Annotated in this window: 54 protein-coding genes, 1 tRNA gene, 1 pseudogene and 1 riboswitch (2 of these 57 cut by a window edge); of the genes and pseudogenes, 42 read left to right on the top strand and 14 right to left on the bottom strand. The window is 44.4% G+C overall.

Annotated features, from left to right (window positions below; translation table 11 throughout):
- The 4 genes from ACWI_RS17875 to ACWI_RS17860 form a co-directional block, all read left to right on the top strand.
- Window positions 1-1617, top strand: partial view of a methyl-accepting chemotaxis protein gene (locus tag ACWI_RS17875; protein ID WP_070372803.1) — the 3' portion only. Its footprint begins 1023 nt before the window's first position; 1617 of the gene's 2640 nt are visible here — the last part of the coding sequence; its start codon lies off the left edge, out of view; the stop codon is at window positions 1615-1617.
- A gap of 307 nt (window positions 1618-1924) precedes the next feature.
- Window positions 1925-2602, top strand: a complete 678-nt coding sequence (locus tag ACWI_RS17870) for an L-fuculose-phosphate aldolase (RefSeq protein WP_070372802.1) — start codon at window positions 1925-1927, stop codon at window positions 2600-2602.
- Window positions 2586-3656 carry a GGDEF domain-containing protein gene (locus tag ACWI_RS17865; protein ID WP_175440981.1) on the top strand — a complete coding sequence of 357 codons (1071 nt, stop codon included), beginning with the start codon at window positions 2586-2588 and terminating at the stop codon, window positions 3654-3656. The genes ACWI_RS17870 and ACWI_RS17865 overlap by 17 nt, the downstream gene beginning before the upstream one ends.
- A 138-nt stretch (window positions 3657-3794) precedes the next feature.
- Window positions 3795-5027 carry a chloride channel protein gene (locus ACWI_RS17860; protein WP_242871651.1) on the top strand — a complete coding sequence of 411 codons (1233 nt, stop codon included), beginning with the start codon at window positions 3795-3797 and terminating at the stop codon, window positions 5025-5027.
- 75 nt (window positions 5028-5102) lie between these two features.
- Here the strand turns inward: ACWI_RS17860 and ACWI_RS17855 are convergent, their stop codons facing one another.
- Complete coding sequence (locus tag ACWI_RS17855) at window positions 5103-5648, bottom strand: HdeD family acid-resistance protein (protein ID WP_070372800.1); 546 nt, start codon at window positions 5646-5648, stop codon at window positions 5103-5105.
- Between the two features lie 201 nt (window positions 5649-5849).
- Here ACWI_RS17855 and ACWI_RS17850 point away from each other — a divergent pair, with 201 nt between their 5' ends.
- The 3 genes from ACWI_RS17850 to ACWI_RS17840 are packed head-to-tail and all read left to right on the top strand — an operon-like array spanning window position 5850 to window position 7882.
- On the top strand, window positions 5850-6269 hold the full coding sequence (locus ACWI_RS17850) for a DUF6325 family protein (protein WP_070372799.1): 420 nt from the start codon (window positions 5850-5852) through the stop codon (window positions 6267-6269).
- Window positions 6270-6572 (top strand): SHOCT domain-containing protein, encoded by a 303-nt coding sequence (locus ACWI_RS17845; RefSeq protein ID WP_070372798.1) that lies wholly within the window; start codon window positions 6270-6272, stop codon window positions 6570-6572. It abuts the gene before it with no gap.
- Window positions 6573-6586: 14 nt separating this feature from the next.
- The gene (locus tag ACWI_RS17840) at window positions 6587-7882 is read left to right on the top strand and encodes a cation:proton antiporter (RefSeq protein WP_070372797.1); all 1296 of its coding nucleotides are present in this window, start codon (window positions 6587-6589) and stop codon (window positions 7880-7882) included.
- Window positions 7883-7973: 91 nt separating this feature from the next.
- Here ACWI_RS17840 and ACWI_RS17835 read toward each other — a convergent pair whose 3' ends face one another.
- The 8 genes from ACWI_RS17835 to ACWI_RS17800 all read right to left on the bottom strand — a co-directional run bounded on the left by ACWI_RS17835 (window position 7974) and on the right by ACWI_RS17800 (window position 15505).
- A complete protein-coding gene (locus ACWI_RS17835) occupies window positions 7974-9014 on the bottom strand; it encodes an ABC transporter substrate-binding protein (protein ID WP_070372796.1) in 1041 nt (346 codons plus the stop codon).
- A 19-nt stretch (window positions 9015-9033) separates the two neighbouring features.
- Window positions 9034-9813, bottom strand: a complete 780-nt coding sequence (locus tag ACWI_RS17830; RefSeq protein ID WP_070372795.1) for an ABC transporter permease — start codon at window positions 9811-9813, stop codon at window positions 9034-9036.
- Window positions 9810-10655, bottom strand: a complete 846-nt coding sequence (locus tag ACWI_RS17825) for an ABC transporter permease (protein WP_070372794.1) — start codon at window positions 10653-10655, stop codon at window positions 9810-9812. Before ACWI_RS17825 ends, ACWI_RS17830 begins: the two co-directional genes overlap by 4 nt.
- Entirely contained in the window at window positions 10642-11706 is a 1065-nt protein-coding gene (locus tag ACWI_RS17820) for an ABC transporter ATP-binding protein (RefSeq protein ID WP_338076023.1), read from the bottom strand. Before ACWI_RS17820 ends, ACWI_RS17825 begins: the two co-directional genes overlap by 14 nt.
- A gap of 244 nt (window positions 11707-11950) precedes the next feature.
- Window positions 11951-13018, bottom strand: a complete 1068-nt coding sequence (locus ACWI_RS17815) for an HD-GYP domain-containing protein (RefSeq protein ID WP_070372792.1) — start codon at window positions 13016-13018, stop codon at window positions 11951-11953.
- 164 nt (window positions 13019-13182) lie between these two features.
- Complete coding sequence (locus ACWI_RS17810; protein ID WP_070372791.1) at window positions 13183-13899, bottom strand: ABC transporter ATP-binding protein; 717 nt, start codon at window positions 13897-13899, stop codon at window positions 13183-13185.
- Complete coding sequence (locus ACWI_RS17805) at window positions 13883-14590, bottom strand: ABC transporter permease (protein ID WP_070372790.1); 708 nt, start codon at window positions 14588-14590, stop codon at window positions 13883-13885. The genes ACWI_RS17810 and ACWI_RS17805 overlap by 17 nt, the downstream gene beginning before the upstream one ends.
- A gap of 57 nt (window positions 14591-14647) precedes the next feature.
- Window positions 14648-15505 carry an ABC transporter substrate-binding protein gene (locus ACWI_RS17800; RefSeq protein ID WP_070372789.1) on the bottom strand — a complete coding sequence of 286 codons (858 nt, stop codon included), beginning with the start codon at window positions 15503-15505 and terminating at the stop codon, window positions 14648-14650.
- A gap of 104 nt (window positions 15506-15609) precedes the next feature.
- Window positions 15610-15726, bottom strand: a riboswitch (molybdenum cofactor riboswitch).
- A gap of 328 nt (window positions 15727-16054) precedes the next feature.
- On the opposite strand from ACWI_RS17800, the gene ACWI_RS17795 reads away from it, so the two are divergent.
- The 3 genes from ACWI_RS17795 to ACWI_RS17785 are packed head-to-tail and all read left to right on the top strand — an operon-like array spanning window position 16055 to window position 19161.
- On the top strand, window positions 16055-16294 hold the full coding sequence (locus ACWI_RS17795; protein WP_070372788.1) for a (2Fe-2S) ferredoxin domain-containing protein: 240 nt from the start codon (window positions 16055-16057) through the stop codon (window positions 16292-16294).
- Window positions 16295-17998: a [Fe-Fe] hydrogenase large subunit C-terminal domain-containing protein gene (locus ACWI_RS17790; protein ID WP_070372787.1), complete on the top strand. Its 1704-nt coding sequence runs from the start codon at window positions 16295-16297 to the stop codon at window positions 17996-17998.
- A complete protein-coding gene (locus ACWI_RS17785) occupies window positions 17998-19161 on the top strand; it encodes a SpoIIE family protein phosphatase (protein WP_070372786.1) in 1164 nt (387 codons plus the stop codon). Before ACWI_RS17790 ends, ACWI_RS17785 begins: the two co-directional genes overlap by 1 nt.
- A 165-nt stretch (window positions 19162-19326) precedes the next feature.
- On the opposite strand, the gene ACWI_RS17780 is transcribed toward ACWI_RS17785, so the two are convergent.
- Both ACWI_RS17780 and upp read right to left on the bottom strand, forming a co-directional pair.
- Window positions 19327-20667, bottom strand: a complete 1341-nt coding sequence (locus ACWI_RS17780) for an APC family permease (protein WP_070372785.1) — start codon at window positions 20665-20667, stop codon at window positions 19327-19329.
- An 82-nt stretch (window positions 20668-20749) separates the two neighbouring features.
- A complete protein-coding gene (gene upp / locus ACWI_RS17775) occupies window positions 20750-21379 on the bottom strand; it encodes a uracil phosphoribosyltransferase (RefSeq protein ID WP_070372784.1) in 630 nt (209 codons plus the stop codon).
- Between the two features lie 168 nt (window positions 21380-21547).
- On the opposite strand from upp, the gene ACWI_RS17770 reads away from it, so the two are divergent.
- Window positions 21548-21796, top strand: a complete 249-nt coding sequence (locus tag ACWI_RS17770) for a glutaredoxin domain-containing protein (protein WP_070372783.1) — start codon at window positions 21548-21550, stop codon at window positions 21794-21796.
- Between the two features lie 12 nt (window positions 21797-21808).
- The gene (locus ACWI_RS17765; RefSeq protein ID WP_070372782.1) at window positions 21809-22030 is read left to right on the top strand and encodes a YdbC family protein; all 222 of its coding nucleotides are present in this window, start codon (window positions 21809-21811) and stop codon (window positions 22028-22030) included.
- Between the two features lie 54 nt (window positions 22031-22084).
- Here ACWI_RS17765 and ACWI_RS17760 read toward each other — a convergent pair whose 3' ends face one another.
- Entirely contained in the window at window positions 22085-22588 is a 504-nt protein-coding gene (locus ACWI_RS17760) for a MogA/MoaB family molybdenum cofactor biosynthesis protein (RefSeq protein WP_070372781.1), read from the bottom strand.
- A gap of 9 nt (window positions 22589-22597) precedes the next feature.
- A complete protein-coding gene (locus ACWI_RS17755) occupies window positions 22598-23272 on the bottom strand; it encodes a HesA/MoeB/ThiF family protein (protein WP_070372780.1) in 675 nt (224 codons plus the stop codon).
- Between the two features lie 157 nt (window positions 23273-23429).
- On the opposite strand from ACWI_RS17755, the gene ACWI_RS17750 reads away from it, so the two are divergent.
- From ACWI_RS17750 to ACWI_RS17720, 7 genes are all read left to right on the top strand, one after another.
- Window positions 23430-24653, top strand: a complete 1224-nt coding sequence (locus ACWI_RS17750) for a molybdopterin molybdotransferase MoeA (RefSeq protein ID WP_070372825.1) — start codon at window positions 23430-23432, stop codon at window positions 24651-24653.
- A gap of 43 nt (window positions 24654-24696) precedes the next feature.
- Window positions 24697-26637 carry a molybdopterin biosynthesis protein gene (locus ACWI_RS17745; RefSeq protein ID WP_070372779.1) on the top strand — a complete coding sequence of 647 codons (1941 nt, stop codon included), beginning with the start codon at window positions 24697-24699 and terminating at the stop codon, window positions 26635-26637.
- A gap of 26 nt (window positions 26638-26663) precedes the next feature.
- Window positions 26664-27623 (top strand): GTP 3',8-cyclase MoaA, encoded by a 960-nt coding sequence (gene moaA / locus ACWI_RS17740; RefSeq protein ID WP_070372778.1) that lies wholly within the window; start codon window positions 26664-26666, stop codon window positions 27621-27623.
- A gap of 10 nt (window positions 27624-27633) precedes the next feature.
- Window positions 27634-28131 (top strand): cyclic pyranopterin monophosphate synthase MoaC, encoded by a 498-nt coding sequence (gene moaC, locus ACWI_RS17735; RefSeq protein ID WP_139142412.1) that lies wholly within the window; start codon window positions 27634-27636, stop codon window positions 28129-28131.
- 20 nt (window positions 28132-28151) lie between these two features.
- Window positions 28152-28589, top strand: coding sequence for an MOSC domain-containing protein (locus ACWI_RS17730; protein ID WP_070372776.1), 438 nt, complete (start codon window positions 28152-28154; stop codon window positions 28587-28589).
- Window positions 28590-28811: 222 nt separating this feature from the next.
- Window positions 28812-29000, top strand: coding sequence for a hypothetical protein (locus ACWI_RS17725; RefSeq protein ID WP_070372775.1), 189 nt, complete (start codon window positions 28812-28814; stop codon window positions 28998-29000).
- A 22-nt stretch (window positions 29001-29022) separates the two neighbouring features.
- A complete protein-coding gene (locus tag ACWI_RS17720) occupies window positions 29023-30264 on the top strand; it encodes a serine hydroxymethyltransferase (protein ID WP_070372774.1) in 1242 nt (413 codons plus the stop codon).
- A 139-nt stretch (window positions 30265-30403) separates the two neighbouring features.
- Here ACWI_RS17720 and ACWI_RS17715 read toward each other — a convergent pair whose 3' ends face one another.
- Window positions 30404-31690 (bottom strand): MFS transporter, encoded by a 1287-nt coding sequence (locus ACWI_RS17715; RefSeq protein ID WP_070372773.1) that lies wholly within the window; start codon window positions 31688-31690, stop codon window positions 30404-30406.
- A 291-nt stretch (window positions 31691-31981) separates the two neighbouring features.
- On the opposite strand from ACWI_RS17715, the gene mtpB reads away from it, so the two are divergent.
- The 23 genes and pseudogenes from mtpB to ACWI_RS17605 all read left to right on the top strand — a co-directional run.
- Window positions 31982-33439, top strand: coding sequence for a proline betaine:corrinoid methyltransferase (gene mtpB / locus ACWI_RS17710; protein WP_070372772.1), 1458 nt, complete (start codon window positions 31982-31984; stop codon window positions 33437-33439).
- 87 nt (window positions 33440-33526) lie between these two features.
- Window positions 33527-34159 (top strand): cobalamin B12-binding domain-containing protein, encoded by a 633-nt coding sequence (locus ACWI_RS17705; protein WP_070372771.1) that lies wholly within the window; start codon window positions 33527-33529, stop codon window positions 34157-34159.
- A gap of 123 nt (window positions 34160-34282) precedes the next feature.
- Window positions 34283-35086 (top strand): methyltetrahydrofolate cobalamin methyltransferase, encoded by an 804-nt coding sequence (locus tag ACWI_RS17700; protein ID WP_070372770.1) that lies wholly within the window; start codon window positions 34283-34285, stop codon window positions 35084-35086.
- Window positions 35087-35270: 184 nt separating this feature from the next.
- A complete protein-coding gene (locus ACWI_RS17695) occupies window positions 35271-36734 on the top strand; it encodes a glycine betaine uptake BCCT transporter (protein ID WP_070372769.1) in 1464 nt (487 codons plus the stop codon).
- A gap of 64 nt (window positions 36735-36798) precedes the next feature.
- A complete protein-coding gene (locus tag ACWI_RS17690) occupies window positions 36799-37443 on the top strand; it encodes a DUF1638 domain-containing protein (RefSeq protein ID WP_070372768.1) in 645 nt (214 codons plus the stop codon).
- A 352-nt stretch (window positions 37444-37795) separates the two neighbouring features.
- Window positions 37796-39169, top strand: a complete 1374-nt coding sequence (locus tag ACWI_RS17685) for a trimethylamine methyltransferase family protein (protein ID WP_070372767.1) — start codon at window positions 37796-37798, stop codon at window positions 39167-39169.
- Window positions 39153-39833, top strand: a complete 681-nt coding sequence (locus ACWI_RS17680; RefSeq protein ID WP_070372766.1) for a cobalamin B12-binding domain-containing protein — start codon at window positions 39153-39155, stop codon at window positions 39831-39833. The genes ACWI_RS17685 and ACWI_RS17680 overlap by 17 nt, the downstream gene beginning before the upstream one ends.
- Window positions 39829-40017: pseudogene (locus ACWI_RS19590) on the top strand (GntR family transcriptional regulator); the annotation flags it as partial. The gene ACWI_RS17680 and the pseudogene ACWI_RS19590, both read left to right, overlap by 5 nt.
- A gap of 93 nt (window positions 40018-40110) precedes the next feature.
- Window positions 40111-40527, top strand: a complete 417-nt coding sequence (locus ACWI_RS17675) for a UTRA domain-containing protein (protein ID WP_070372765.1) — start codon at window positions 40111-40113, stop codon at window positions 40525-40527.
- Between the two features lie 14 nt (window positions 40528-40541).
- On the top strand, window positions 40542-41231 hold the full coding sequence (locus tag ACWI_RS17670) for a GntR family transcriptional regulator (protein ID WP_070372764.1): 690 nt from the start codon (window positions 40542-40544) through the stop codon (window positions 41229-41231).
- A gap of 13 nt (window positions 41232-41244) precedes the next feature.
- Window positions 41245-41517: a DUF1294 domain-containing protein gene (locus ACWI_RS17665; RefSeq protein ID WP_070372763.1), complete on the top strand. Its 273-nt coding sequence runs from the start codon at window positions 41245-41247 to the stop codon at window positions 41515-41517.
- Window positions 41518-41611: 94 nt separating this feature from the next.
- Window positions 41612-41696: transfer RNA gene (locus ACWI_RS17660), tRNA-Leu, on the top strand.
- Window positions 41697-41903: 207 nt separating this feature from the next.
- The gene (locus ACWI_RS17655; protein ID WP_070372762.1) at window positions 41904-43277 is read left to right on the top strand and encodes an NADase-type glycan-binding domain-containing protein; all 1374 of its coding nucleotides are present in this window, start codon (window positions 41904-41906) and stop codon (window positions 43275-43277) included.
- A gap of 159 nt (window positions 43278-43436) precedes the next feature.
- On the top strand, window positions 43437-45500 hold the full coding sequence (locus tag ACWI_RS17650; RefSeq protein ID WP_070372761.1) for an Eco57I restriction-modification methylase domain-containing protein: 2064 nt from the start codon (window positions 43437-43439) through the stop codon (window positions 45498-45500).
- 59 nt (window positions 45501-45559) lie between these two features.
- On the top strand, window positions 45560-46888 hold the full coding sequence (locus tag ACWI_RS17645; protein WP_070372760.1) for a replication-associated recombination protein A: 1329 nt from the start codon (window positions 45560-45562) through the stop codon (window positions 46886-46888).
- Window positions 46889-46913: 25 nt separating this feature from the next.
- Window positions 46914-49868, top strand: a complete 2955-nt coding sequence (locus tag ACWI_RS17640) for an insulinase family protein (RefSeq protein ID WP_242871649.1) — start codon at window positions 46914-46916, stop codon at window positions 49866-49868.
- Window positions 49869-49890: 22 nt separating this feature from the next.
- A complete protein-coding gene (locus tag ACWI_RS17635; protein ID WP_070372759.1) occupies window positions 49891-51306 on the top strand; it encodes a D-alanyl-D-alanine carboxypeptidase family protein in 1416 nt (471 codons plus the stop codon).
- Between the two features lie 230 nt (window positions 51307-51536).
- A complete protein-coding gene (locus tag ACWI_RS17630; protein WP_070372758.1) occupies window positions 51537-52550 on the top strand; it encodes an energy-coupling factor ABC transporter permease in 1014 nt (337 codons plus the stop codon).
- A gap of 116 nt (window positions 52551-52666) precedes the next feature.
- A complete protein-coding gene (gene cbiQ / locus ACWI_RS17625; protein ID WP_070372757.1) occupies window positions 52667-53464 on the top strand; it encodes a cobalt ECF transporter T component CbiQ in 798 nt (265 codons plus the stop codon).
- A gap of 12 nt (window positions 53465-53476) precedes the next feature.
- Window positions 53477-54208, top strand: a complete 732-nt coding sequence (locus ACWI_RS17620; protein ID WP_070372756.1) for an energy-coupling factor ABC transporter ATP-binding protein — start codon at window positions 53477-53479, stop codon at window positions 54206-54208.
- Window positions 54209-54380: 172 nt separating this feature from the next.
- Window positions 54381-55661: a 5-bromo-4-chloroindolyl phosphate hydrolysis family protein gene (locus tag ACWI_RS17615; RefSeq protein ID WP_070372755.1), complete on the top strand. Its 1281-nt coding sequence runs from the start codon at window positions 54381-54383 to the stop codon at window positions 55659-55661.
- A 52-nt stretch (window positions 55662-55713) separates the two neighbouring features.
- A complete protein-coding gene (locus tag ACWI_RS17610; RefSeq protein ID WP_070372754.1) occupies window positions 55714-56865 on the top strand; it encodes a toxic anion resistance protein in 1152 nt (383 codons plus the stop codon).
- A 357-nt stretch (window positions 56866-57222) separates the two neighbouring features.
- On the top strand, window positions 57223-57671 hold the 5' portion of the coding sequence (locus ACWI_RS17605) for an alpha/beta fold hydrolase (RefSeq protein WP_070372753.1). Its footprint extends 361 nt past the window's final position; only the first 449 of its 810 coding nucleotides appear in the window; it begins with the start codon at window positions 57223-57225; the stop codon falls past the right edge of the window.

Raw genomic sequence — 57671 nt, 5'->3', positions numbered from 1 at the left:
GATAACTACAATGGTGATTTTAATATCATAAAAAACAATTTAAACACCTGTATCGAAGGGTTAAGTGCATTATCGGAGGGTAAACGGATTCTTGAAAAGATGAGCGTAAATGATTATTCTGAAGAAATGACCGGTCAGTATCTGGGAATTTACGCCGATATTGCAAAAGCCATCAATGCGGTGCATGAACGTCTGATTCGGGTGGTTAATGTTGCTACGCATATTGCGACCGGAGATATGAGTGATCTGGAAACATTGCAGCAGATCGGCAAGCGAAGCGAAAATGATACCCTAAACCCCAGCCTGATTGCCATGATTAAAAACATTTTAAACCTGGTTCAGGAAACAGAAAGTATGGCCAGTATTGCCGTTGAAGGGGATTTGGCAAATCGGGGTGATGCCTCTAAATTCCAGGGTGAATTTGCCAAGGTCATCGATGGCTTTAATCAGACCTTGGATGCCATCATACAGCCACTGACTGAAGCAGCAGAGATTCTGGATTTGTTATCCACCGGAAATCTGAAAATTACAATGGCTGGTGAATACAAAGGCGACCATGCCAAGATCAAGAAGGCTTTAAACAATACGATCGTCTTCTTAAAACGCTATGTCGACGAAATTTCAGAAACTCTGGAAGCCATGGGACAGGGTAGCTTAAATCAGGAAATTACAAGCGAGTATCTGGGCGATTTCCTGCCGATCAAGATCTCCCTCAATGCGATTAATGACAAACTCAGCCAGACCATGCAGGAGATCAATGATGCCGCTGGACAGGTGGAAATGGGGGCCAGACAGATTTCCGATGGTGGTCAGAATCTGTCGCAGGGAACCACGGAACAGGCCAGCGCGATCCAGGAATTAACGGCATCGATTGAAGAAGTCGCCGGAGAAACTAAGCGAAATGCCATGAATGCCAATCAGGCCAATGAATTGGCCGTAAGAGTCCGAAAAAATGCCGAAGTGGGAAATGATCAGATGGAAAAAATGGTTACCGCCATGGATGAAATCAGTGATTCCTCCAATAATATTTCAAAAATCATCAAAGTGATTGATGACATTGCTTTCCAGACAAATATTCTGGCCTTGAATGCTGCTGTGGAAGCAGCCCGGGCAGGACAGCATGGCAAAGGCTTTGCAGTAGTGGCAGAAGAAGTTAGAACGCTGGCGGCCAGAAGTGCGGAGGCTGCAAAAGAAACCACGGGTCTGATTGAAGGCTCCATCGACAAAGTGGAAGTAGGCACCCGGATTGCCGATGAAACAGCTGAAAGTCTCAAAGAAATACTGAATGAAATTGAGCAGGTAACCAGTCTTGTAGGTAACATTGCCCAGGCATCCAATGATCAGGCATCGGAAATAGCGCAGATTACCAAGGGCATTGAACAGGTTTCCCAGGTGGTGCAAACAAATTCGGCCACGGCTGAAGAAAGTGCTGCAGCCAGTGAAGAATTATCAGGTCAGGCTGAAATGCTCAAACAAATGGTTGGCGCCTTTGAATTAAAACGTATTGGCCAGACGCAAAAAATACAAACTCGATTGGAGGAAAAAAAGGCGGTCAAAATCGAAGCAGATCTTTCCTTTGAACCCCAAATTGTGCTGGATGACAACGACAAATATTAAAAGACAGAATAATTGGTGATCAGCCTGATATTGATAAGAAACAGAGGGAATTATTAGAAAAACCAGGAACAGCTAACAACAAAGCCTTGCCGATGCAGTCAAACAGGATTGATCGGCAGGGCATTTTTAATAGATTGAGCTGATAAATAGGATGATAGTTGTTGCCGGTGGTAAAAATTTTGACACATCATGCGCTACAGGTTGTCTAGCCAAATTCGCTGTGTTAAAATATAAAAATAGTGCATAAAAAAACGATTCTGTTGTTTTACAGCCTAAGTAAACGATAGCCAAGTAAGAAGGTGATAAGGTGCTATTACAAAAAGAACGGCAAGATGTGGTGAAGTATTGCCGCAAGATGATTACGGCCGGATTAACCAAAGGAACCGGTGGCAACATCAGTATTTTAAGTCGGGAAAGGGGCCTGATGGCAGTCAGCCCCAGTGGCATCGATTATTTTGAAACCACTGAAGGAGATGTGGTGGTGATGGATCTCGATGGGAATATTGTTGATGGCAAGCGAAAGCCCTCCAGTGAATATGAACTGCACCGGATTTTTTATGTCAGGCGGGATGATATTGCAGCAGTGGTTCACACGCATTCGGTTTATTCCACCGTCCTGGCAACCCTGCGCCAGCCGCTACCGGCATCCAGTTATCTGGTGGCCTATTCAGGCTTGGATGTGCGCTGCGCCGATTATGCCTCCTTTGGCACCCGGGAACTGGCAGAAAAAACTTTTGAGGCGATGCAGGATCGCTTTGCGGTGTTAATGGCCAACCATGGTTTATTGACGGGCAGCAAAGATATTCTCAATGCCTTTAACATTGCCGAACAAATTGAGCATTGCGCCGAGGTTTATGTAAAAGCCCGGGCCATTGGCACCCCGGTGATTCTGGATGAGGATGAAATGGCAAGGATGGTCGTCAAGTTTGGTAGTTTCTACGGTCAGAAAATGTCCCGTGATGAACCAGATGAAAAAGATGAGTGAGGAATCGATGGAAAAAAGCAAGAATTTGACACGTCTGAAAAAAAATTACCTGGAAAAGAAAAAAACGGCGACAGAAAATAAAATGGTTTCGGGGTTTAAAATTGGGATTTGCGTAATCCTTTTCATAACTGTTATTTTTCTCCAGGTGCGGCTTTCAGCTTTAAGCAATATTGCTGGGGTTATTGCACAAATTCAAGTGATCGTGTCGGTCTATCTGGTGGTTGCGGTACGGGATAAAGGCTATCAGATTGCGGTGGCAATAAATATTTTGGCGTCATTGCTGGTGCTTTTCGGGGTGGTTATCGGTCAGAGTAATCTGGAGGCACTCCCGGGGGTGGTGGTGCCGCTGTGTACCATTATTACAATCAGTATTATTTCTTTTTATGAGCATAGTTTTAATACCAAGTTAAGTGAAATAACCGAACAGAAGAAGGAACTCAGCGCCCTATATGATGAATTGGCCAGTTCGGAAAAAGAATTCTTACAACAGAATGTTAAGTTGAAGGAACTGAACCGCAAAATGAAACAGCGGGAGGTGCGGCTCAATTATCTGGCCTTTACCGATGTCTTAACCGGACTGCCTAACCGTGAGATGATTATTGGTAAGCTGGATGCTCTGGTTGACCGCCATCAGGAAGAAGCGGCACAGTTTGCAGTGGTGTTTATCGATCTGGATAATTTTAAAAAAATTAACGATTATAAAGGCCATTATATTGGGGACTTGCTACTAAAAGCCATTGCCGATAAAATGAAGAAGATTATTTATCAGGAGGATATGCTGGGACGTCTGGGGGGCGATGAATTTACGCTGATTATTCAACGTGATCTCACTGAAAGAGAAATTTTAGAATATGTGGAAAAAATTCGCTCTGCACTGCTGGAGACCTTTGAAATTGAAAACATGGAATTAAATATCAGTGCCAGCTTCGGGATAGCACTTTGCCCCCGGGATGGAATCACCACGGCAGAACTGCTGAACTATTCGGATAGTGCCATGTACAAGGCCAAAGAATTTGGCAAAAATCGAGTACAATTCAGCACCGAACAGCTGTAGCCGTGGTGGTACTAATTTTAAAACTGATGGATGCGATTGCGAGTTTGGGTAAATTTAGGGTATAATGACTTTAATAACGTCATTGGCGACGGGTAACAAGCGGGCGCTTTGTGACGGGAACGCATCTGGAGGTGAAACGTGTGGCTTGAGATGAAAAAGAACCTGGTGATGATTCTGGTTGTTGGTTTTTTAGGCGGGATCATTGGGGGGATCACCTGGCTGATTCTCTTTTTATTAAATCACGGCATTGAAATTATCTGGCATGTTATCCCGGAAAATATAAATTTAACTGTTTATCCGCTGGTGGTTTGTGCGCTGGGAGGGGTGCTGGTCGGCTTATGGGAAAAACGCTTTGGCCCCTATCCCAGAGAACTTTCGGAAATCATGGCGGAGGTAAAAAGCGGAGAAAAGGTTCCCTATAATAATCTCCATATTGTTGGGATGGCGGCACTGTTGCCGTTGGTTTTCGGTGGCAGTCTGGGGCCGGAAGCCGGGCTTTCCGGGGTTATCGTAGGCTTATGTTTCTGGTTTTCCGACAAACTCAAATTTGCCCTGGCAGAAGTGGATGAAATCGCCGAAATTGGGATGGCAGCCACCATTGGCGTCATTTTTAATTCACCCTTATTTGGGTTTGTCAATCAGATTGAGGATGACGGCAGTGTAAAAAAAATACCCAAAAATACCAAGATCTTATTGTATTTTGTGGGAATTCTTGGTGGGCTGGGGGCATATCGGTTATTGTCCCATGCAATCGGTGGCGGACCGGGTCTGGGAAATTTTCCGGAGATAAAAACCCTGGGAACCAATGAATGGACACTGGTGATTCCCCTGGCTCTGGCAGGGAGTCTGTTGGGGATGCTTTATTTCATCTTTAAGAGCATTGTCAAAAAAGCCATTCATCCGCTTAAAGATAAAGTGGTGGTAAAAGCGGTGGTAGCCGGTGTGATTCTCGGCGGGGTGGGGATATTTTTACCCTACACCATGTTTTCCGGAGAACACCAGATGACGGGACTGATGACGGGCTGGGAAAGCATTGGTGTCGGGCTACTCTTTGTAACTGCCATTGTCAAACTGCTGATCACCAATATCTGTTTGGAACTGGGCTGGCGGGGTGGCCATATTTTCCCGGTAATTTTTTCCGGGGCAGCAATTGGCTATGCGTTTGCGATTTTACTACCCATCGATCCCATTTTTTGTGTGGCTGTGGTTGCTTCTGGTCTCACCGGAGCAATCCTTCGAAAACCATTGGCGGTAATTTTATTATTGCTGATTATGTTTCCCCTGAGTGCGATTATTCCACTGGTGATTGGCGCAGTGATTGGTAGCGCCATTCCGGTTCCGGGATTTTTGGGACTTGATCAAACAGAATAAAAAAAGATCTGGGCGCTGAGCTCAGATCTTTTTTTAAAGCGTATACAAAAAAGTAACAGTTTTTGGATACAATACTTATTGCTCTGCAGGATGGCTTGACATGGTGGAGGCAAATAGGGCAATTCCACCAACGATTAAATAAATCCCGGCAATGATTGAGAATGCAAACAGCATAACATAGGGATTAAAGAGGAAGAAGAAACCCAGGATGGTATTGATGATCCCAGCTGCCAGTAGCCAGCCGGTACCAGAACCGCCCTGCTTTTTCATTACCGAAGATGCGGTGATCTGATTAATGCCGGTGAATAAGGTCATAAAGGCCAGCATAAATCCGAAAGTCTCAGCCCGGGCCAAAGCTGGTGCAAAGACAAGCAGAAAACCAAGAATGACGGCCATGATTCCGGAAGTCAGGCTCCAGCCATTTTTAACTTCACTTTTGGCATAGTCATAAATCATAAAAACACCGTAAATCATTAACCCAATAACGAAGATCCAGATCATCATGTTGACAAAGAACTGCGGTGCAATAAAGACCCCGATTCCAAGCAGAACCATAATAATTGAAGCTGCGATTCCCAGACCTTTATGGCCTTTTGTTACATTACCTACAACGTTTTCCATTTTTCTACCTCCAGGTTAAAAATAATTTCAATAAGCTGATCTATAAATGCTATTAATATAATGCCCATTTTTAATAAATTAAAACAAAAAAATTATTTTTGTGAAAAAACGTTTTATTGGGTAAATAAAAAAGTAGTATACAAGAATTTAAAATAAAAACATGGATCGTATATCATTGCGATATACAGAAGGGAGAAACAGATGCGTGGTCCAATTGATTACATTGTTTTGGAGTTTGAAGGGAACCAGTTTAAAGGAGAGGTGCTGAGTGCCTTAACCGATGCGGTCAGCAAGAAAATAATCAACGTACTTGATCTGGCGGTGATTCTAAAAGATGAGAACGGGAATGTAGTGTCATTGGAACTGAATAATCTGGATGGTGAACTGGCCCAATCCATTGCTGCTCTGCACCGGGAAAAAGCGGGGTTGATTTCCATGGAAGATACCGAAGAAGTTGGTGAGGTACTGGCACCCAACAACGCCGCCGGGTTATTGATCATTGAACAATTATGGGCAAAGGATCTTAAACGGGCCCTGATTAATGCTAATGGAAAACTGGTTTCAGAAGGGCGAATCCATCCGGATGCCGCCGCCGAATTGGATGAAGAGGAGGAAAATTAAATGGCCGGATTATTAAGAGGAGTAGCCAGAACTGCCGTTGTGGCTGGAACGGCCACAGCCGTATCAAATAATGTCAGTCGTCGCCAGGCCCAGCGGTTTGCCCAAAAAGATCAGCAGGCTTATGCTCAGCAACAGCAACAAGCCTATCAACAGCAGCAGGTTTCTCAGCAGCAAAGCTACCAGCAGGATGTGGATTTTGACGAACAACTGGCTCAATTAGCCAAGCTGGGTCAGCTTCGTGATCAGGGAATCCTAACGCAACAGGAGTTTGAGGCCAAGAAGCGACAAATTTTAGGCGTTTAACGGATAACAGATCGATGTATAATTTTAATGAACTGCTGATTCTATTTACGGTGGTGCTTTTTTTGGTGGTGGTCTTTAGCTTTATCAATGAAAAAACAATCAAACTACCCTATGAAATTGGATTGGTCGTTTTTGGATTCGGTTTTTGTCTGATTCTGATCCTGCTTCAACAGCTGCATGCCTTGACATTGCCGGAAGAATTGCTGGATCTGGTCAAGCAGTTCAATTTCAATGATTTTCTGATTCACGGGGTTCTATGTTTCATGCTTTTTAGCGGCGCCTCTCGGATTAAATTCAATGACTTTGATGAGGATAAGTTTTTAATTGGTAGAATGGCAATCATTGGAACGATGGTATCAATTCTTATTTATGGCAGTCTTTTTTACGGATTGGCCTATTTATTTCAGCTAAACATGAGTTTTCTGGAGGCCTTGATTCTGGGATCGATTGTGTCGCCATCAGATCCCATTTCAGCCATGAGCATCCTCAGCAAGGTGGGCCTGCCCCACCGATTGTCTTTGATTATTGAAGGCGAGTCACTGTTTAACGATGGGGTAGCGGTGGCAATTTTTGCCACCCTGATGAGTATTCTTGAACAAACCGGCACCGAACTGACCCTGGTCAGCTTTGTCTGGGGGCTGTTTGCCGATATTCTAGGGGCGGTGGCGGTTGGACTGATCGTTGCACTGTTGTTGTCAGTGGTCTTTAAACAGACCAAAAACCGATATATTAAAATCTTTACCAGTATTCTAACGGTGATGACGGCTTATCTGATCTGCGAATATCTCGGTTTTTCCGGGCCGATCGCGGCCGTCATCTGCGGACTCTTTTACGCTACCGGAATTGCCCGCTTGCAAAAACGGGGGATGGATGAGGAAATCCAGGAAATCCATGACCTGTTTTATGATTTCTGGGGAGTGATCGATAACCTGTTAAATGGGGTTCTGTTTTTACTGGTAGGGCTTTTGTTTGTGGATATCCGCAATCTCGAAGGATTCTCCAATGTTGGGATTTTGATCATTCTGATTGGTTCAATATTAATCAATACTATCGCCCGAACCGCTGGTGTATTCGGAAATGTGGTCTTTGTAAAAAATCTACCATTAAAAATGTCAAAATTCAGTTTTACAGTATTTTTCACCTGGGCTGGCTTAAAAGGAGGGCTTTGTCTGGCACTGGTCATGGGTACGGGGACTTCGCTGGCGGCGGATACCTACAGCATTTTTCTGATTGCCACCTATGCCATTGTGCTGTTTACCACGGTATTTCAGGGACTCACCGTGGGTAAGGCATATGAGCGATTGAAATAATAAGGGTGAAAACGTAATAACGTAATAACACAAGAAAAGAACAACCCTCCCGGAAAAATAATCTCCGGAAAGGTTGTTCTTTTGTTTTATATTATTTGGATACGTTTATCTCGGTCCAGGCCCGGTTGTAAATCTCCATCACATCATTGGGGAGATCTTTAAAGATTTCGCTGCGGGCCAGATCTTCTTTGCTGATGTTAAAACCGGCATTTTCAGACCAGCTGGCATCCAGTAGGGCCAGGGCCGGAGCGTTGGGTGAGGAGTAACCGACATATTCAATATTTTTGGCGGCAATTTCCGGAGTCAGCATAAAATTGATGAATTGTTCGGCTAATTCCGGGTTTTTGGCATTTTTGGGAATAACAAAATTATCGTAGAAGGCATTGGAACCTTCCTTGGGAACCGCAAAATCAAGACTGTCGGTCTCACTCATGATAATCGCCGCATCGCCGGAGTAAACCACTGCCATGGCCGCATCACCGCTGGCCATTAAGCTCTTGACATTATCGGTGACATAAGCCATCACCAGCGGTTTCTGGGCAATCAGGGCATCCCGGGCGGCATTGATATTGGCTTCACTGGTTTCATTCATGGAGAAACCCAATCGCTTCAGCGAGACGCCCATACTGTCGCGGATGCTGTCGTACATTAGAATTTTGGAAGCGTACTTGTCGTTCCAGAGCAGATTCCAGCTGTCCACCGGGTCGGTGACTTGCGCCGTGTTATAAACAATTCCCAGAACCCCGTAAAAATAAGGTACCGAGTATTGATTGCCGGGGTCAAAGGCCAGATTCTGGGCCGAAGCATCGATATTGGCCAGATTAGGGATATTGTCTTTTGTGATCGGTCGGAGCATTTCTTCCTGGATCAACCGTTCAATCATATAATCAGAAGGCACCAGGACATCGTAGGTGTCAGATGAGTTTTTGACCTTGACATACATGTCTTCATTGGAGGTAAAGGTTTCATAATTGACCCGGCAATTGTATTCTTCTTCAAACTGAGCGATCACCTCCGGATCCATATAGTCACCCCAGTTATAAACCGTCAGCTCGGCCCGATCATCAGACCCGCAGCCACCAGCCAGAAAGGGCAGACACAGTAAGACAAAAATTAATACGATTTTTTTCATTCTTTTCTCCTCATAAGCTTTATTGAATATTTTTAATCCCTTTTTCACTGCGGATGTTGATTAGGACTAACAAGACCATGATACATCCGAACATAATGGTTGACAAGGCATTGATTTTGGGGTTGATGCCAGCCTTGGCCATGGAGTAGATGGTGATGGACAGGTTACTGACCCCGTTGCCAGCCGTAAAAAAACTGATGACAAAATCATCAATGGATAGGGTAAAGGCAATCAGGGCGCCGGAGGTCACACCGGGTAGAATTTCCGGGAACAGTACCTTCCAGAAAGCCTGTCGAGGCGTTGCACCGAGATCCAGGGCGGCCTCGAAAATATTTTCCGGCAGCCGGTTAAACCGGGGCAGCACCGCCAGGATCACATAGGGAATACAAAAGGTGATGTGGGCAATAATGATGGTGGTAAGGCCCATTTTCATGCCAATAAAAATAAACAGCGACATCAGGGTGATCCCCATGACAATATCCGGTACCAGCACCGGAATGTTATTGAGCAACAGGTAGGGGCGTTTCAGTTTAGAACGCATCCGATAAATGCCCAGAGCTGAGACTGTTCCCACAAGGGTGGAAACAGTGGTGGCTACTACGGCAATGATCAGGGTATAATATAAGGCCTGGAGGATGTAGCGATCCTGAAAAAGCATCACATACCATTTCAGGGTAAAGCCAGCCCAGGGCCCCATGATTTTTGAATCATTGAAGGAATAAATAATCAATACCAGAATCGGGGCGTATAAAAACAGCAGGATCAGACCAAAGGCCAGGTTTTTAAAGAACTTTCTCATAGCAGCTGCCCTCCAGTGTCAAGTTCTTTCCCGGTAATTAAACGGGCAATACCGAGAACCAGAAAGATTATCGTCATCAGAACCATTGATATTGCTGAGCCGAAGTTCCAGTTGTTCAGGGTTAAAAACTGCTGTTCAATGAGATTACCAATCAGCATGTATTTGCCGCCGCCCAAAAGGTTTGAAATGACAAAGGTGCTGACTGCTGGCATAAAGACCATCATACAGCCGGAAACAATTCCGGGCAGACTGAGCGGTATCTTGATTTTTAGAAACATCTGGAAATGGTTAGCCCCCAGATCGGTGGCGGCCCGCAATAAATCCGGGTCGATTTTTTTTAAGGACGTGTAAATGGGTAACAGCATGTAGGGAAAAAAGTTATAAACCATGCCTAGAATCACCGCTGATTGGGTGTACAGCAGACTGACATCCCGGAAGCCCAGCAGCCTGAAAAATTGGGAGATCAAACCGCTGCCGCTAAGCAGGACCATCCAGGCGTAGGTACGCAACAAAAAATTGACCCACATGGGAATGATCATCAACACAATCATCATATTTTGGCGATGGCCGGGTAGGGAAACGATCAGGTTACCCAGAGGATAGGCAATCAGAAAACAGATCAGGGTAGCAATGACGGCATATAAAAACGAGCGGTATAATAATTCCAGATACACTGGATCCATAAACTGCTGATAGTTTTCCAAAGTAAAGGTGTAGATCCCGGCCTTAAAATCCGGGTTGGATAAAAAGCTGAACCAGATCACCACCAACAGCGGAACCGCAATAAAAATCAGCATCCACAGACCATAGGGATAGGCGATGTATTCCTTAAATGATTTCATGGTCGTTGTCCTTTTTCATGATGTGAATATTATTGGGGTCAACCTGGATGCTAATTGGGTCTCCGGCGAAAAATTCCCGGGTGGTGTGAATCAGCCAGTTGATGCCCTGACAGGTCATGACAATTTCATAGTGCATCCCCAAAAAGGTCACCGTTTCAATGAAACCATCAAGAAAGCCAACGCCAGGGGGGAGAATTTCGATATCTTCCGGACGGATGACGGTGAGCACGGCTTCATTTTCCTCAAAGCCTTTATCGACACAGGGAATGGCCACTTCCTGAAGTTTAACCAGACAGTCTTTAAGCATTACTGCCTCGAGAATATTGCTTTCGCCAATAAAATCAGCGGCGAAGGCGTTTCGGGGTTCATTGTATATGTCCACCGGTGAGCCGATCTGCTGAATCCGGCCGCGGTTCATAATGATGATGGTATCGGACATGGTCATTGCTTCTTCCTGATCGTGGGTGACGTAAATAAAGGTGATCCCGGTTTTTTTCTGAAGATTTTTCAGCTCCAGTTGCATATTTTTGCGCAGCTTGAGATCCAGGGCTCCCAGGGGCTCGTCCAGCAGCAGCACCTGGGGATGATTGACCAGCGCCCGGGCAATGGCGACCCGTTGTTGCTCACCACCACTTAGGGAATTGACATCCCGTTGTTCATGGCCCTGAAGATTAACCATTCGCAGCATTTCTTGAACCAGCCGATCGATTTCGTCTTTGGATTTCTTTTGAATTTTTAGTCCAAAGGCAACGTTGTCATAGACATTTAAATGGGGGAACAGGGCATATTTCTGAAAAACCGTATTAATCGGCCGTTTATTGGCCGGGATATTGAGCAGGGTTCGTCCTTCAAAAAGAATGTCTCCAGAGTCCGGGGTTTCAAATCCCCCAATCATTCGCAGCAGGGTGGTTTTACCACAGCCGCTGGGGCCGAGGATGGTCAGAAATTCATTGGGGCGGATGGAAAAATTAATTTCATCAATGATGGTTTTATCCCCATAGTGTTTAACCAGGTTATTAACTTGTATAATCTTTTCGGTATTTTTTTTCAATTCATAAATCCTCCGTGGTATCGAAACCATCTATTTAAGCAAAAAAATCCCCAGGCTTTCCCCAGGGTTGATTAAGCGATTCATTGCTTATGGATAAGCACTATTACAATAATTTATTCTAACATGTAATCAAGCGGATAGCAATGAAATTAGAATTGGCAACCGGGATTTTTAAATGAAAAAAACAGAGCGATGTTCCATTATCGGGAACATCGCTCTGTTGCTTTTATCATGTTTGGAAAATTTATAAAATGCTGGTAATGGTAATATTCAGGAAGGCCCGGTTACTGAGATCAAGTTCAAAGGGGGCCACATCTTCGCCATCTTTTTTAAAAATTCGAACCTTGGGTCGCATGGAAAAGTTCTCATAATTCTCAATGATAATTCCAGTCAATCGGTTGCTCAGTTCCACGCAGGTGCCAATCGGATAGGGGGCAATCTTGCGGATAAAGACATCAACCAGATCCGGATCGAAAAGGGTATGAGAAGCACCCATAATGTATTCGATGACTTCTGAAGGGATGATGGCCTTGCGGTAGGGGCGGTCAGAGGTCATGGCATCGTAGACATCGGCAATGGCAATGATCCGTCCAAAGAGCGAAATTTTCTCTTCTTTTAAGTCGTTGGGATAACCGCCGCCGCCGAATTTTTCATGGTGATCGAGAATCCCGATTCGGGCGGACAAATTGATGTTTGATACTTTTTTGATATAATCATAACCCAGGGTGGAATGGTTTTGCATTTCACAGGATTCGTCATCAGAAAGAACTCCGGCTTTGCAGAGAATATCTTTCTTGACAAAAACCTTGCCGATATCGTGCAGAATAGCACCGATTCCCAGATCGCATAATTGTTCCCGGCGTAAGCCCAGGGCGGTTCCCAGAACGATGGAAAGGACGGCGACATTCACTGAATGGAAATAAGTATAATCATCAAAAACCTTCAAATCCACCATATTAATGACCATGTGGCTATTTTGAAGAATCTCATCAACAATGGACTCAATCTGTTTTTGCATATCATTAAAGGTATTCTTTTTTAAAGAACCTTTATTTTCGGTGGTAATAAAGACGTCTTTCACACATTTAACCGTTTCGGCACGAACCCGGTCATTGATGATATTGATGATTTGAATGTCTTTGGTTAGATCGTCTTCAACATAGATGCCATTATAATTCAGTTTTTTTATTCGTTCGATATAATCTTCAGTCAGAACCGTATCTTTGGCAAGTATCAGCTCACCCCGTTCACCCCAAAGATTATTTCCTAACATCATTCCTTCACGCAGGCAAAATGTTGGTACATATCTCATGGTTTTCCTCCCAATATAATGACCTGTTATAAAGTCAGGACTAAGTAATAATTATACCTATAAGATCCCTGTTTTTGCAATCAAAATTTCATGTCAGCTCAGATAAAAAACAGGAATAAAAAAAAATTTAAGCTTAATATGCCTTTAGTTATGACAATAAAACCTTAAAATCGATTGAATGAGATAAATTCATCGATGGTTGGATGGGTGGAAGTCATGATTTTTTCCGGGGTGTCGGAAAACAGACAGGAGCCCTGATCGAGAAAAGTCAAGTGGGTACAGATCCGGAAGGCCTGGCTGAGATTATGGGTGATGATGATTATGGTCAAGCCCTGGTCTTGATTTCGTTTTTTAAGGGCGGTTTCAATGAGCTGGATACTTTTGGGATCAATATTGGCAGTTGGTTCGTCTAAAAAAAGTACCTGCGGCGAAAAAGACAGCGCCCGGGCCAATGCGGTTTTTTGGGATTCGCCACCGGAAAGACGGCGGGCATTCTGATTTTTGATTTCACTGATATCAAATTCTTCCAGCAGTTGCGACACCGTCTGATTGAGCCGGTCTTTTTCATAGTTGCGGATTTTTAACGGGTAGGCAATATTCTCATAGACAGATCGGGAAAAAAGCGTAGGGGTATGGGTGGAGTAGGTCATTTGGGAAAAAATATCCTGACATAAGGGATGATCATTGTAGCGTATCGTTCCAGAGGAAGGAGCGATCAGGCCCGCTATTATTTTCATCAAGGTGGTTTTTCCAGAACCGTTGGGCCCAATAATACCATGAATTTGGCCGGACTCAAAAAACAGCTCACCATATTGGCCATCCAGATGAAGCACTTTTTTTTGGTTATAGGTCTTAACAATATGGCTAGTCTTGATATTCATTCTGATCTCCCATGATAAAGTGATATAAAACAGAATTGGTGATAAACGAGATGGTCATCAGAATCAGACCCATGGCAATCGAAACACTGTATTGGCCCATGTTGTTATTCATGGCGATAAAGGTGGTCATCACCCGGGTGAAGTCCCGGATATTGCCGCCAACAATCATAACGGCACCAACTTCCGAAATGGCCCGACCAAAACCGGTTACCAGGGCAATCATAATGACCCCTTTTAGCTCCAGAACCAGCAATATCAGGATATTAAGTCCCTGGGCTCCCAATGTTTTACCGGTTTGCACCACCTCGTAGCCGCTGGTGCTGGCATGGTTAAAGACGATGCCCATAATAACCGGCGTCACCAGAATAGTTTGGGCAATGATCATGGCGGTAGGGGTGTACATCAGCTGAAACTGGCCGAAGGGTCCCGAACGGGCCAAAAAGAGGGCGGTAAACAAACCGATGATAACCGGTGGAAATGACATAAAGGTATACAGCAACCGGGAGACCACTTTTTTGCCTCGAAAATTATTGATTCCCAGAATGACGCCAAGGGGCACCCCAATCAAGGTTCCGTAAAGGGTCGATGAAAAAGAGACGAAAAGCGATAAGAGAACAATTTGAATGATTTCAGGGTCAAAGGAAAAAATCAGCCGAAAGGCTTCAACAAAACCATTGAGTATGTAGTCCATTGATTTCTCCATAATGAGATCCTGGAAGATGACATCTCCCAGGATCTCAATTGATTGTTATTTTTTAACAGCGTCCGGAACAAATAGTTGATCGCCATTGACTTTATAGGATGCGATCAGTTCCTGAGTTTCAGGAGATACGATCCAATCCACAAACGCCTGGGCACCTTCGGCATTGATCTGGTCATTAATACTTGGCGAGACGGCAATAACCCCATATGGGTTATTAAGCATTTCATCACCTTCGCAGACGATTTCCAGATTAGCCATGGTGTCTTTCATGTTGGCGTAAGTGGCCCGGTCTGCCAGAGTGTAGCCCAGTTTTTCATTGGTGACGGTCAGGGTTTCGCCCATCCCAGTGCCGGTTTTTATGTACCAGTCACCAGCTGGAGTAATATTGGCAGCTTTCCAGATTTCCAGTTCTTTGGTATTGGTGCCGGATTTATCATCCCGGGAGACAAAGGTTGCGGGCACGGCGGCAATGGCGGTAAAGGCTTTAACTGCATTATCAGCAGCTGTCGTTTTGACCTTGGCCGGGTCTTCTTTTGGTCCCAGCACCACAAAGTCATTATGCATAACGGCAAAACGTTCAACCCCATAACCGTCTTTGACAAATTGTTCCTCCTGGGTGATGGCATGTACTAAAAGGACATCAGCCTCACCAGCTTTCCCCATTTCCATGGCTTTACCGGTGCCCACGGCGACAACCTTGACGGCAATTCCGGTTTGGGCCTCAAAATCGGGCAGAATTTCTTCCAGCAAACCGCTGTCCTGGGTGCTGGTGGTGGTGGCCAGAATGATTTCTCCGTTGGAGCCGGGCTCTAAGTCTTTTTTTGCCGGAGTACAGCCCAGCGTACTGAGGGCAATGGTGCAAACAAACAAAACAATAACCAATAGTGACAATTTCTTTTTCATTTTCTTCCTCCTAAAATATTTTATCAAAAGAGCAGATACTCTAAAGACGACAATAAAGAGAAGTGAATCCAAAAAAAATAATCGATTGCTCAAAAAACAATCGAAAATTCTGCGTTAACCATCCTCTACACACTGGAAAGCATCGTCATTTCTAACGAGACTCTAACGATTGAAAAACCATAGTAAACCGTAGGTTCTTCAATTCGGATTGTTTGTTTTCACTATGAAACTGTATTTAATTGGTTTTATTTTATCAAATCAGATAGGTTGAGTCAAGTCTGCCATGGAATTGTGTCTTTCTGTTAGTTGATACCCAGTAGCCGATCATTTATTCATAGCAACTGAAATGACCATTAAAAAAAGCGTCAAAAAGTGATGTGTGCGGTGAAAAATTGATCAAAAACTGTACGTTTTTTTATCCTTATTTTGATCTCATTTTGTAAAATGTCTTTTACCATGACATTTTTGCCCAGCCGTTGACAGACAAAAAATCTGATGATACCATGAATCAATCAGATTGAGCTAGAAATTTTGATAAAGGAAAATGTGATGAAGACAATAAGAGTATGTGTTGGCAGTGCCTGTCATGTAAATGGATCGTATAAGGTGGTGAAAGCGATGAACCAGATCATTGATCAGCGGGGGCTGGGGGATGAGGTTGAATTGGTGGGATCGTTTTGTATGGGAAAATGCACCGAGGGTGTGGCTGTGGAATGTGATGAGATCATCTATGCTGCGTCTGTTGAAAATGTGGAAGAAGTCTTCGAGAAAATTATGGGGGGAAAATAATTGAGTATTATCAATTTTTCAAAAAATAAATGCCGTAATTGTTATAAATGTATTCGGAATTGTCCGGTGAAAGCCATAAAGCTTAAGGATAAACATGCTCAGATTATTCAGTCCATGTGTATTGGCTGTGGTGTTTGTATTGCTACCTGTCCCCATAACGCCAAAGAAATTCATAGTGATGTCGATACCATCAAGCAATGGCTGAAAACCGAGCAGGTGGTGCTAAGCTTGTCAGCGGTATTCCCGACAGCCTATTATCTGGATCATCCCCGCCAGTATCTGGGAATTCTTCGGGAGCTGGGCTTCACGATTATCGAGGAGACCTCGATTGGTGCCGAAGTGGTGGCCAAGGCCTATGCCGATGAGTATCGCAGTGATAAGAAATTTATTATTTCGTCATCCTGTGCGGCGATCAAAAACCTCATTGAGATTTACTATCCTCAGTATCTCTCATCGCTGAGTCGTCAGGTCTCACCGATGATTGCCCATGGCAAGATTCTTCGTGAAAAATATCCTAATGCCAAAATTGTCTATGCCGGCTCCTGCCTGGCTAAGAAAATGGAGGTACACGACAAGGATGTCCGGGGCATCATTGATGGGGTTTTAACCTTCGATGAAATTGACAGCTGGATTAAAAAAGAAAACATCATCCCCAATAAAATGCCGATGGAAGAATTTAATGCCATTGGTACCAACACCGGACGGCTTTATCCGATTACTGGCGGATTGGCTAAAAACAGTGTCGAAAATCTCGATGGCAGCCGGAAAATTTTGCGTATTGATGGAGTCAGGGACTGTATGGAGTTTCTTGATGAGATTCACCAGCTGGATAAAAAATACTGGATCGAAATGAACGCCTGTGAGGAGGGCTGTGTCAATGGCCCGGGTAATATTCACAGTCCGCTGTCTAAATATGAAAAGGTGGAGATGCTGCAGACCTATATTGATTTAAACAGTAAAAAGGAACCCTCCACCGATATTCCAGCGGTTGATACCAGGCGTTCATTTCATAAACGGCCCGTTCATCATCTGGGCGAGGTACCGACCGAAGAGCTGGAAAAAATCCTCAATCAAATGTCCAAATTTACGGAACGGGACGAACTGAATTGCGGAACCTGTGGTTATGAAACCTGTCGGGATAAGGCCCGGGCGGTATATTGGAATATGGCGGAATTGGATATGTGTCTGCCACTGATCACCAGTAAGACCGAAGCCATTTCGAATTTGATTATCACTACCACCCCCAACGCCATTGCGGTGCTGGATAAAAAATTCCGGATCATCGAGTTTAATGCTGCGGCGGAACGCCTCTTTAATATGAAAAAGGAAGATGTGATGCGTTACAATTTTGTCGACGCTCTGGATTACAATCCCTTTAGAAAACTCAATCATGACCGGGGCAATACCTATACCGGCAAAGGTCACTACGAAAGAGAAAACCGCACCTTTATGGAAATCTTGACCTATATTCCCGAGCAGGAGCTGTATATGGGAATATTTATTGACATCACCCGCCAGGAAAAGCAGGAGCAGGACATGCAAAAAATTCAGGAAGAAACCCTGAAAATGGCCCAACGGGTTATCGACAAACAAATGCGGGTTGCCCACGAAATTGCTGGCTTACTGGGTGAAACCACGGCTGAAACCAAGGTGACCCTGACCAAGCTCCAGAAAGTGGTAACCAGTCGGGAGGTTGAAGTTTAATGGCGTTATTTATGGATATTGCCAGCGATAGTGTCAACAAGGTTCATGAAGAGCTTTGCGGCGATAATGTGGAAGTTCGGATCAATGATGAAAGTGTCATAGTGGTGCTGGCTGATGGCATGGGCAGCGGCGTCAAAGCCAATATTCTGGCAACCCTGACCTCTACCATTGCGGCCACCATGCTGGAAGAAAAAATGGGGATTATGGATGTGCTCGAAACCCTGGAAGCAACCCTACCCAAATGCAGCGTTCGCCATATGGCTTACTCGACCTTTACGATTGTGCAGGTATTTAGAAACCGGATGGCTTATATTCTGGAATTTGATAACCCGCCACTGGTGTTTATCCGGGATGGGGAGATTATCGAACTGGAACGAAAAGAAATTGAATTCCAGGGAAAATCGGTTTATGAAACCTCAATGGAAATCGAAAAAGGCGATATTATGGCCTTTTTCAGTGATGGTGTGATTCATGCCGGGATTGGCCATTTGTTAAACTTTGGTTGGCAATGGGAAGAAGCGGCGGATTACGTTCTGGCACGCTCCTATGAAAACAAAAAGGCCAAGGACATTTCGATGGCACTGGTGGATACTTGCTACAACCTTTATGGCGAAGAACCGGGAGATGATACCACGGTGGCCGTTATTAAGGTGGAAGAACGAAAATATATCACCATTTTTTCGGGGCCACCGCTGGATCAGGAGAAGGATGCCGAGATTAAACGGCTGCTGGAGCGGGCCCGGGGCAAGAAGATTGTCTGTGGCGGAACCGCTGCCAATATTGTGGCCCGGGAATTCGGCGAAGAGGTCAAGGTTGATTTTTCGACCATGTCGGATCGGGTGCCGCCGATCGCTACCATTAAAGGGATCGATCTGGTAACAGAGGGGGTATTAACCCTTCAGGAAACCTTGCGGATCTGTGAAGATTATATGAATAATCGTTGTGGTCGGGAAATATTTCAGGAAAAAAACGGCGCATCGATGCTGGCAAATATTTTAATGAACGAATGTACCACCATTGATTTAATCATGGGGAATTCGATTAATCCGGCCCATCAGAACCCGGATTTTCCGGAGGAACTGACGACAAAATGGCGGGTGACCCAAAAACTGATAGATATGCTGCGGAGCATCAATAAAGAAGTGAATATCATCTACGTTTGATCAGGACAAATCATGGCAGCATAAAAAAATCGTAATTTTATCAAAAAGAGAAGCGGAACACCCCGGTGAGGGTGTTCCGCTTCTAATATAATATGCTTTGAGGAGAAAAGCTATATTCTTTATTTACCCAAATTTTTTTAATTAACACAAATAATCAAAAAAACATTATTTTTTTAGTTGTTTTTTTAAGACGGCAAAATGGTAATAGCTGTATCCAGCCCCAAAAACAATGGCGCAAATGGCAAAATAAAGGCCAAACAACGGATTCTGAATGCCTCCGGAGAAAATGATCAACGAGCCAATGGCAGCCAGAAGAGGACAGATCAGGCCCCGGAACAGGCTTTTGATTTCTTTTTTTCGCCACAGTGAAAAAACTTTATAGTAGAGGCCCAGGTACAACAGATAGCTGGTGACAACGGCGATTTCGGAAATATCGGAATTCGGAAACAGCTTATATTTCTGAGCAAAATAATGAACCATCAACCAGAATCCAACAATGATTAGGGCAAAAAAAGCTGAATTGACCGGAAAATCAAAGTGAGACGAAATCTTCGTCATTGCTTTGGCTTTAGGGATCATTTGATCCAGACCCAAGGCATAAGGCATCCGGATCATTGCCATGACCAAGCCATTGAGGGTTCCCAGTACCGAGATGAACACAAAGAGCATCAGGATTTTGGCGCCACTGGGACCCAAAATCATATTGGCAGCATAGTCCAGATGGGCATCGCCACTGTTCATTATTTCGGTCGGCCCCACCAGATTTGAAATGCCCACAAAATAAATAATGTAAAGCACCAGAATAATCATCGGACTGATTACCAGGGCCAGGGGCAGATTTCGTTTGCTGTTTTTTATTTCATAGGCCACTGAAGTGGATATAATCCAGCCGTCAAATGAAAAGGCAATCGGGGCAATAGCCGCAATCCAACTGGTAGAGCCGATTTCAGAGATGGCTGTACTGGTGAAATGGTCTGCGGTACCGCCAAAGATCAGACCGGCAAAGCCGATGATAACCAGCGGAATCAGTTTGATGACCATGGCGGCACTTTGAAAATGACCGCCAATTTTGGCTGACAGAATATTGGTGGCATAAAGCACCAAAAAACAGCAGATCCCCACCAGAATCTGAACTTCCAGAGTCTGTTCGACATTAAAGAGAATGCAGAAATAAATGCCGGAAACCCAGGCCAGAATAGCGGTGATGGTGGGTAAATATATAAAGGTCTGGAACCAGCCATAGGCAGAACCCATGCTGGGGCTGATAAATTCCTTGGCGTAGGAAAGAACGCCGCCGGGACGATCGGTTCGGGCTGCCAGTTCAGCAATGGTTAAACAACCAAAGACAATGCTGATGGCTGCAATGACGAAGACCAGAATACCTAAAAACACATTGCCGCCGGTGGCGACCAGAATATTATCGCTTCGAAAAAATATACCAGAACCGATAACGACGCCAACAATCAGCGCGATGGCGGTAAATAAGTTGTATCGTGACTGTTGCATGGTAACCTCCAGGGTTTGGATTCCTGACAATTAGTAAAAGCCTTGGTGTGATTTCTTATTGCCTGAAAAATGATTTTAAAATTTACTTGGTACCGAAAAGCCGGTCACCGGCATCACCTAAACCAGGCACAATGTAAGCGTGGTCGTTTAAGTGATCATCGATGGCAGCGCAAAAAATCGGGATATCAGGATAAGCGGTGGTGACGGCTTTGATCCCTTCCGGGCAGGCCAGAATATGAACCACCTTGATATTGGGGCAGTTGGCTTCTTTTAATAGGCGAATGGTATGGATGACCGAAACCCCGGTGGCCAGCATCGGGTCGACAATTATGGCTTCTCGTTCGGCAATATCAGAAGGCAGTTTCTTGTAGTATTCCACCGCCTGGAGCGTTTCGGGATCACGGTACAGACCAATGTGACCGATTTTGGCCTTGGGGATGATGTTGGTAAAACCTTCCACCATGCCCAAACCTGCCCGTAGAATAGGGACAATGACCACATCTTTTTCGGCCAGTACTTTTTGGGTTGTTTTGCAGATGGGTGTTTCAATCTCGATTTCTTTAAGCGGAAAATTCTTGGTAACCTCCCAGGCCATCAGGCTGGATAGTTCTTTCACCAGTTCCCGAAACTCCCGGGACGGTGTTTCCATCTTTCTCAGGTGGGTCAATTTGTGCATGACAAGTGGATGATCCACGATCGTTACATTTTGCATGATAATCTCCTTTTATTGTTAATAGATTAATAATACGATAATTGACTGAATAATTCTACAATTATTTAAGAATTATTTGTTGACACTTGGGAAATAAGGGTTAAAATGAAATAATATGATAAAATTCAAGAGGAATAGAAATTTTTAAAAAGGAAGGTGACCTGAAAAATGAAAGAAATTAAATTATATACTTGGGCCCACTGTCCCTATTGTCGAGCCGCCAAACAACTTCTGGATGATAAGGGTTTGAAGTACAACGAAATTGATATTTACAATGATGCGCAGACCCGGCGCCAATTACAGGATCAGACCAATCATTATACGGTGCCTTTTGTCTTTATAGGGGAGACATTTGTTGGTGGTTTTTCAGAGCTTAAAGAAATTGAGTTTAGCGGTAAACTCGATGAATTATTATAAGGTGAGGTTAAGATGGCAGCAATAACATTCAAAGTTGTAGAAGAAATCGGTGTTCTCAGCGAGTTGCCCAGTGGTTGGCAGAAAGAGCTGAATTTGGTTAGCTGGAATGAACGGGACCCCAAGTATGATATCCGGGATTGGAATGCAGATCACGAAAAAATGCGTAAGGGCATCACGTTGACTGCTGATGAGCTGGTTCAATTGCGTGATATCTTAAACGGTATGGAACTTTAGGAAATAAACAGTAAAAAGCGTATCTCACCAGATGGGGAGATACGCTTTTTTAGGTTATTTGATGGGTTCGGCGCAATTGGCGGAGCCACTGCTCTGGAGCATCTCCAGGCCGTGATCCAGGGCTGGCAGAATGGCTTCAAGGTTTTCTTTGACGGCTTTGGGGCTGCCGGGGAGGTTGATGATCAGGGTTTGCTTGCGGATACCGGCGGCACTGCGGCTGAGCATTGCTTTGGGGGTGATCTGCAGGCTGTGATAACGCATCGCTTCGGGGATGCCGGGAGTCATCCGGTCACAGACGGCAATGGTGGCCTCCGGGGTCCAGTCCCGTCCGGAAAAGCCGGTGCCTCCGGTAGTCAGAATCAGATCCAGATGGTCTTCATCGGCCCAGGTTATCAGGGCAGCTTTAATGGTGTCCAGATCATCCGGAAGAATGATGGTTTTGACTACCTCATAAAGTTTGGTTTCGGCCAGCATCGTAGCAATCATCGGACCGCTTTTGTCTTCCCGTTGGCCCTTCGAGCCCAGATCACTTAAGGTCATTATTCCAGTTCGATACATGTTTTCCTCCTAAATATTAAATGTAAAAAAGTCATTGGCCAATAAATCGATATATAACAGTTTGTTTCGCAAAATTTCTTCTTTGCCGGTTAGGACTTTCAAGGCTTCAGATACCTGTAGCGATGCTGCCAGAGCCGGAGTAAAGGATGGGTTGCCCAGAGCCTTGGAGTCGTATTCTTTTTCACCGACATAGAGTCGGGACAGGGTATCATCTTCCGGAAAAACGGTGGTGATCTGGGCAAACCAGCCGCCGATGGCACCGTGGATCAGGGGGATGTTCTTTTCCTTACACAAGGTCTGGAGGGTCAGCCGGGCTGGTACATTATCCAGAGCATCCATCACCAGATCGGCATCGCCAATCAAGGAAAAACCGTTTTCCTCGTCGAGAAAATCGTGATAATAGGTGGTCGTCACTTCTTTATTGATCAACTTGACCCGGGCTGCTGCCGCTTTAGCTTTGGGGGTGCCAATATTTTTCTCGGTTGAGAAAATCTGGCGGTTCTGGTTGGAATCTTCAAAGACATCACCATCAATCAAAATCAGTGAACCGATCCCGACTCGGGCCAGCATCTCAATGATATAGCCCCCCAAACCGCCACAGCCGACGATACAAATTGTGGCATGTTGAATGCGCTCAAAGTCCTGTTCGGAAAAAGCTGGAAAATTGCGTTCATAACGTGACATTGCGCCACCTCCTTAAGTCCAATAAAAACTATTCATTTTAGTATAACAATTTTTAACGAAAAATTAAAGTCTTGAATTGATATTGTTTTTTCTGACAATAATCGTTAGAATAGAAAGCAGACACCGAATGAAAAAAATGGTCGGTAAGGAGAAAAAAATGGAGTTATTAAAAGTAAAAACCATTGATGAGATGAAAAAAATTATCAATGAGTCATTTATAGATATCGCGCTAGAGAATGAAACCATTGATTTAAGCCATGGATTAGGGCGGATACTGGCGGCTGATCTTGTATCGACTATCGATGTTCCGCACTTTGATCGATCCGTGGTTGATGGGTATGCGGTGAAACTAACCGACGTTCAAGGAGCGTCCCAGGCCATACCGGGCTTTTTAAGAATCGCCGGAGAAGTCCAGATGGGCAAAGAAACCGCCGAGCGCCTTAACCAGGGTGAAACCTTCTATGTTCCAACTGGGGGGATGGTACCAGCCGGTACTGAAGCCATGATTATGATTGAGTATACTGAAAAACTGGGAGAAAAAGACCTGGCCATTTACACCAATGCCGGTGCCAATGAAAACATGATGCAAATTGGTGATGACATCAGAAAGGGGGAACTGGTTTTTTCCCGGGGCCATCAGTTAAGACCTCAGGACATCGGCGTTTTATCAGCTTTGGGTTATTTGCAGATCGAGGTTTTTAAGCGTCCCCGGATCAGCATTATTTCCACTGGTGATGAAATCATTCGGCCTGGTGAAACACCTAAACCTGGGGAAGTGATTGACATTAACACCCCGGCGCTGGCAGCGGTGGCAACACGTTTGGGCGCCGCGGTCATCTCAACCGCCTACGCCAGAGATGACCGCGAGGAGATTCGCTTAGCCGTGCAAAAGGGCATCGAAAACGGCGAGATGGTGATCCTTTCTGGTGGCAGTTCGATGGGCGAAAAGGATTATACCGTTCAGGTCATTGATGGGCTGGGACAGGTGCTGCTCCATGGTCTGGCAGTTAAACCGGGAAAACCGACGATTTTGGGAACCGTTTCGCAAAAACCGGTAATCGGTTTACCGGGCCAGCCAGCCGCCGCTATTATGGTGATGATGATCGTACTACAGGAATTTATGCGCTTGTATTATGGACAGGATAGTGTAAACGATCTGACCGTCCAGGGGGTGCTTACGGAAAATGTTCATGCTGCCCCGGGCCGACGAACTTTCCAGACCGTGGCCATCAAAAAGACTGAAAATGGCATCGAAGTCCGGCCTACTCACGGTAAATCGGGAATGATTACGCTGTTAGCGTATTCTGACGGTTATATTGAAATTACCGAAAACGAAGAAGGAAAAAATACTGGCGATCAGGTTTTGGTAACCCTGTTTTAAAAAGCTCGTAGACTGACTACTTAGATCTGAACTGGAGGGAATAATGAATACTGAAAATACCGGAAAAAAAGACGAACGGAATTTATATTTAAAAAATGAAGATCTCAATCTGGCAGTGACGAAGTATCTGGCCTTATTATCCTTTGCCGAAGCGCATCAAAAAGGCCGTGTTCTACCCGTCATCGAAGCCCAGGGCTGGGTGACGAAAGAGCCAGTTTTTGCGAAAATTTCATCGCCCTATTATAATGCCTCGGCCATGGATGGCATCTGTGTCGAAGCGATGGCGATGATTGGCGTGGACGAACGTCATCCCCGGACGTTGATAAAAGGAAGCGATTTTAATTTTGTCGATACTGGCGATGTAATTGCTGATCCCTACAATGCGGTGGTGATGATTGAGGATGTGATCATAAAAAGTGATAATGAAGTCAGCATCAACAATCCGGTTTCGTTGTGGCAGAATGTCCGGCCAATTGGTGAAGATATCGTTGCCGGAGAGTTGATTATCCCGGCTTTTCACCGGGTTCGCCCAATCGATCTGGGGGCCCTGCTAGCTGGCGGCATTACGGAGATTGAAGTGATGGACAAACCCCGGGTGGGGATTATTCCCACCGGTACCGAACTGGTGGAAGCCGGGGAAGCGATGGCGGTAGGAAAAATAATTGATTCCAATACCCATATGTTTGCGGGGCTGGTCAAAGAATATGGCGGCAAAGCCCGACGTTACCCGACAGTACAGGATGACTACGAGGTGATCAAAAAGGCGATCATTAAAGCTGTTGATGAAAATGATGTGGTGCTGATTTCCGCTGGTTCCTCAGCCGGAACCGAAGACTACACCCGCAAGCTGATTGCAGAACTGGGTGAAGTAGTGGTTCACGGCGTCGCCATTAAACCGGGAAAACCCGTGGTGTTGGGGATGATTCAGGGAAAACCGGTGATCGGGATTCCCGGCTATCCGGTCTCTGCCTATTTTGTCTTTGAAAGCTTTGTTAAACCGGTAATTCTGGCCTTTAACCATCAGATCCTGACGGAGGGAGTCACCATCAAAGCAGTGCTTTCAAAACGTCTGATGTCGTCGCTTAAGTATCTGGAGTTTGTCCGGATGAAATGTGGTCGGGTCAATCAGCGCTTTGTGGCTACGCCGCTGGATCGGGGCGCAGGGGTGACCATGTCACTGGTCAATGCTGACGGTATTTTGAAGATTCCCAAAAATGTCGAAGGTTATGAAGCCGGGGAAGAGGTCGAGCTGATTCTGATGCGACCCCGGGAAGAAATTGAAAATACCCTGGTTTCGATTGGCAGTCACGATGTATTGATGGATATCGTTGCCAATATCATTCATCAAAACAAAGAACTGGTAAACTTGTCTTCGGCCCATGTGGGTAGTCTGGGTGGGATTATGGCAATCAAAAAAGGTGAGTGCCATATTGCCCCGATTCATTTGCTGGATGAACAAACCGGGATATATAATCTCTCCTATTTAAAGCGTTATCTGGCTGACGAGGGGGTCGTGTTGATTAAAGGGGTTAAACGAACCCAGGGGATGATTATACCCAAAGGCAATCCCAAAAATATTCAGGGAATTACCGACCTGATCCGACCAGATATCAGTTTCGTCAATCGGCAGCGGGGCTCAGGTACCCGGGTATTGTTGGATTACTTATTAAAACAAAAGCAGCTCAATGCCAATCAGATTTTAGGCTATAGCCGGGAAATGAACACCCATATGATGGTGGCTTCGGCGGTTGCGTCCGGTTCCTGCGATGTCGGGATCGGGGTTTTATCGGCCGCTAATATGATGGAACTGGATTTTATCCCGATTGGTGATGAAGCCTATGATTTTGTTATTTTAAAAGAAAATCTGGACGATCCCCGGGTGCAGATATTTATCAAGGTACTTAAATCAGAACAATTCAGAGAAGCACTAAAACGGCTGGGGGGATATGAACTGGAGCAGCCGGGAGAAATCGTTAAACCCTAGACATCAGGGGAGAAAGCAGGAAACAGATGAAGGATCATTATGGAAGAAAAATAAATTACATGCGTATTTCCATCACCGATTTATGCAATTTAAGATGTGTTTACTGCATGCCGGAGGAGGGAATTGAGAAACATCCGCATCAGAAGAATTTGTCCTTTGAAGAAATTCTGGATCTGATTAAAGCTGGGGTGTCCCTGGGGGTTAATAAGATTCGCTTAACTGGCGGAGAACCGCTGGTGCGCCATGGGATTGTTGATTTGGTCAGAAGAATTGGCGAGATTCCCGGGATTGAGGATCTCACTATGACCACCAATGGGATTCTCTTGCCGAAATACGCCAAAGATTTAAAAGCGGCAGGCTTAAACCGGGTGAATATCAGTCTGGACACCTTTGATCCGGCCAAATTTCATGAGATTACCCGGTGGGGGCACCTGGAAGATGTTTTTGCCGGGATTGCCGCCGCCAAGGCAGCGGGAATGCATCCCATTAAAATCAACACGGTGCTGATCAAGGGGTTTAATGACGATGAAATTGAAAGCTTTGTCAATTATACCCGGGACGAAGGCGTTTATGTGCGGTTTATTGAACTGATGCCGCTGGGTGAATCCAGCGGTTTTGCAGAAAATAAATACCTTTCCAATGATGAGGTGCTAAAGCGCGTGCCCGCGTTAACACCACTACTGATCCCGGACAAAACCGGACCGGCAGAGTATTACCAGCTGCCCGGAGCCAAGGGGAGAGTCGGTCTGATTAATCCCATCAGTAAGCATTTTTGCAGCGAATGTAACCGGATTAGGGTGACCACCGATGGTAAAATTAAACCCTGCCTCCATTCAGACTTCGAAATTGACCTGGTGGCGCTGCATCAAGCCGGAATGACCTATAAAGAAATTCTCTTACAGGCGATTAATAAAAAACCGGAAAAGCATCATATTAATGAACATGAAAAGCAGTTACTAAGAAATATGAACGAAATTGGAGGATGATATGGACGAAATGGATAAAGAGATCGTCGAGTTCACTCATTTTAATGAGGCGGGCCGCAGTAAAATGGTGGATGTCAGCGAGAAAAAAAGCTCCGAACGAATGGCCGTTGCCAGAGGAGCCATCAGTATGAAAAAAGCGACTCTTAAAAAAATCATCGACGGCCAGATGAAAAAAGGCGATGTTCTGGGAGTGGCTCAGGTTGCTGGAATTATGGGTGTTAAACGAACGGCTGATCTGATCCCGATGTGTCATAATATATTTATTTCCGGCAGTGACATTAATTTTCAAATTGATGAGGCAAATTCCCGAATTCTAATCGAAGCCGTGGTTAAAAACACCGGTCAGACCGGGGTGGAAATGGAAGCCCTAACAGCGGTTTCAGTGGCTGCCCTGACCATTTATGACATGTGCAAAGCAGTCGACAAAGAAATGACCATTGAAGCGATTTATCTGGCTAAAAAAACCGGTGGCAAATCCGGTGAGTTTATAAATCCCAACCATCAATAAAATTTAATAGGAGAAAAAACATGAGTGGAAAAGTAATAGCAATTAATATTAGCGAAACAAAAGGTGTCATGAAAAAACCGATTTCGGTCGGGAATTTTATAAAGGATTTTGGACTGGAGGGTGATGCCCACGCCGGAAAATGGCATCGTCAGGTCAGTTTGTTGGGACAGGAGAGTATTGATAAGATGATCGCCATGGGCGCAGCGGGACTATGTGCCGGTAATTTTGCTGAAAACATTACGACTGAAGGCATCTGCGTCTATGAACTGCCGGTGGGAACAAAGCTAAGAATCGGCGAAACCCTGCAGGAAGTGACCCAGATTGGCAAAGAATGCCATGCCGGATGTGAAATCGCCCAACAGGTCGGCGATTGCGTAATGCCAAGAGAAGGTATCTTTACCATTATCCTCGAAGGTGGCGTTATCAAAGCAGGGGATACCATTGAAGTGGTAGAATAGTCAGAAAAACATCTGCACATATAGTGTTAGCTTTTGGAATCATGGTTAGGACTTTCGGGATTGGCCACGATTGCTAAGCGGTCCTTATTTTCCAAACCATAAAACAAATCACAAAAAATGATGGAATGTGTATTGCATTATCAGAATTTAATGTTACAATAGTAAATGTTATTGCCGTACAACTGTCTTTCATAGAAAGACAGCGGCCTAATGGAGGACGATATGAATCAATTTATAAATAGTATGGCCGGTGTGGCCTGGAGTATCATCCCGATATTACTGATCTTTTTTTTGATGTCAGGCATCATGTTTGTATTTTATTTCAAAGTGAAAATTGAAGAAATATCGATCTATTTAAAAAGTGTTGCGGCTTCCCTTGAAAGGCTTTCAAATCGGCGAAATGACTATTAGAAAGAGTTTTATGGAGGAAATTATGTATTTTGAAAAAGTAAAAGTTGCTGATCCTGAGATTTATGAACTCATGAAAAAGGAATTGCATCGACAGCAAAGTCATTTAGAGCTGATCGCCTCTGAGAACTTTGTGTCAGACGCAGTGATGTTAGCCATGGGGAGTCATTTAACCAATAAATACGCCGAAGGTACGCCGGGACACCGTTTCTACGGTGGCTGTGTTCATGTGGATACCATTGAACAGATCGCTATTGATCGGGCCAAGGCCTTATTTGGTGCCGAACACGCCAACGTCCAACCTCATTCTGGAGCCCAGGCCAATACCGCAGTTTACATGGGAGTTCTGCAACCGGGTGATACGGTTCTGGGGATGCGCCTGGATCAGGGCGGTCATTTAACCCACGGTAGTCCGGCCAATCTTTCTGGAATATATTACAATTTCATTTCTTATGGGGTGAATCAGGAAACCGAAACCATCGATTATGATGAGATCGAGAAGCTGATCAACGAACACCAGCCCAAATTGGTAGTAGTTGGCGCCAGCTCATACCCTCGCGCCATCGACTTTGAACGGATTTCAAAGCTGACCAAGGCCGCTGGGTGTTATCTGATGGTGGATATGGCTCACATTGCCGGTCTGGTGGCGGCTGGACAACATCAAAGTCCGGTGCCTTATGCCGATTTTGTTACCACCACTACCCATAAAACCTTGCGGGGTCCTCGTGGGGGGATTATTCTCTGCAAAAAAGAATATGCCAAGCTGATCGATAAGGGTGTCTTTCCCGGTACCCAGGGCGGTCCCCTGGAGCATATGATCGCCGCTAAGGCCATTGCTTTCAAAGAGGCCGCAACACCTGAGTTTAAGGCCTATCAGGAACAGGTGGTCAAGAACGCTAAAGTATTGGCGGCGGCGCTGGAAAAACGGGGCTTTCGAATCGTTTCCGGTGGCACCGACAATCACCTGATGCTGTTAGACGTCAGCAAGGTCGGCCTGACCGGGAAAGAGGCCGATGAAACCTTGGGAAAAGTCAACATCACTGCCAATAAAAACGCCATTCCTTATGATAAGGAAAGTCCTTTTGTGACCAGCGGCATCCGGGTCGGAACACCTGCCGTAACCACCCGGGGATTGGTGGAAGCGGACATGGAAGTGGTTGCCGATGCCATTGAAGCGGCACTGATTAAAAAAGACATGGAACTGGCCCTGGAAAAGGTCGCCTTTTTAACTGAAAAATATCCCTTATATCCCGACTTGATGGATTAAAAATTTTAATAGCAGAGCGTCTGACCAATATTGTTTGGTCAGGCGCTTTTTTTGATTCGAAATAATTTAAAAAGACAGAAAAATTTTTAGGAAAAGAAAAAGCTCCAACCGGAATGATATCCAGTTGGAGCCTGATTTTTTAGGAGACGGGAGTAGTTTCAGCTTTTAATTCTGGTGACACAGAGTTTTTTAAATCGTTGGTGCGTTTTACAAGTAACAACGAGGAGCCAATTCCGAGGATCGCACAAATAATCAGTAAGATAAAAATCTGGTTGAAGCCAGTGGCAATATCACCGGCAGCTTTGGCATCATCGAGCCACTTACCGCAAATCAGGCCGTAGAAGACATCCGGGATAAAAGCGATAAATGAGATAATACCTGTAGCCATTCCGGTCATTCCAACGGGGATACCAGCCTGATCCATAATTGACCAGTAAGTGGATTTCATGATGTTTGCGATAAAAGCGATCACCAGGGTCAGGATAATGCTGATGGCGATCACCTTGGCAGAGAAGAGCAGAGCAACCAAGGCAGCGGCGATGGCGCCAAAAGCGATCATAAAACCTTTGCCTTTGTAAGTGAACTTATCCATGAAAAAGCCGCCGATTACCCCGGCTAACAAGACAATGATGTAACTGCGGACGATACCAATCGCGCTGGCTGTTGTTGTTGAGATGTTAAGCACCTGCACCGTATAGGTCGTCATGTAGGCATTTCCAATGGCCCAGGTAAGATAGGCAAACATAATCACCAGGATCGTAATCCAGACGCCTTTGTTTTTCAGGACATCCATAACGCTGTATTTGGTTTCGTTAACGACTGCCTGCGTTTCGTGTTTGATATCTGTTTTGGGAAGAAAGAGCAGGGCCAGAACAAAAAACAGGGCACAAACAGCGGCGCCAAATATAAAGAGAACCTTCATGCCGGCAGCTGGGGTAGCGGCCAAACCGACAATCGCCAGAAATGCGAAACCCATCAGGGTTTGGATAACGCCGCGCAAGGCTTCACTGCCACCGAACATTTTACTCTGATTGTCTTCGTTAGCCAAATTTCTGATTCCCTTGAGATAGGCTGACCACAGGGTGGCAATACCGAAAAATCCGTAAAGAAAATGAATAATCAGCAGCGCCGTAAAGTTAGTGGTCATCGCAAAGGCGAAAGTTAGCACAGCATAAGCCGCCAGGGTGGTGGAAATCATTGAGCGCATTGAGAAACGGTCAGCCATCCAACCGCCGATCGGATAGCAGAAGGTATAGGTTAAATTCAGTGCCGAGGCCAGAACACCAATTTGCGTATTGCTAAGCTGATACGCAGCAGCAAATTGATCGTAAAAGGTAAAGCGTAAAAAGGGTAATTGATAGGCAAGGGCAACCGTAGCACTGAGTATTAAAAATACCATTGCATTCTTAAATCCAAAATTTTTCATTTCATCCTCCTGAAACATAATTGCGAAATACATGTCTAATGCAATGGAGTATAACACGATAAATGTAAACGGTCAACAATTATTTTTAAGAAAGGAAAACAACCAAATATCTTAATAAAATGCCAGAAAATTGAGGTGTTTCAGAAATATTTATGCAAAATCTTTATAATGTAGATCACCAGGAAGTCTGGTTTCGATTACAAAATAAGTATTGACAACAATTTGGGAGCCGTGCTATAGTTTAATTGCGAAATACATGTATTTATTAAAAAAATTCGGAGGTTATTTCAAATGTATATGAACAGACGCTTTTATGAAAAATACGTTTCCACCAGCGATGTGGAACTGCTGCACGAGTATTCTTTAAAAGTTTTAAAAGAAGTCGGTGTTTCCTTTGCCAGTGAAGAGGCCTTGGCGATCTTTAAGAAACATGGTGCAACTGTCGAAGGGAATATTGTAAAAATAAGTGAAGAACTTTTAAACAAAGCCCTGGCGACAGCACCGAAATCATTTGCGGTGACCACCAGTGCTGGTGAAACACACATTGGTGAGCGTTTCAAACCAAAAACAGTGGGCTGTTACGGTCCTTCAAAATTCTTGTTTGAAGATGATACCTACAGAGCGGCATTACTGCCGGATGTGGTTAAGTTTTTAAAACTGATGCATACCAGTGATGTGACCGATTTTGTCAATAATTCTGCCTATGATACCCCGGATTTAGACAAGTCTCAGGACAATTTCTATATCCCGCAGGTGGCATTATGTCTTAAATATTCAGACCGACCAACTTATGGCAATGTTGCCAACAGTTTAAATGTCAAAAAACAGAGTTTGAAGGATGCAGCCAAAGAAATTGCCAACCTGTACAAGGAATTCTATGATATCTGGGATCGACCGGTATTGTTAACCAATTGTTGTGCGCTCTCACCGCTCGGCTACTCATATGAGGTGCTAGATAACATCATGGGTCTGGTTGAAGAAGGTCAGCCGGTTACCATTATCACCTGTTCGATGACCAATCTGACCGCTCCAGCGGCACTGATGGGTTCGGTAATTCAGGACAATGCAACGATTCTGGCCGGGATCGTCTTAACGCAATTGATTAACCCGGGAGTCGGGGTTATTTACGGAACCGTGTCTTCACCAACGGATATGCGTAAAACAGCCATTGCCATTGGGGCACCAGAAGCACAGCTGATTCAAATGGCAACATTGGCCTTGGGACGTTACTATGGTCTGCCAGTCAGAACCGGTGTCAGTGGTTCGGATTCACTCAAACCCGATTATCAGGCTGGGGTTGAATCAATGACGACATTGATGACCACTTACCTGGGAAAATCAGACTTTGCGCTGAATAATGCCGGGATTCTTCAATCCTACGCCGTCGGCAGTTATGAAAAATTTGTTCTCGATGAAGAGGTCAATCGCATTTTGATGCGACTAAATAAAGGGATTAAAATCTCGGATACACAAGCCGGTAAGGTTTTTGACGAAATCAAGAAGGCTGGCCCACTGGGTAATTATTTATCAGGAAGAACCCCGAAAGAATACCGCGATCAGCATCACTTATCACAGATTTTTAATAAAACCGCTGGTGATCCAGCCGTTATTTTTGAAGAAGTGGGCGATATCAGACAGCGGGCTTCAAAAATTATCGAAGAACGATTGGAAAGCTATCAGGCTCCAGACCTGACCAAAAAACAACAGGAACTGTTAAACCGTTATCTGCCGGAAAGCGAAAAATTCTAAAACAAATATAATTGATAAAGAATCAGGCCAGGGCATGATGGTTGCAACCATCATGTCAATAAAAAATAAAAAAGGAATGGTAAAAAAATGTTAGATTTAAAAGAATTAACACAAGCAGTAGGAGATTTGGAAGAAGAACTGGTAATGGATTTACTCAACGAGTTTGTTAAAGCGAGTCCGTCAGAACCAGAAGCCCAGGAAGCCATTGCCGCCTGTCAGGCAGGTATGGCAATTGTTGGTGAACTGTTTGAAAAGGGCGACTATTTTGTAGGCGATCTGATTTTTGCCGGTGAACTATTAACCGAGTCTATCAATCTGTTAAAACCAGTGCTGGGCAGTGGCGCTGATACAGTTGCCGGGACCATTATACTTGGTACGGTTCATGGTGATTTACATGATATCGGTAAGAATATTTTCAAAAGCATGTCAGAAGCAGCGGGTTTTGAAGTGATAGATCTGGGCATTGATGTTGCGCCGGAACTGTTTGTTAAGACCGCCAAAGAAAATCAGGGCTGCATCATCGGAATGAGCGGTGTTTTGACCCTGGCTATCGATGCCATGAAGGAAACCGTAGAGATGTTAAAATCATCAGGAATTGACGCCAAAATTATTATTGGCGGAAATCCGGTGACTAAAGAAGCCTGCCAGTATGTTGGGGCTGACCAATATACAACCAATGCCGCTGAAGGTGTCAAGATCTGTCAGGAATGGGTTGCGTAATTAATCAGCTCAACCAAACGGTAAATGAGCAGACATTCAAAAATAATTTAGGTAAAAGATAATTTAACAGATAGAAGGCAGTAACAAAGACTGTCTTTTATCTGTATTTCAAGGAGATAAAAGATGATAATAATTGGAGAAAAAATAAACGGCACGATTCCATCCGTCAAAGCAGCGATCGAAAGAAAAGATGCTGATTACATCGCCGCTCTGGCGGTCAAACAAACCGAGGCGGGAGCGACTTATATTGATGTCTGTGCCAGCACCGCACCGGAATTTGAAATTGAAACATTGAAATGGCTGATGGATATTGTTCAGAATGCAACCGATACGCCACTGTGTCTTGACAGCCCGAACCCCCGGGTGATCGAAGCAGTTTTTAAATATGCCAATAAGCCCGGCCTGATCAATTCGATTTCAGAAGAAGGCGATAAATGCGAGGTGTTACTGCCGCTGCTGGAAGGAAACAGCTGGCAGGTGGTTGGTTTAACTTGTGATAACAAGGGCATTCCCAGCGATGTCGAAACAAAGGTAGCGATCACCAAAATTATGGTTGAAAAAGCGGCGAAATATGGGATTACGCCCGATCGGATCCATATTGACCCCTGTGTAATGGCCTTGTCAACTGAAAACAACTCGATGCTTAATTTCGCAGAGGAAATCCGCCAAATCAAAGCATTGTATCCAACTATTCATGTAACCGGAGCGATCAGCAATATGTCGTTTGGCTTACCGGTGCGTTCACTGCTGAACAAAACCTGCATGGCCTTTGCCATGGAAGCCGGAATGGATTCGGCGGTCATTGATCCGCTTAACCGTGATATGATGGGTACTATCTTTGCTACCTACGCCCTGCTCGGCCAGGATAAACACTGTCGTAAGTACAGTAAAGCCTACCGACAAGGGCAAATCGGACCAGTCAAATAATTTTTTAAGCATGTTTCTTTAAACCCGGGTTAAAAACTTTCTCACGGATCATTGCAATGGAGAAAGTTTTTAGCTTAAGCGGGTGGTAAATCGCAACAGAAAGTTTTGGTTGCAAATTGTACCTGATCGGTTGATACTTTATAGATGGCATTACTGGTGCATGAATAAGAAAGAGGAAGACACTATGGTACTTTATATTTCACTTGTTTTGTTAGTTGTTTTTTTGTTTTTTGGATTTGTTTTTACCGATGAATTACTGAATGTGACAAATGTCCTGTTTGGTGTGATTACTCATAATCTGGGGTGGTTCTATCTGGTCTCGGTGCTGGGGATTCTGATTTTTTGTCTGGGGCTGGCTTTCAGTAAATACGGAAAACTGCGGTTGGGGGATGAAGACGACCGACCGGAGTATTCAAATTTTTCCTGGTTTGCCATGCTTTTTAGTGCCGGGATGGGCATTGGCCTGGTATTTTGGGGCGTGGCCGAACCGGTTTATCATTACTTACAGCCACCGCTGGGGATTGAGGCGGCCTCCAGTGAGTCGGCCAGCAAGGCATTTCAGTATGCCTTTTTGCATTGGGGTTTTCACCCCTGGGCGATATACGCCATCGTTGGTCTGGCTTTGGCTTATGTCACCTTCAAGAAAAAACAGCCGTGTCTGATCAGCTCGACCCTTGAGCCGCTACTGGGTGAAAAGTCCAAAGGAATTGCTGGCAAGCTGATTGATGTGCTGGCGCTGGTCTTAACCGTGATTGGTGTGGCAACGTCATTGGGGTTGGGGGCATTGCAGGTCAATGGCGGTCTCAAAACACTTTTTGGCATCCCCAATACGATCACCGTCCAGATTATCATTATTGTCATCATTACAGTGCTGTTTTTGATTTCTTCGATAACGGGACTGGATAAAGGAATAAAAATACTCAGTAACACCAACATCGTGATTGCGCTGTTAATCATGATTTTTGTGCTTTTTACCGGTCCGACGGTTTTTATCATCGATACTTTTTTTGTCAGTTTAAGTGCCTATCTTCATAATATTTTGCCAATGAGTCTGGCCTTAACACCATTTAGCGATGATCCCTGGCTGGGTAACTGGACCATTTTTTATTGGGCCTGGTGGATGTCTTGGGGCCCGTTTGTGGGAACTTTTATCGCCCGGATCTCAAAGGGTCGAACGGTCAAAGAGTTTATCATGGGTGTGATCATCATCCCAGCGCTTTTTTGCTGTCTCTGGTTTGCGGTATTTGGCGGAACCGCCCTGTATTTTGAAATCATCGATAAGCTAAGTATTGCCGAGGCCATTACCGGCGATGTGGCGGTCGGATTATTTGTCACCTTATCGCATTTGCCGTTTGGTCAGGCGATTTCATTTTTGGCAACCTTGTTAATCGTGACATTTTTTGTGACATCAGCCGATTCGGCCAATTTTGTGGTGGCGATGTTCTCGCGAAACGGTGATTTAAATCCGGATCGTAAAATCAAGGTTGTCTGGGGGATCGTGCTTTCATCGATGGCCATTGTGCTGCTCTTAAGTGGCGGTCTGGTGGCAATCCGCAATGTGGCGATTATTATGGCCCTGCCCTTTGTTTTTATTCTGATTATGATGTGTGTTTCAATTTTTAAGGCGTTTAAGAATGAAGCGGACTAGATATTTAAAAATAGCCAACGGTGTGGTAGAATTCGGTTATTGAAGGATAGGGGGAATGATAAAAATGAAAAGAGTGATGATTGGCTGCAGTGTTCTTAAAAAGGAAGTTGAAGCCCTGATAGATTGTTCGGATCTTGAATACCGGTGGATTAGAGAGCATCTCCACAATACCCCAGATCTTCTGCACACCGAGATACAGGCGGCCATTGATGCCGAAACCGATGCGGACATCATTTATCTCAGTTATGGATTGTGCGGGAAAGCATTAGTTGATATTCAGGCAAGATCCTGTCCTTTAGTCATCCCCCGAGTGGATGACTGCATTGCGATGATATTGGATGATCGGTCTGATCTTGGCGCACTGCGCTGTTCTTCTTACTTTGTCTCTCAGGGCTGGCTTTGGGGCGAAGATGGAATCGGCTATGAGCATGATCGGATGAAAGAAAAATATGGTGAGAAGCGGGCCTTGCGTATTGCCAGAGCCATGTTTAAAAATTATCAGTATTTGCTGTTTATCCGCACTGGGGTGGAAACCGCGGAAGATCGACAAAAATGCGAAGCGATGGCGGAAAAACTGGGACTGAAGGTTAATGAAACCACTGGTAATATTGATATTCTCGATGCGATGATAAAAGACAGCAATGATCAGCGGTTTATTCGAATCGAACCTGGCGAAGTGATAAAAGAAGAGATGTTTCGGACGGATTAAGATGCTGAGTCAGCTTGATTCATTTCAGGAGTGTAGAAAAAATTTGGTGCTGATAATCGCTAAAAAAATGGGGCAGTTTTTACAAATAATAAGTTTACAAACCGTATTGCATGCGGTTTGTTTAAGTTAATGGTTTAGTAAGCCTTATAACTGTGTTACCCAGCATCCGGCACAAAAAATCCCAGATATGATTACAACCTGCAAAGGTAAAAATCAGTAAAGATTGAGACCTGAAATTATTCAGTAAAGAATGAGACCTGAAATTATCATGATGAAACGGTAAACAAACCGGGGTTATTGTGATATAATCTTAAAATGTATCAAAATTGAGGGGATGCAGGGGGCAGTGATCATGAAATTAACGCTTAGCATTTCGAAAAAAGAATGTGATCTTATCCATGAACAGTCACTGAAACTTTTAAAAACCATGGGGATCACTGTTTTTTCGAATGAAGCACAGGAGATTTTCAGAAAAGCCGGGGCCAGAGTTGATGGTAAACAGGTTTTTCTTGATGCGCCGCTGGTTGAAGAAAGTCTCAAATTGGTTCCTTCTGCCTTTCCTGTCTATTCAAATAGCGGCCGTGTGGTAGTCGGAAAGGGTGAAATTTGCACCCTGCCAGCTTATGGTGGAACCTATGTATCTCGAAATGAAGCGATTGCGTTGGGAACCCGAAGGGATTATGTGAATTTTACCAAACTCAATCAGCAGAATCAGCTAATTAAAATGGCTAGCCCCTATACCATTGAACCCTTCGATATTCCTCTGGACTTGCGAAGCGCCTATCGGATGGCGATGCTTTTAAAATTCTCTGATAAACCTTGCCTTTCAATTGTCGGTAGTCAGGAAGAGTCCTGCGCTTGCATTGCAATGGTTAAACGCTACCGTGGCATTGACCATAAACCGGTCGTGCTTGGTAATGTCAATGTATCGGCGCCGATGATTATGGGGCATTCAACAACGGAAGTGATTACCGTTCATTGTCTGGAAAATCAACCACTGATGATTGCCTGCGGCAGTGGATTAAGCGGTTTAACAGCGCCGCCCACTCCCGGCGGTAATTTTCTGCTGGCCAACGCCGGAATTATTGCTGGAATTGTCTTTGCTCAGATTCAAAGCCCCGGTCTGCCAATTATTTATGGTTTGCCGCTATTTGGAGTGGATCCGTTCAAGGCCGAAACATTAGTTGGGAGTCCTGCAACGGCATTGTTTACACTGGCGGCAAAGGGGATGGCAGAATATTACAAAATTCCATTTCGGGCCGGCGGTACATTTACCGACTCAAAATACCTCGATTATCAAAGTGGTTTTGAAAGCGGGATCAATCTGCTCTCAACTCTGCTGGCAGAGGTCGATTGTCTGATGCATAGCTTTGGGATGGAAGATGCTTTAAAAACAATTAATTATAATAAATATATTCTGGATGAATATGCTTTCTTAAGTTTAAAAGACTTTGTCCAGGGAATGGAAATTAATGATGTCACGACGATGATGGATGAAATCCTGAAGGTGGGATCAACCGGAAATTACATCTCTTCACGAAACCTTAAATTAATCAGAAAGCAATATCGGCCCCATGGTTTTGGGGAAGGGAAAACAAAGGCAGCGGTACTAAAAGAGACCGACGATGAGATTATCAGGCGTTTAGATAGTTATCAATTTACCGCACCAACTAAAGAACAGATTAAAATAATAAGGGGTTACCTGCCAGATGAATATATCGACTAATCATGCCATGAATACAACTACTTTTGAGAGTATTGTCGAGGCCATGAAAAAAATTGAAGAAAAAAAAGTGCTTAAACTTGTCAATTATGCGATTCGAGAGGGCGCATCCCAGGCCCAGATTGTCGAAGCGATCCAGCTTGGTCTGGATCACATCGGTCATTATTTTGAAGAGGGGCGGTATGGTGTGACCGATTTAATGATGGCGGGCATCATTTTTGAAGAAGTGTTAAAATTGCCGAGTCTGAAGCTGATCAATGAGGGATCGGGTGAACCGATTGGTCGGATTCTACTGTGCACCATCGAGCGGGATCTGCATGATATTGGCAAGTCAATTTTTAAGAGTGCTGCGTTGATGTCAAATTTTGAGGTCATTGATCTGGGGATTAACATTACCGCCCAGGAAATTTTGGCAGAAACCATCAAATTAAAGCCCGATGTGATTGCCATCAGCTCAATTCTCGCCGAAGGGGTCCGCTATATCAAAGCCGTGAATGACGCTCTGGTGGCTGCTGGAATCAGGGATCAGGTTAAAATTATTGTCGGGGGACTCTCGACCCATCGCCAGGCAATTGAATACACCGGAGTGGATGCCTTTGCTCATGATGTCTATGAAGGGGTCAAGCAATGCAAAACTTGGATAACGGAGGGGGGCGAAGCGCATTAATCACAAATATGAAGAAATTGCCGATAGCATTAAATACAAGATCCAGAAGAATTTTTATGCCATCAATTCCGCCATCCCGCCGGAAAATACCCTGGCTGATGAATATGGTGTCAGTCGCATCACCATCCGTAATGCCATTTCGAAGTTAATTGATGAAGGCTATATTTATTCGATACCGGGAAAAGGGAATTATGTACTTGAAAAAAGTAACGATAAATACCTGATTTCATTAAAAACCGAACAGCTCTTAAAAAAACCGTACCAACGGGTCGAACTGTTGGGATCGGAAATTATCAAACCGACCATTGATTTGGTTTACCATCTGCGGGTAGCCCCCAACGCCCGGGTTGTTTATGTCCGCTGGGTACTGCTTTATGAGGAAAAGCCGATTGCCTATGATATTCAGTACATTCCCTATTTTCCGGGAATTACTGTTTGGAACGATAATTTTGAATATACCAGTTTCAGTGAAATATTGTCGCAGAAAAACAAATTGTTTCAAATGCAGGGCAGGATGAATGTGACGGCGATGAATTGTGATCGGGAAGTGGCAGAAATTCTAAAAATCCCGGAAGAAACGCCAGTGATGCAAATTACCCAAAAAATATTAGACGATAATGAACCCATGGGTTTTCGTCAGCTGTTTATTAAGCGTGAATGGTGCTGCGTCCGTGGAACGTCTTATCAGGAATAGATTGAAGGACTTAAATGAAAGTAAAAATATACGAACGAATTGTCAACGATATTCTGTCTGAGATCAGAAGTGGTTCACTTAAACCCAATGAAAAATTACCGACCAATCAGGAGCTGGCTGAAAAATATAATACCAGTGGGGTGACGGTCCGAAAAAGCCTGGCCACGCTGGTAAACAAGGGCTATCTGGTCTCGATTGAACGCGTCGGGACGTTTGTCAAAGAGCGAGAGAAGGATCTTTTTTTAGTCAATTTTTCCCTGGAGGGAAACATCAATGAAGAAATAACAGACATCCAGACTGAAGATATCCTGATTTCGATGACAAAATTAAAAGGCGAGCGACGGGAATTAAAGACGCTTGAAATCAGACGGATGTATTTTTCGGATGCAATGCCGGTGGGCTACAGCATCGATTCGCTGTTTCTTACTGGTCGTTACCTGAGTGCAGGGATTGAAAAAAAAGCCGAGAAAAACATTGCCATCATGCATCGAATTTTTAATAGTTTTGAGGTAAAAAAAAGCATTGAAGTGACCATGGATTATCCCAATAAATACATCTCAAACCGACTGTTAATTGATGAAAACATGCCAATGTTTTGCATAAATATATTTTTCTCAACCATAACCGATCATCCGATTGGTAAAAGAACCTTGTATGTGTTAGGTGAAAATATTGAGTTGAATGGAAAATCATTTTACGAATAAGGAAAAATAAGAAATGAACTATATAATACTCTATCTGATTCTTGTTAATCTACTTACCTTTGGACTGTTTTGGCAGGACAAACGGCGTTCAAAAAAAGCGGTCTGGCGGATTCCGGAGAAAACCCTGATGGGCTTATGCCTGATTGGCGGCTCTATTGGCGGACTGCTGGGGATGCGGGTTTTTCACCATAAAACCAGGCATACTTTGTTTGTCTGGGGAATTCCGATAATTATTGCGCTTCAGATCGGGTCGGTGCTGTTATTCTATATTAAAGGACTCAATTGACTGGTGTAAAATAAAAATACCAAAAAAGTTTTGAATATGACTTGACAATTTGTATAAAAGCGTGTATTCTATAGTGGTGTTCAAAATGATTTATGCGAGAGTGTTGGAACTGGCAGACAAGCACGTTTCAGAGGCGTGTGTCGCAAGGCGTACGGGTTCGACTCCCGTCTCTCGCACCATTTAGAATTTTTAAAAACGGCATGAGATGGTCGTTTTTTTTATGCCCAAAATCAGAAGTTGATTTGAATTAATTTTACGCTGAGATTAATTGAACTATAAATGGGTAAACAATTTGTATGCTCAATCAGTAATCAAGTTGGAAGCGTCAGAAACAAATAAGTGATTAAAAAAACTGCCAATTCTGTTTTTGAAGGGGTGAGATTAAGATGAAATGCGAAAAATGCGGCCACGAGAACGAAGCATCCAGCCTGTTTTGTCAGAACTGCGGAAATCCGATCCGGAGCCTGGAAAAGTGGGAGTCTCAGGTAACGGAGGACACGAACCGGGAAAAAATAGAAAGTGGGATTCCGGATCGTAAAACTGGACATCAGGGAAAGAATAAGGGGATCATTATTGCAATTGCGGTGGTGGTCGGAGTCTTTCTGATTGCCGGAGCCGTTTTTGGATTTATTAATTTTCAAAAAATCAATGCCGTTAACAGCGGTCTTACAAATGGCGAAGATTTACTGGCCGTTCAAAATTATAGCGAAGCACTGGTGGCCTTCGATGGAGTGTTAAAGCTGGATCCGAATAGCGCTGCAGCAATTTTTGGAAAAGCCAAAGCTTACACCGGGGCGGGCAATTATAAAATGGCCAATACCTTCTTCGAAGAAGCAATCCGAAAAGAAAAAAACTCAGAAAAATTAAAAATGATCTTTGATGCCTATATTGCTTCGGAAATTCAGGCCGGAGTATCAGAAACGGATCTTTTTGCTCTGCTGGATCGGGCCTCCGAAGTTACCGGAGACAGTAAATATGCCGATCAGAAAAGTAGCTATACGGTTAAAGCGCCATCCTTTAATCTGAATCCGGGAACCTATCAGGGGGAACAAAAACTGGAAATCGTTAAGGCGGATGCCAATGATATGGTTTTTTACACGACGGATGGATCCCAGCCCACAGTCAGTTCAATCGTATATACAGAACCGATTACCTTGACAAAAGGTGAAAAAACAATCAATGCCATTGAAGTCAATGGGGCTGGTTTTGCCAGTAAAATAATTGAAGGCAAATACGTTATCAATGATATTCCAACCACCTCTGGTGGATCCGAGTCAGAAGGGTCCGACTCGGGAAGCGGCACTGCCACCGGTTGGGACTATGCGAATTTTAGTCTCTATGCGTCTTCGACCCTACCGGACATGGCTGGGATCAGTTATTATGTCGGGAACGTGATGGATGGCAGTGATAATACCGCCTGGGTTGAAGGGGTGTCTGGCGATGGGATTGGTGAGTATGTTCAATGTGTCTATAACGGAACCTCCGCACTGACCATTCATGGAGTGGCCATTAAAAACGGTTACGTCAAGACTACTACATCCTTTGCTGAAAATGGTAGTGTTCGGGGACTGGTGATGTATGTTAATACCAGCCCAGTGGCCAACATGATTCTTGAACGGATCCGGGATGAACAGGTGATCTCAATCAGCCCGGTCACCATTAATCCTGGTGACTCAGTTGTTTTTGTCATCGATTCGGCGGTGGCGGGACCTGCGGATGGTGAACATGACACCGCTATCACCGAAATCAGATTGTTCTGATTATGGTGATGAACTTTTAAATTAGCGTCATTTTAAAATCTGGAGAAGCGATTCTCCGGATTTTTTTGATTTGTTTATTTCAGCCTTTTCTTTATCTTTTTCAGGCAAATAATGGTATAATAACAAGATAACGCTAACATCAATTAAAGAGAGGTTTTAATGAAGTTTCAGGAGATTTCAGATAAGCTGACACGATTTATTAATAAATATAACTATTTGGCTGAGGAGCGCAGTGCCAATGTGCTTTTTTTATTAAAGTGCATTGTTTTAAAATACCTGGCAGATAATCAGCACCTTGACTTTGAAGCCCACCAGAAGGCCATCAAAAAGAATTTTACGCTGGATTATGTCCTGGCAATCTGGCAGGGCCGCCCCCTTGAGACACCATTCTGGGGGCAGGAGCAGACAGAGCCTCAGCCTATTGGGGATGAGATATGGGCGTGGGTCTCTGAATTTATTCAGTCATCCCCCGCACTGGCGGGAGAAAATCCCGGCTTGATCGGCAACCTTTACGAAGCCAGTTTGCTGCTTAATCACAAGAAAAACCATGGGGTCTTTTATACTCCGGAAAACATCGCCAGGTATATGGCGGCGGATGTACTTGAAGCATTTTCACCGGGTAACCAACAGCAGGATTTTCGGGTTCTCGATCCGGCTTGCGGAAGCGGATCCCTGCTTAGTGCAATATACGATGCGATTATGGTTCGAAGTGGTGAACTGACTCCGGAGCAGCAAGCCACGCAGCATCGCCAGTTGCTGGAAACCGGCCTGCTGGGAGTTGACCGGGATCCGATGGCCTGTCTGGTAACCCGGCTGATCCTGACCTTAAAAGGAAAAGAATACGTTAAGCCGCTGGGAATTTTTTGCGGCGATATTCTGACCGAAGAATTAGTTGCCGTGCAGTCGGTCGATGTAGTCATCGGGAACCCGCCTTATGTCGGCCATAAAGAAATCCAGACGGATTATATGAAGCAGTTAAAAAACCGCTACGGTGAGGTGTATCGGGATAAGGGGGATCTTTCCTATTGCTTTATCTATCGGGGCTGGGAACTGCTAAAACCGGGGGGGCAGCTTATCCATATCACCTCCCGCTATTTTATCGAAGCTTTGTATGGAAAACCGTTACGGGCCTTTATCCGAAAAGCATTTGCAATTCAGGAAATCGTTGATTTCAACGGACTCCGGGTGATTGAGGGGGTTGGGGTTGATCCGGCCATTATCCGACTGCTTAAAACGAATCGGATTGATGATGCTCAAAGGATTCAGGTTAAACGGTTCTTTATTAAAAACCACAAACCGGAAAGCTATTCCAAACTGATCGAATCGCTCGTTCAAACCGATCAGCCAAGCGATTTTTATGAGTCCTTTGAACTTTCGCAGATTCAGCTGAATGACGATTCCTGGCGGCTCTATTCACCGCTGACCCGGAGAATCATCGAGAAGATTGAGGCCAAAACCCCCTTTACCCTGGATAATGTTGTCCACAGTTTTCAAGGCATTATCACTGGAAACGACAAGGCTTTTATCTTTGAAGTGACGGATCCGGTTCGTCCGGGCTTTGAATCGTGTTGGTTAAAACCGTGGATCAAGAACAAGGATGTGAAAGCGTTTGAAGTCGCCAAACCGCAAAAGCAAATCCTCTATACCAACCAGATCAGTGCGATTGACGAGCACCCTGAGCTAGTTGCACATCTTGAAGCATACCGGGACAAGCTAAAAAACCGCCGGGAATGCAAAAACGGCAAACTGGCCTGGTATAAACTGCAATGGGGACGGGATCCGGATCATTTTGAGAGGCGAAAGATCGTTTTTCCCTATAAGGCAACTCAAAACCGCTTTGCCATTGATGAAGCGCACGCTTATTTCAGCGCTGATGTTTATGGCTTGATTCTCAAACCACGGCTTTATCATCAGATCACCGAGGAATTTCTGGTGTTGCTGCTAAACAGCAAGCTCTATAATTACTACTTTAAGTCCTACGGGAAAAAACTGGGTGATAAGCTTTATGAGTACTATCCCAACACCCTGTTGCGACTGGGAATACCGGACATTAAAGATGAAACCATTAAGGTATTTAAAGATTCTTATGATAGAATCGTAGAATTAAAGAAAAGTGGCGACAATGTGGGATTGGGCAAGATTCTTGCTGATATAGACCAGTGGTTTTATGATTTTTTTGAGTTGAATCAGATCGAAATAGCAGCAATTGAAACAAACCGGTGATTGTGAACCGATCATTGGCTTTGCAGAATCCGAATAGAGTGCTATCGTGAAAGGACATTATGCAGGAAAGTTTTTTTAACCAGAATTATGAAGGCCAAATTGCCGATAATGCTCCCCTTGCGGTAAGAATGCGGCCCCAAACTCTGGCAGAATTTGTTGGCCAGCAGCATATCATTGGTCGGGGGAAGCTTTTGTATCGGCTGATTGAAGCGGATAAACTGTCATCAGTGGTGTTTTATGGACCGCCGGGTACCGGCAAAACCTCATTGGCAAAAATTATTGCCAACCGCACCAATGCGGCGTTTTACGAGCTCAATGCAGTGACCTCGGGAAAAAAAGAAATTACTGAGGTGCTGGAGAAGGCTAAGAATAACCTGGGGGTTTATAATAAAAAATCCATCCTCTTTATTGACGAGATCCATCGTTTTAATAAGGCGCAACAGGATGCTCTGTTACCCAGTGTCGAAAAAGGGTTAGTAACCCTGATTGGCGCCACCACCGAAAACCCCTATTTTGAAATCAACTCGCCACTGCTGTCCCGCTCGACTATTTTTGAGTTTTACAACCTGACCCCAGACGATATTCGTCAGGTGATCAAACGGGCCATTACTGATCGGGATCGGGGCTATGGTGTAATGAAAATAAACTGTGATCAGCAGGCCCTCGATCATTTTGCCGAGGTCGCTAACGGTGATGTCCGTCGGGCCTTGAATGCCCTGGAGCTGGGGATTCTGACGGTGGATAAAAATGCCGACGGGATTATTCATATCGATCTGGAAACGGCCCAGGAGTGTATCCAAAAGCGGGCGGTTCAATATGATAAAAATGGCGATAACCATTATGACACCATTTCAGCCTTTATCAAGAGTATCCGGGGTTCCGATCCCGATGCGGCGCTTTACTGGATGGCTAAAATGATTACCGCCGGGGAAGACCCCAAGTTTATTGCCCGGCGGATTGTCATTTCGGCGTCTGAAGATATTGGCAATGCCGAACCGCTGGCCTTACCGGTAGCGATGGCCGCCGCCGATGCGGTCCAGTTTATCGGGATGCCGGAAGCCCGAATTAATCTGGCCCAGGCAGTGGTTTTTCTGGCCTGTGCACCCAAAAGCAATGCCTCCTATCTGGCGGTGGATGCTGCCATAGAGGCGGTCAAGCATGTTTCAAACAGCAATGTTCCGGCGCACTTGCAGGATACCCATTATTCTGGCAGTAAAAATCTGGGTCGAGGCATGACGTATCAGTATCCTCACAATTATCCCGGCCACTATGTTAAACAGCAATACTTACCGGATGATTTGATCGGCACGCATTTTTATCAACCGACTGAAATGGGTCATGAACAAAAAATGAAAGAATATCTTCAGAAAAAGGGAATAATCGAATAAATTACGAACAGAAAAGGAGAGACATTTGAAAAAAGAATTGCAAGAACAACAAGAAAAAATGTTTAAACTGGAAGAAAATATTCATGGGTTTATCTTGAAAAAAGAAGAATTTGTGGATGAAATAGATGGCTTTGCCCGAACCTTTGTACATCAAAAAACCGGGGCCCAGTTAGTGTATATATCGGCTGATGATGACAATAAGGTTTTTTCAATCAGCTTCCGCACCCCATCCACCAACAGCACCGGGGTGCCCCACATTCTTGAGCATTCGGTATTATGCGGTTCAAAAAAATACCCGGTCAAGGAACCCTTTGTGGAATTGGCCAAAGGATCGCTAAACACCTTCCTCAATGCGATGACCTATCCGGATAAAACAATGTACCCGATTGCCAGCACCAATGCCAAAGATTTTATGAATCTGATGGATGTATATCTGGATGCGGTTTTTTATCCCAATATCTATCAAAATCCCTACACCTTCTTGCAGGAGGGCTGGCATTATCATATTGAAAATGCTGATGATCCGATCATCTACAATGGGGTGGTCTATAATGAAATGAAGGGTGCCTTCTCCAATCCCGAGGAATTGCTGCAAAATAAAATTTTTGAATCCCTTTATCCCCAGTCCTGCTACCGGTTTGAATCCGGCGGGGATCCGGATGTGATCCCGGAACTGACCTATGCGGATTTTCTGGGCTTCCATAAAAAATACTATCATCCCTCCAACAGCTATATTTATCTTTATGGCGATGGGGATGTCCGGGCGCACTTGAAATATTTAAATGACGAATATCTCAGTGCCTTTGATAAACAGCCAGTTGACAGTGAAATAGAGGCCCAGCCGATGCTCACGCAGCGGACGGAAATGCGGGCGTCCTACGGGGTGTCCAAGGAAGAAACGCTGGAAAATAAAGACTATCTGGCTCTTTCTGTGGTGCTGGGTGATAAATTATCCTATGAGGAGGCCCTGGCTTTTGATATTCTTGCCCATATCTTATTAAATAATAATTCATCACCGCTCAAAGAGGCCCTGCTGGATCTTAAAATTGCTGAAGATGTCAGCTATCATTACAGCAGTTCCTTAAGACAGCCCTATTTTTCAATTGTCCTCAAAAACACAGAGGAGAAACATAAGGATCTGTTTGTTAATACGGTGGAATCAGTGCTCAACAAGCTGGCTGCTGATGGCCTCGATCCCCGTAGCGTTGAAGCGGGCATTAATATCCATGAATTTTCCCATATCGAAGGCGAGTACGGTTCTTATCCCAAAGGTCTGATTTATGGGATTGAGATGATGGATGACTGGCTCTATGGTGACGATCCGATTGCCTACCTTAAATACAAAGCCGCCTTTAAAAAATTCAAGGACTGTTGGAAAGACGGCTACTTTGAAAAACTTCTTAAACGGATGTTGATCGACAATAGCCATCAAACCCTGGTGACGATTGTGCCGGACAATACCTTGCAGGAAAAAGCCGACCAGGCATTAGCGGAAAAACTGGCATCTTTTAAAGCGGCTTTGACCCCGGAAGAACTCCAGGATCTGATTGATGAAACCCAGACTCTCATCGAAAAGCAAAATGAAGAGGATAAGCCGGAGGATCTCGAAAAAATTCCCAAGCTGTCGCTGGCCGATATCAATCGTACGGGTCGGAGTTATCCCCTGGAAGTTCAGGAGGCGCTGGAAACCAGGCTGCTGTTCCATCCTGGTTTTACTGGCGGAATTTCTTATTTAAAACTCTATTTTGATTACAGTGATCTGCCGCAGGAAGATTTGAAATATTTATCGTTGATGTGCAAGCTGCTGGGTAGTCTCAGTACCGAAAGCATGGATTTTAGACGATTGAGTCAGGAAATTGAAATTCACACCGGTGGCCTGTCCTTTGGGATTGAGTCCTATGACGACGTCCACCATTTTGGGGATTTCACCTCCCACTGTTACGTTAAGGGAAAAGCGGTGATGGAGAATATCCCGACTTTAGTCAAAATCATGACCGACGTAATTACTAAGACACTTTTTACGGAAAAGAACCTGATTCACGATATGATCCGGGAAATTAAGACCCATAAGGAGACCCAGTTTTTAACCGCTGGCCATGTCGTCGGGGTACAACGGCTGCAGTCTTATTATTCTCAGTCAGCCCGGCTGTTCGAAGAATTTGGTGGAATTGAGTTTTATCGCTTTATTGCCGATCTGGAAGCCAACTTTGATGAGCAGTTTGAAGTCTTAACCGAAAAGCTCACCAGCATCGCCAGCTTGGTGTTTACCAACAGAAAACCAATTATCAGTATTACCGGTACCGAAGAAATCCGGGATCGGACTGTGACTGCCTTGAGTCCTTACATCATGGGGTTGGCGCCAAATAAAGCGGCTAAAAATGCCTTTGCTTTTGAAACTGATATTGCCAATGAAGGTTTCTTAACGGCGGCAAAGATTCAATACGTTTCCCAGGGTTATAATATTCGTGCTTTAGGCTACGAGTACGCCGGTTCCCAACTGGTTTTAAAGGGGTTACTGTCAATGGACTATCTCTGGAACCGGGTTCGGGTTCAGGGTGGCGCCTATGGTGCTTTTATGAGTATTGGTCGTGGTGGCGACCTGTACTTTGGTTCTTACCGTGATCCCAAACTCAAGAAGACCTTTGAAGCGTATCAAGGGGTGGTTGATTATATTAATAATCTGGAACTATCCCAGCGTGAACTGGAAAAGTACATCATTGGCACGATCAGCAGCAAAGATGTTCCGCTCAGCGCTTCGGTGAAAGGCGAGATTGCGGATAATTTTTATTTTAGTGGCGTTACTGCCGCAGATCTGCAAAAAGAACGGGATGAAATTTTAGAAACCACCGTGGCACAACTAAAAAGTCATGGTGACATGATTGCAGCGGTGCTTGCGAAAAATGCCATTTGTGTTTTAGGCAGTGAAGAAGCCATCAATGAAGAAAAAGAATTGTTCAAAGTAACCCGCTATATCAAATAGCTGCTCTGAGGGGAGAGGGGAAATGAAAAGAAAAATAGGACTATTGTTGATACTTAGCCTGGTCTTTGGCACGTCTGGAGTGTTGGCGGCGGGCTTGCCAGCCTATGGTGCTGATGAAGGTGTGATCATTTATGAAGTGAATAGCGGTGATGTTCTTTTTGCCCAAAAGCAGAATGAAAAATTCTATCCGGCCAGTACCACCAAATTGATGACGGCACTGGTAGCCATCGAACACGGTGATCTCAATGAGAATTTTACGGTGGGCGATGAAATTGCAAGTCTGGATGCCGACAGCAGCACGGCTGGTCTTGAAGCCGAAGAGGTGTTATCACTCAACGAATTGCTCTATGCCCTGTTGTTGCCGTCCGGAAACGATGCAGCGGAAACCATTGCGGTGAACATTGGCCAAAAAATTGCTGGCGACAGCTCGATCAGTTCGGATAAAGCCTATGAAACTTTTGTGGCAGCGATGAATAAAAAAGCTAAGGATATGGGGATGACCGGCAGCAATTTCACTAACCCCCATGGACTCCATAGCAGCAATCACTATACCACCCCGGCAGATATGCTGATCCTTGCTAAAGCGGCCTTTGAGGAGACCACCATCAAAGCGATCACCCGGGCCAAGGTTCATGAGGTTCAGACCAATAAGACGAAGCACAAGTGGAATAACTCCAACCTTTTATTATATTCCAACTTCAATGAACTGTCCGAGGAATATCGGGTGGCTAATAATCTCTCGGGAACGAATCCGGTCTTTAATGGCTATGCCACCAGCGGAAAAACGGGTTTCACCGAAGAAGCAAATAAATGCCTGGTTTTTGAGGGTGAAGGCAATGATAAGAATATGATCGGCATTATTTTATATGCGGATGAGACGGTGCTTTTTAAAGAAGCCAGCGATACCATTAATGCTGTAGTCAAAGAATATGAGTTGTTGGAATGGTCCGATCCGGAAGATGAAGAACGGGTCGTTCAGGTGGTTAATTATCATGTCTTTGATGGCAATAAGCTAAAGTACAAGACCAACGACCCGCTGATTACGGCGGTTCCTCAGGCCAATCAGGATAGCTACACGTCCAAGGTGAAATGGGATGAAACCAAAGTCATTGGTGACGAAACCCTGGCAAACCTCGAAGCCGATGTGAAAGCGGGAGAACAGATTGGGGAATTACAGGTTTATAATGGCGAAACCTTTGTAGAGGCTACCCCGGTATATGCGGTGAATGATATGAAGGCCCGTAACTGGACTGATTATCCGATCCTTTACTGGTATGTAACCATCATTGTGATCTTGATGCTGCTGGCGATAATGCGAATTATGTTTGTTCAGTTTATGCGCAAAAACAATATTAAATATAAAAAAATCAAAATCAAGGGAAAACAAAATTCTTCCGGGAGCAGATCTTCTGGTCAGTCACCGAAGCGAAGACGGTAGTCTATGAATAAATAATGGAGTCTGTCAGTAAAACAACAGACTCCAGCATTTTTACTTGACATGTATAGACAAGTGGTTTATAATTTAGATAGTATTTAAAGCATTGAAGTGCAGAATACGAATCAATTTTAAGATACGAAAATGATGCCATGAAGGTATTTCCAGAGTTGAAACTTGGGAGGTGTTCTTCGTGTTTTTTGTGTTAAGTTAAATTTTGAGGAGGTTTTATTATGCACATGGCAGATGCTTTAGTTTCTCCGGCAGTCGGAGGAATCATGCTTGCGGCGAGCGCCGGAGCAATCGCCTATTCGGCGTATAAATGTAAAGACGATTTAGATGAAAAGAAGATCCCGTTAATGGGGGTTATGGGGGCCGTAATTTTTGCCGGACAGATGATTAATTTCACCATTCCGGGAACTGGTTCCAGTGGACACATTGGTGGGGGGATTTTGCTGGCAGCCTTATTGGGGCCTTTTCCGGCCTTTTTGACCCTGACGGCAGTATTACTTATTCAGGCTTTATTCTTTGCTGATGGAGGACTGTTGGCCTTGGGGGCAAATATCTGGAATCTTGGTTTCTATGCCTGTTTACTGGTTTACCCCTTTGTCTTTAAACCGATCGTAAAAAAAGGGCTGACACCAACTCGGATATCGGTGGCATCGGTGGTATCGGTTATTTTAGCCTTAACCCTGGGAGCTATTTCGGTGGTGATCCAGACTCTGGCTTCTGGCATTACTGAATTGCCGATGGCAACCTTCATGGGGATGATGATTCCAATTCATCTGGCGATTGGTCTGGTTGAAGGGGTTGTTACCGGCGGAATTTTAGTCTTCATCTACAAGATGAGACCAGAACTGCTGGAATCGTCCATGGATAATAAAAAATTGCCCAAAAATTTGTCAATTCAAAAAGTACTGGGCGTTTTGCTGGTGTTTGCCGTTGTTGTTGGTGGCGGTTTGTCGCTGTTGGCATCATCCAATCCGGATGGTTTGGAATGGTCAATGGAAAATGTAGCGGGTACCGCCGAGCTGGAAGCCTCGGGCAATGCCTATGACAGTGCTGCTGGGATTCAGGAAAGCACGGCTTTCTTGCCGGATTATGGATTTAAATCAACGGATGGTGAAGGCTCAGCCGCTGGTACCAGTGTTTCTGGCATAATTGGCGCTGGGATTACCCTGATCTTGGCAGGTGGAACGGGTTATCTGATTTACGCTGTCAAACGCCGAAAAGAAAAAACAGTATAGTTGTTTTAATACTAATTGAAATGACAATCTTTATATGGTAATATTAACAATAGTTTGCTTAATAACCTCTGTTTAGTAACAGAGGTTATTTAATATTTAAGTGAAAGGTAGTCCCAATGTCAACAATTACCGATTCCATGAATACAATCAGTTCCCTTGAAGAAATGGCCGATGGCAACACCATCATTCATCGCCTCCATCCAATGGTCAAACTGATCACTACGATGCTTTATCTGGTGCTGGTGATTTCATTTAACCCCTATAATATTACTGGACTGATGGTTTTTGCATTCTATCCGGTGATTTTAATGGCACTGGCTGAAATTCCCTATAAACCCTTGCTGAAACGGCTTTTAGTAGCACTGCCCTTTTCTTTTTTTGCAGGTTTATCCAACATCATTTTTAATCAGCAACTGGCTCTGATGATTGGGCCGATGCCAATCAGTTACGGGGTCCTTTCCTTTATTTCGATTATGGTTAAAACGATTTTTACGGTCATGGCGGTGATGATCCTGATTGCCACGACCTCACTACCTAAAATATCCTATCAACTCTTATCCATTAAGGTACCCAAAATTATTGTGGAGCAGATCATGCTGACCTACCGTTATATATCGGTGTTGCTGGAACAAGTTTCCAACATGTATACGGCCTATATTTTACGAGCTCCGGCTGCCAAGGGGATTAAAATGAAGGACATGGGTGTCTTTGTCGGGCAATTGTTGCTAAAGAGTTTTGATCGGGCCGAGAGCATCTATGTTGCCATGAAATGTCGAGGCTACGATGGCAATTATCTGTATGCCAAACCCAGCCCGATTCAAAAGGGCGATTGGCTGTTTCTGGTTTTAGCTTCGGGGATTTTGTGTTTGATGCGATTTTTCGATTTGAGCCTGTTTATCGGCAGTTTTTTATAATGAGGAGTTCCAATGCTAAAAATTGATAAATTAAACTATGCCTATCCCGATGGTCATCAGGCGATCCGGGATATTAATCTTACAATTGAAGAGGGTGAGAGCATCGCCTTGGTGGGAGCCAACGGTGCCGGTAAATCCAGCTTGTTCAAACTGATTGTCGGTGTTTCCGAGATTAAAGAGGGATCAATAATGGTTGATGAACTCGCCGTTGGAAAAAAGACCCTGAAGGATATTCGTCGCCGGGTTGGGATGGTTTTTCAAAATCCTGATGATCAACTGTTTATGACCAAGGTTTATGATGACATTGCCTTTGGCCCACGCAATGAATTACTGGATGAGCATGTGGTCGAAGAGCGGGTGGTCAATGCCATGGAACAACTGGGCATCATCCACCTCCGGGATCGGATGCCTCATCGCTTATCTGGCGGTGAAAAACGGGTCATTGCCATTGCCTCTGTGCTGGCTATGGATCCTCGGGTGATTTTATTTGACGAACCGACCTCGTTTCTCGATCCCCAGGCCAGACGAAACGTTATTAATACCCTGGACTCTCTGAAGATGACAAAAATTATTGCCACCCATGATCTGGATATGGCCCTGGATATTTGTGACCGGGTGATTATCTTACACCATGGCAGTGTGTTTGCCGATGGCCGTGTCAAAGACATCTTGCTGGATGAGGCGCTCTTATCCCAATGTCATCTGGAGCTGCCCCTGTGTATGCAAAAACCCCGGATTCGATAAATGGATGATTCCGGGAAAGTAAAAGCTTGATGTCGTCAGGCTTTTTTTAGATTTCAGAGCAAGGGACCAAAAAGATTACGAATTTACTAAAGAATAGCACCGGGAAATGGTTTCCTAATTGAATTTTTAAATTTTATACGATATAATTAATGCAATGTTTGGGAGGTCAAGGATGGCAAAAAAAGATTATTCGAATATTGGTAATGATATTAAAGATATTGTTCAGGATGCCTTGAATTCAGAGGAGTTCAAAGAACTGAATAAAAACATTACTGCAACTGTCGCCCGGGCCATGGATGAGGTCAAACGCAGTGGTGAGTATTGGCAGGAGCAGCAACGTCAGCAGCGGGAAAATAATCAGAAAGCCAAACGGCAGGCAGCTAATGGCAGAAGAACCCGGGAAAAAATAAACAAGCCGCAGCCACCGGAAATGGTTGCCAGAAACGCTGTTCAGAATGCCTACAGTCCGGTTAAAAAACAGCCCAATAATTTGATTTCAAAATCACCGCACGGTCGGGTTTCCGGCATGTTACTGATGGTCTTTGGAAATATCGGCATTGGGGTGTCACTGTTATTGCTACTGATATTTTCATCAGTATTTGGCTTTACTTTTACCAGTATGCCGCTTCTGGGAATCAGTGCCGGTATTTTGTTGCCAATTTTTACGGTCAGTGCGCTGATGTCGGCCAAGGGCTCAAACCTGCGGGGGCGGGTGAAGCGCTTTCGCCAGTATGCCAGCCGCCTCAGAGGTCGCGAATTCTGTAAGATCAGTGATTTGTCTGATCCGATTGGTCGCAGTAAGAAATATGTGGTCAAGGATCTGCGCAAAATGATCAGTCTGGGAATGTTTCCCCAGGGACGATTTGATGAAAATGAAGAATATCTGCTGATCAGCGATGAAGCCTATCAGAACCATTTAAAGCTTAAAGAAGGAAAAAAACTTCAGGAAGAAAAAGCGCGCATGGAACAGGTAGCGCTGGATCAGAAAAGAAAACTGGAAACGGAAAATCCGGAAATGAAGGCGGTTCACGAGGTAATTGCCGAGGGTCAGGATACCATCCGGCAGATCAATGAGGCAAATATAGCCATTGAAGGCGAAATCATTTCTCAGAAACTGGATCGGTTGGAAAAAGTGATCACCAAGATTTTTGAATTTATTGAAGAAAACCCCGATGGTTTGCCGGAAATTCGCAAGTTTATGGGCTATTATCTGCCAACTACCCTTAAGCTGGTTTCGGTTTATCGAGATCTGGATGCTGAACCGATTCAAGGGGCCAATATTTTGGCCACAAAAAAAGAAATCGAAGATACCTTGGATACCATCAGCCATGCCTTTGAAAATCTGCTCGACAGTTTTTATGAGGATACCGCCATGGATGTTTCTACTGATATCTCGGTACTCAACACCATGCTGGCCCAGGAAGGGCTGACCAATCGAGAATTCAAAAAATAATCGCATCAATTTTAAAAGATGACGAGCTAAAAATTATACGAGGAGAATTGCAATGGAAGATAGTATGAACGATTATTCCCAGGTAACCCCGACCCTGACCTTTGACCCATTTGAGGACGAAAAAGCCGTAACGACTAATACTCATCAGGAGCTTAAGGGGGAACGGGAAGTATTTGACGAAAGTCGATTGACCCCGGACGAGCGACGAATGGTTGATGATTTTGCCAGCAAAATCGATCTCACCAATTCCAGCCTAGTGATGCAGTTTGGGGTTGGGGCCCAGAAAAAAATTGCCGATTTCTCCGAAACGGCCCTGAATAATGTCCGTACCAAAGACATGGGTGAAGTGGGCAAAATGCTCGGTGATATGGTGATGGAACTACGGAATTTTGATATCGAGGAAGAAGACAAAGGATTTTTAGGTTTTTTCAAAAAAAGCAGCAATAAGCTCAGCTCAATGCAGACCCGGTATGCCTCCGCTGAAAGCAATGTTAACCGTATCTGTGAGGCCCTGGAAAAACATCAGGTGCAACTATTAAAAGACGTGGCGATGCTGGATAAGCTTTATGATGTCAACAAAACTTATTTCAAAGAGTTATCAATGTATATTTTGGCTGGGAAAAAGAAACTTCAGGAAGTCGAAACCAAAGAATTGCCGGAACTGATTAAGCGCTCTCAGATCAGCGGACTGCCGGAAGATGCACAGGCGGTGAATGATTTGTCAGCAATGTGCAACCGTTTTGAGAAAAAAATTCATGATCTGGAACTGACGCGGATGATCTCGATTCAGATGGCTCCACAGATCCGACTAGTGCAGCATAATGATACCCTGATGGCTGAAAAAATCCAATCTTCCATTGTCAATACCATTCCACTTTGGAAAAGCCAGATGGTGCTGGCACTGGGAGTGGTACATTCTGGCCAGGCTGCTAAAGCCCAACGGGAAGTTACCAATATGACCAACGAATTATTACGAAAAAACGCTGAAACCTTGAAGATGGAATCCATCGCTACCGCTAAAGAATCGGAACGGGGCATTGTTGATATCGAAACCCTGCGTATTTCCAACGAGTCTTTAATTTCAACCTTTGACGAGGTGTTGCGTATCCAGACCGAAGGGCGCCAGAAACGAAAAGAAGTGGAAGCTGAACTGGAAAAACTGGAAAATGATTTAAAAGTTAAAATGTTAGAAATTAGAAGATAAACAAAAAAGACAATCAGTGCTAAAGACTGGTTGTTTTTTTCTTAATAAGCATAATTCCGTTGATACTCGCTTCCTAATTGCTAATCGGTCAGCGGCTTGAGAAGATGATGCGATATTTGATTAAAAAATTAATTGTATAATTGCCCAATGGATAGGTGATTAGTTGGCTAAAATACCATTGATAACTGTTAGAGATTGGGTATAATTATAATCAATAGTATTTTGCTAAGCGCATCAAGAGGGAATCATCGTCGTTCGATCTTGGTTAAGCCGATATCTTCTGAAATGGCGTAAATCAACAAGGTCTAACAAGTAGGCTACATGGGCAAGGTATTTATCAATTATAGGAGGAAAGCTATGGCAACTTTTTTTACCAATGATCATGTTGAATTGTATTATGAGGTAAAGGGTACAGGAAGCCCCTTACTGATGATTCCCGGATGGACGTGTACAACCCAGTTTTTTAAAAAGAACAGCGATGTTCTGGCCAAAGATTTTCAGGTTATTTTGCTGGATTTCCGGGGACATGGCGAATCGGAAAAGGTCTTACACAGTCACCGGATCTCCCGCTATGCCATGGATGTCAAAGAATTGTTGGATCAACTCGATGTAAAGGATGTCACCGTGCTGGGATGGTCCATGGGGGTTGCAGTGCTGTGGAGCTATCTGGAATTATTTGGCAACCATCGGGTGAGCAAACTGATTTGTGTTGACCAGGCACCACTCCAGTATACGGGGCCAGATTGGGTTTGGGGCCAGAATGGTTGTTATGACGTGGAAATGTTTATTCGAACCTGCTGTGCTAT

Origin of the sequence: Acetobacterium wieringae (assembly GCF_001766835.1) — a bacterium.
Taxonomy (GTDB): domain Bacteria; phylum Bacillota; class Clostridia; order Eubacteriales; family Eubacteriaceae; genus Acetobacterium; species Acetobacterium wieringae.
This window is presented reverse-complemented; position numbering and strand designations above follow the sequence as displayed.

Coding starts and splice junctions, on each gene's coding strand:
- ACWI_RS17865 (WP_175440981.1), top strand. CDS start 2,586: ATGAAAAAGATGAGTGAGGAATCGATGGAAAAAAGCAAGAATTTGACA.
- ACWI_RS17855 (WP_070372800.1), bottom strand. CDS start 5,648: ATGGAAAACGTTGTAGGTAATGTAACAAAAGGCCATAAAGGTCTGGGA.
- ACWI_RS17850 (WP_070372799.1), top strand. CDS start 5,850: ATGCGTGGTCCAATTGATTACATTGTTTTGGAGTTTGAAGGGAACCAG.
- ACWI_RS17845 (WP_070372798.1), top strand. CDS start 6,270: ATGGCCGGATTATTAAGAGGAGTAGCCAGAACTGCCGTTGTGGCTGGA.
- ACWI_RS17840 (WP_070372797.1), top strand. CDS start 6,587: ATGTATAATTTTAATGAACTGCTGATTCTATTTACGGTGGTGCTTTTT.
- ACWI_RS17835 (WP_070372796.1), bottom strand. CDS start 9,014: ATGAAAAAAATCGTATTAATTTTTGTCTTACTGTGTCTGCCCTTTCTG.
- ACWI_RS17830 (WP_070372795.1), bottom strand. CDS start 9,813: ATGAGAAAGTTCTTTAAAAACCTGGCCTTTGGTCTGATCCTGCTGTTT.
- ACWI_RS17825 (WP_070372794.1), bottom strand. CDS start 10,655: ATGAAATCATTTAAGGAATACATCGCCTATCCCTATGGTCTGTGGATG.
- ACWI_RS17815 (WP_070372792.1), bottom strand. CDS start 13,018: ATGAGATATGTACCAACATTTTGCCTGCGTGAAGGAATGATGTTAGGA.
- ACWI_RS17810 (WP_070372791.1), bottom strand. CDS start 13,899: ATGAATATCAAGACTAGCCATATTGTTAAGACCTATAACCAAAAAAAA.
- ACWI_RS17805 (WP_070372790.1), bottom strand. CDS start 14,590: ATGGACTACATACTCAATGGTTTTGTTGAAGCCTTTCGGCTGATTTTT.
- ACWI_RS17800 (WP_070372789.1), bottom strand. CDS start 15,505: ATGAAAAAGAAATTGTCACTATTGGTTATTGTTTTGTTTGTTTGCACC.
- ACWI_RS17795 (WP_070372788.1), top strand. CDS start 16,055: ATGAAGACAATAAGAGTATGTGTTGGCAGTGCCTGTCATGTAAATGGA.
- ACWI_RS17785 (WP_070372786.1), top strand. CDS start 17,998: ATGGCGTTATTTATGGATATTGCCAGCGATAGTGTCAACAAGGTTCAT.
- ACWI_RS17780 (WP_070372785.1), bottom strand. CDS start 20,667: ATGCAACAGTCACGATACAACTTATTTACCGCCATCGCGCTGATTGTT.
- upp (WP_070372784.1), bottom strand. CDS start 21,379: ATGCAAAATGTAACGATCGTGGATCATCCACTTGTCATGCACAAATTG.
- ACWI_RS17770 (WP_070372783.1), top strand. CDS start 21,548: ATGAAAGAAATTAAATTATATACTTGGGCCCACTGTCCCTATTGTCGA.
- ACWI_RS17765 (WP_070372782.1), top strand. CDS start 21,809: ATGGCAGCAATAACATTCAAAGTTGTAGAAGAAATCGGTGTTCTCAGC.
- ACWI_RS17760 (WP_070372781.1), bottom strand. CDS start 22,588: ATGTATCGAACTGGAATAATGACCTTAAGTGATCTGGGCTCGAAGGGC.
- ACWI_RS17755 (WP_070372780.1), bottom strand. CDS start 23,272: ATGTCACGTTATGAACGCAATTTTCCAGCTTTTTCCGAACAGGACTTT.
- ACWI_RS17750 (WP_070372825.1), top strand. CDS start 23,430: ATGGAGTTATTAAAAGTAAAAACCATTGATGAGATGAAAAAAATTATC.
- ACWI_RS17745 (WP_070372779.1), top strand. CDS start 24,697: ATGAATACTGAAAATACCGGAAAAAAAGACGAACGGAATTTATATTTA.
- moaA (WP_070372778.1), top strand. CDS start 26,664: ATGAAGGATCATTATGGAAGAAAAATAAATTACATGCGTATTTCCATC.
- moaC (WP_139142412.1), top strand. CDS start 27,634: ATGGATAAAGAGATCGTCGAGTTCACTCATTTTAATGAGGCGGGCCGC.
- ACWI_RS17730 (WP_070372776.1), top strand. CDS start 28,152: ATGAGTGGAAAAGTAATAGCAATTAATATTAGCGAAACAAAAGGTGTC.
- ACWI_RS17725 (WP_070372775.1), top strand. CDS start 28,812: ATGAATCAATTTATAAATAGTATGGCCGGTGTGGCCTGGAGTATCATC.
- ACWI_RS17720 (WP_070372774.1), top strand. CDS start 29,023: ATGTATTTTGAAAAAGTAAAAGTTGCTGATCCTGAGATTTATGAACTC.
- ACWI_RS17715 (WP_070372773.1), bottom strand. CDS start 31,690: ATGAAAAATTTTGGATTTAAGAATGCAATGGTATTTTTAATACTCAGT.
- mtpB (WP_070372772.1), top strand. CDS start 31,982: ATGTATATGAACAGACGCTTTTATGAAAAATACGTTTCCACCAGCGAT.
- ACWI_RS17705 (WP_070372771.1), top strand. CDS start 33,527: ATGTTAGATTTAAAAGAATTAACACAAGCAGTAGGAGATTTGGAAGAA.
- ACWI_RS17700 (WP_070372770.1), top strand. CDS start 34,283: ATGATAATAATTGGAGAAAAAATAAACGGCACGATTCCATCCGTCAAA.
- ACWI_RS17695 (WP_070372769.1), top strand. CDS start 35,271: ATGGTACTTTATATTTCACTTGTTTTGTTAGTTGTTTTTTTGTTTTTT.
- ACWI_RS17690 (WP_070372768.1), top strand. CDS start 36,799: ATGAAAAGAGTGATGATTGGCTGCAGTGTTCTTAAAAAGGAAGTTGAA.
- ACWI_RS17685 (WP_070372767.1), top strand. CDS start 37,796: ATGAAATTAACGCTTAGCATTTCGAAAAAAGAATGTGATCTTATCCAT.
- ACWI_RS17680 (WP_070372766.1), top strand. CDS start 39,153: ATGAATATATCGACTAATCATGCCATGAATACAACTACTTTTGAGAGT.
- ACWI_RS17670 (WP_070372764.1), top strand. CDS start 40,542: ATGAAAGTAAAAATATACGAACGAATTGTCAACGATATTCTGTCTGAG.
- ACWI_RS17665 (WP_070372763.1), top strand. CDS start 41,245: ATGAACTATATAATACTCTATCTGATTCTTGTTAATCTACTTACCTTT.
- ACWI_RS17655 (WP_070372762.1), top strand. CDS start 41,904: ATGAAATGCGAAAAATGCGGCCACGAGAACGAAGCATCCAGCCTGTTT.
- ACWI_RS17650 (WP_070372761.1), top strand. CDS start 43,437: ATGAAGTTTCAGGAGATTTCAGATAAGCTGACACGATTTATTAATAAA.
- ACWI_RS17645 (WP_070372760.1), top strand. CDS start 45,560: ATGCAGGAAAGTTTTTTTAACCAGAATTATGAAGGCCAAATTGCCGAT.
- ACWI_RS17635 (WP_070372759.1), top strand. CDS start 49,891: ATGAAAAGAAAAATAGGACTATTGTTGATACTTAGCCTGGTCTTTGGC.
- ACWI_RS17630 (WP_070372758.1), top strand. CDS start 51,537: ATGCACATGGCAGATGCTTTAGTTTCTCCGGCAGTCGGAGGAATCATG.
- cbiQ (WP_070372757.1), top strand. CDS start 52,667: ATGTCAACAATTACCGATTCCATGAATACAATCAGTTCCCTTGAAGAA.
- ACWI_RS17620 (WP_070372756.1), top strand. CDS start 53,477: ATGCTAAAAATTGATAAATTAAACTATGCCTATCCCGATGGTCATCAG.
- ACWI_RS17615 (WP_070372755.1), top strand. CDS start 54,381: ATGGCAAAAAAAGATTATTCGAATATTGGTAATGATATTAAAGATATT.
- ACWI_RS17610 (WP_070372754.1), top strand. CDS start 55,714: ATGGAAGATAGTATGAACGATTATTCCCAGGTAACCCCGACCCTGACC.